This window comes from Trinickia dabaoshanensis, assembly GCF_002879885.1.
GTDB lineage: Bacteria > Pseudomonadota > Gammaproteobacteria > Burkholderiales > Burkholderiaceae > Trinickia > Trinickia dabaoshanensis.
The window spans coordinates 1-56,196 of the sequence record NZ_PNYA01000041.1 but is presented as its reverse complement, the minus strand read 5'-3'; the positions used below and the strand labels follow the sequence as shown (position 1 = coordinate 56,196).

Sequence of the window (56,196 nt, the reverse complement as noted above, 5' to 3'; positions counted from 1 at the left end):
GCGCCGAGGCGGGTGAAAGCCCGCCCGTCGCCGCGGCGATCAAAGCGTGCGCGGCGCGATCGAGTGCATCCGCGGGCGTGGTCTCGGGCGTCGCGCATCCGCACGCCGGCTCGGAGGGCGGAGCCGGTGACGGAATGGCGCCGGCGCGTTCGCGCTCCCGCGCCTCGATCAGCGCAATCGAGGCGGAATCCCCATCGGCATGCACGATCGCATCGGGGGCATGGTCACGCTCCTGCTCATGCTCAACCGTCGGCGCTCGCATCGGCTGCGTTTGTCCATTCGTGGGCGTGTTCATGCGATCTTCCTTCGGGGCGTAGGTCGGAGGGGACTTCAATGCATGTGCATGCCGCCATTGATGGCGACATCCGCGCCGGTGATGAACGCGGCGTCGTCCGAGCAAAGAAAGGCGACGAGCGCGGCCACTTCCTCGGGCCGCCCCAACCGGCCGACCGGAATTTGCGGCAACACCTTCGTCTCCATGACCTCGCGCGGAATCGAGGCGAGCATGGCCGTATCGAGATAGCCCGGCGATACCGTGTTGACGGTCACCCCATGACGTGCGCTCTCGAGCGCGAGGGTGCGCGTGAAACCGTGGATGCCCGCTTTGGCCGAGGCGTAATTCGCCTGCCCATAGGCGCCGCGCGAACCGTTCACCGAGCCGATGTTGACGATGCGTCCGAACCGGCGCTCGAGCATGCCTGCGAAGAATTGCTTCGTCACATTGAAAAGCGCATCGAGATCCGTATGCATGACCTCGTCCCAGTCACGCTTGGTCATCTTCGAGAACGTCGCGTCGCGTACGATGCCCGCGTTGTTGATGAGTATGTCGACCGGCCCCAAGTCCTCCAGCACGCGCCGCGCGCAACGCTCGCACGAATCGAATTGCGCGACGTCCATTTCGTACGCGTGAAAGCGGCGCCCTGCTTCGGCTTCATGCGTCAGCCAGGTCGAGACGTGATCGTTGTGCTCGGAATGCGACATCGCGACGGTCATGCCGGCGTCATGCAGACGGCGGCTGATGGCGGCGCCCAGGCCGCCCATCCCGCCGGTGACGAATGCGATGCGTGGAACTGAAGCGGACATGGCTGCTCCTCGAAGTAGTGAGAAAACCCGGACGACGCTCGAGCGAAGCGGGCGCCGCATCGGGCGCGCGAATCGAGCGAAGGCCGTGCTCCACTCTAGAGGGCGCGTCCGGCGCGTGGGTTGATCGGCGTCAACGGGAGGAGCCCGCGCGCCGACTACAGTCCCCGCAATATCGACGTATGAATGGAGAGAAGACTATGCCCGGGCAGCATGCCGTTCTCGTTCTGAATGCGGGGTCGTCGAGTATCAAGTTCGGCTTGTTCGATTGTTCCTCCGGCGCGGCGAGCCGTCTTGCGCTCGCGGGCGGGGAAGTCGACGGGATCGGCGGTACCGACGGCATCGACGGCGCGATGACGTTCGCGGTCGACGGCGCCGCTCCACGCACGCTGCGCCGCGGCGATGGCGATCCCTATCGCGCGGCGCTCGCGCCCGTCATCGAATGGCTGCGCGAGGCATGGCCGAACGTACGCTTGGCCGCCGTCGCGCATCGTGTCGTCCACGGCGGGCGGCACTATTTCGAACCGACGGTCGTCGACGACGCGGTACTGAGCGAGCTGCGCACGCTCATTCCGCTCGCGCCGCTGCATCAGCCGCACAACATCGACGCGATCGATACGATGCGCGCGGCCTGTCCGGGCGTGCCGCAAGTCGCCGTGTTCGATACCGGATTTCATCGCACGTTGCCGCGTATCGAGCAATTGCTGCCGCTGCCGCACTCTTGGTTCGACGAGGGCGTGCGGCGCTACGGTTTTCATGGCTTGTCGTACGAATTTCTGACGATCGCACTGGACGAAGCATTCGGCGAACTCGCGCGCGGCCGCGTGATCGCCGCGCATTTAGGCAGCGGAGCGAGCCTGTGCGCGTTGCGCGGACTCGTCAGCGTCGCGACGACGATGGGATTTTCCGCGCTCGACGGGTTGATGATGAGCACCCGCTGCGGATCGATCGACCCCGGCGTCGTGCTGCATATGATCGACGTGCGCGGTCTCTCGCACGAAGCGCTCGGCACCCTGCTCTACCATCATTCCGGCTTACAAGGCGTATCGGGCCTCTCGGGCGACCCGCGCGTGCTGTTGGCTCAGGAAGACAAGAACGAACGCGCCAAGGAGGCACTCGAGCTTTACGTCCATCGCATCGTGCGCGAGACGGGCGCGCTGGCCGCCGTTCTCGGCGGACTCGACATGCTCGTGTTCACGGCGGGCATCGGCGAGCACAGCGCGCCGATTCGAGCGCGCGTGTGCGGCGCGCTTGCTCTGTTCGGCATCGAGCTCGACGACGATGCGAACCGCGCCAACGCCCACGTCATCTCGCGCCCGACGAGCCGGGTCAAGGTTGTCGTCGAACCGACGAACGAAGCCTGGATCGCCGCGCGCGCGGCATGGTCGCTCGTCGGCGGGCAGGCGCGGCTCGCTTGACATGGATCAGCATGCACCGGGGCGTTGCCGCTGATCATCGAGGCATTACTTCTCATCAGACGACGAGGCAAGAACATGTACACACGGATTCTGGCGCCGATCGACGGCAGCGAAACCTCTGCTCGCGCGTTCGATACGGCTTTGCGCCTGGCGCGCGAATTCAACGCGCAGTTGCTTCCCCTGTATGTCGTCGACGTGCCGCTCGTCGGTGCCGACGCGCCCGGCTACGACCCGTCGATCGTGCGCGACGCGCTCTTCGAGGAAGGCTCGCGTGTCAATGCGCAAGCCGTGGCTAAGATGGAGGCCGAAGGGGTAAGCGGCACGCCCAAGGTCGTCGAAACGAGCGCGCTCGGCGACGACATCGCTCACAGCATCTTGCGCGTCGCCAACGAAGCGGGCGCCGACCTCGTCGTGATGGGAACGCACGGCCGGCGCGGATTTCGCCGGTTGATACTGGGCAGCGTGGCGGAGCGCTTTTTGCGCATTGCGTCGCGCCCCGTGCTGTTGGTTCCGGCCAGCGACACGACGACTGAAACCGCTTCCGCCTAAGCCGCATGAGCTGCGCCTAAGCCGCGCGTGAGCCGCGCATGAAGAAAAAGCCCGAATCGATGGACGATTCGGGCGACCGAGGGGTAAACGTCAGAGGGTATCGGCTTGCTCGCCTTCCGCCGTCGCGGGGTTATGCCGCACGAGCAGCACGGGCATCTGCGCTTTGCGCAGCAGGGCCTCGGCGACACTGCCCAGCAGCATGCGACGCATGCCCTGCCGGCCATGGGTGCCCATGACGATCAAATCGGCCTCGCATTCGTCGGCCGCCCGCGCGAGTACCTGCGCGATACCGTCGCCGTATGCGTCGATCGCGCGCGCGGCCCCGCCCACGCCATGTTCGCGCAGCAATTCGCGCGCTTCGTCGAGCGCGGCCGTGGCGGCATCCACGCGCGCCGCATCGGCCCCTTGCTCGGGCATATAGACCGCGCCGACGTCGACGAGCTGCGGCGCATGCTCGACCACGAACACGGCCACGATTTCGGCCCCCGACGCTTTGGCGATCTTGATCGCTTCGTCTAGAGCGAGACGTGCGCCGCGGCTGCCGTCCACGGCAGCGAGAATCCGCTTGTACATGAGTTGTCCTCCTGGGCCGATCGCCCACGGTTTTTATGGTTACCGCCTACGAGTAGTGTGCGGCCGGTGCCCGGCGCCGGTCTTGATGGCGATCAACGGCGCATTCGGCCGAATGTCCAACATTTGTCACGCGTTGATGTAGGACAAACCTTACAAAGCTTCCACAACACTTACCGCAGTTTCAACCACCGCCGATTTCTTTATAGCGTCCGGCCTCCGATACTGCCAATCAGGAGATGAACCTGTCGCGCCGCCTTGCGCTCGCGCAGCCCCTTTTTGAGGAGGTCGTATGTTCAACGCAACCACCTTCGCCGACGATTTAGCGACGGCACCGGTCGTACCCGCCTCGGCCTGCGCGAACTCGAACGCGCGCGAACCCCGTCCGGCGCAGCACTGCGCAAGCTGCTCGATGCGCTCGGCCTGCATGCCGCAGACGCTGAGCGACCAAGAACTCTCGCGCTTCGATTCGATCGTCAGCGCCACGCGTCTCATCAAGCGCGGCGATGCGCTGTATCGCGCCAACGATACGTTCCAAAGCATTTACGCCATCCGCTCCGGCTCGTTCAAGACCGTCGTCATGCATCGCGACGGGCGCGAACAGGTCACGGGTTTTCACCTGGCGGGCGAAGTGCTCGGGCTCGACGGCGTATGTACGGAACACCACAGCAGCGACGCCATCGCGATCGAGGACAGCAGCGTGTGCATCATTCCCTATGCCCTGCTCGAATCGATGTGCGCGGAATCGAAGCGGCTTCAGCAGCAAGTCCTGCGTATGATGAGCGGCGAAATCGTCCGCGAATCGTCGCTCATGATGCTGCTTGGAACGATGAGCGCCGAGCAGCGCGTGGCGGCCTTCCTGCTCAACATGTCCAGCCGCATGAAAGCGCGCGGCTACTCGGCGGCCGAGTTCAACCTGCGCATGACGCGTGAGGAAATGGGCAACTTCCTCGGCATGAAGCTCGAAACGGTGAGCCGCATGTTCTCGAAGTTCCAGCGCGACGGCCTCGTTCAATCGCACGGGAAGCGGATACGAATCGTCGATCTCGACGAGTTGAGCCGCGTATGATCTGCGCCGGCCCCGGTGAGCGATTCAAGGGCTCACGGCGAGCACCGCCGCGCCCGCGAGCCGCCCTTCTCTCAGGTCGGCCAACGCCAGATTCGCTTCGGCCAGCGGGTAGACCGTGGTCGCGATGTCGAGCGCGATTGAATCGGCGAGTTGCATAAAGGCGCGGCCGTCCTCGCGCGTAAGGTTCGCCACCGAGACGATGCGGCGCTCGCCCCAGAGCATCTCGTACGGGAACGACGGAATGTCGCTCATATGGATGCCGCCGCACACCACCGTGCCGCCCTTTACCACCGCGCGTAGCGCCGCGGGCACGAGCGCGCCCACGGGCGCGAAGATGAGCGCGGCATCGAGGGGCTTGGGCGCGGCCTGCTCGCTCGAGCCGGCCCAGCAGGCGCCCAGTCTGCGTGCAAGCGCTTGCGCCGCCGTATCGCCCGCTCGCGTGAACGCATACACGTCGCGGCCTTGATGGCGCGCCACCTGCGCGACGATGTGCGCGGCCGCGCCGAATCCGTAGATGCCGATGCGCGCGGCGTCGCCGGCCATCGCGAGCGTTCGATAGCCGATCAAACCCGCGCATAGCAACGGCGCGGCCTCGACATCGGAATAGCGCGCCGGCAATCGGAAGCAATAACGGCTATCCGCGACCGTGCGCTGCGCGTAGCCGCCGTCGATCGTATAGCCGGTAAAGCCCGGCGCATCGCAGAGGTTTTCCTTGCCGCGGGTGCAAAACGGGCAATGGCCGCACGAATGCGCGAGCCAAGGCACGCCCACGCGCTCGCCGAGCGCGAACTGCGTTACCCCGTCGCCAAGCCCGGCTACCACGCCCACGACCTCGTGGCCCGGCACGAGCGGCGTCTTCGGGTGCGTCAATTCGCCGTCGACGACGTGCAAATCCGTCCGGCACACGCCGCAGGCACGCACGTCGATCAAAACTTGCCCCGGCTGGGGCCGCGGCTCGGGCAGATCGCGCAATTGCAGGACCGGGCTGTGCCCATCGAAGACCATCGCTTGCATATCGCCGCCTCCTGTCGAAGTCCACCGTCGCCCGACGTTCATTTGAGCGCAATTCGTCTGGCTTGTATTGACCCAGCGCAAAGCAACGGCCGCGCGCTCGCGTCAACATCGATCGTAATGGGTGCGAGGTGGTGCGGTCATCGCGGCAACCACGACGGCCATGCGGCCAGGTACCCCGGACATGCAATGCATGAGGAGGCTTTGCGATGGATACCCCCACCCAAGACGCTTGGTCCATCGACGCGAGCGCGCTGTCCCCGGACGCGAGTCCGGCCGAAAAGCTGCGCTTCGCGCTTCACTACGCCATACTGGCGCCGTCGAGCCACAACACCCAGCCATGGCGCTTCATCGTCGACGGCGAGACGCTCACGTTGAACGCCGATCGCCTACGCGCCCTGCCGGTGGCCGATCCTTACGATCGAGAACTCGTCATCAGTTGCGGCGCGGCGCTGTTCAATCTTCGCGTCGCCTTGAGCCGTTTCGGGCTCGCCTATGCCATCACGCTATTTCCCTCGCCGGCCGATCCCGACGTATTGGCCAGTCTGCGGCTCGTACCGGATGGACACGTCGACACGAGTTTGCCCCCGCTTTTCGATGCGATCACGGCGCGCGTGACGACCCGGCTGCCGTTTTCGGAGGCGCCGATCGCGCCCGAAGTCCGTGAGCAACTCGTGCAAGCGGTCCAGGCCGAGGGGGCCGAAATCGTCTGTGTCCAGGCGCAGGAGGCGCGCATGCGACTCGCGCAATGGATCGCCGAGGCCGATCGCCGCCAATTCGACGACCCGCGGTTTCGCCGGGAACTCGCGGGTTGGATCCATTCGAGCCGTCACGACGACGGCATGCCCGCTTACGCGGAAGGCATCAGCGCGTTGCTCGATTTCGCGTCCCCGCTCGTCTCGCTTGCGATCCGCACGTTCGACATCGGCGGCGGCGTGGCCGCCGCGCATCAGGCGCTTGCCACCGGCTCGCCGCTGATCGCGTGCATCACCACGGCCGCCGACGACGCCCCGGCATGGCTCGCCGCGGGGCAAGCGCTCGAGCGGTTGCTGCTGACCGGTGTCACGCAAGGGCTGACCGCGTCGTACCTGAATCAGCCGATCGAAGTGGAGACGATGCGGGAACGGTTGCGCGCGATCTTGAACACCGACGGCGCGCCGCAGTTGCTGCTGCGCCTCGGCCATGGCCCGCGCATCGCTCATGCGCCGCGCCGCGCGCTTGCCGACGTCCTCTTCTGAATCCGCGACTGGCAGCGGCGTCCGCTCGCTCGCGGGCGCCGACGCGCCGGCGCGTTATGCGCTGCGCTTGTAAAAACGGAAGTACCCGCTATGCAGCAAAACGGGTTTCTTACCGATCTCGCCCAAAAGCTCGCGCGCGGCCCGTTCGATTTCACGGCGATGCCGGTCGAACGCGCTCACGAGGTCTTGTTCGCGCAGTGACGCGGCGCCGAAGTGATCCTCGAGCGCCTCGGCGGTGATCGCGCATTGCACGCGCTCGTCGTCGACGATCGCGGGGAACGCCAGCACGAGGTCCCGGCCGCAGTATTCGGCCGGCTCTTGCGGAAAGCTGATCTGCATATTTGCCACCTCGAAGAATGCGGCCCGGTGCCAAGCGGCCGTCGAGTTCAGGATAGTCCATGCGGCGGCCGGGGTGGCTTGACCTGGGTCAACCCGGTCCTCGCGACGCGCCCCTAGACTGTTTTCAAGGTCGACGACGGACGCAGGAGCCAAGCGATGAACGCGCACTTACGAAAGGCGGTGGCGAGCCTAGCCGCATGCGCCGCCGCGTCCGGCAGCGCGCTCGCGCAGCCGCCCGAGCCCACCGCGCTCATCGACCATCAACATTGCATGTTTTGTCATACGGTCGACAAGCCGTTTCTCGCGCCGTCGTTCCGCCAGATCGCCGATCGCTACCGCGACCAGCCTCATGCGAGCGCGATGCTCGAGGCGAAGCTCAGGCACGGCGGCAAAGCGCACTGGGGCGACATGTCGATGCCGTTGCCGGCCGAGCGCGGCGGACCGCTTTCCGCCGAGGATGCACACACGCTCGTGCAATGGGTGCTGAGCCAGTAACAGGGCGCCATCGATTGGGGCGCCACCGATTCGACCGACCATTTATGCGGCGCAAAACGAGGACACTGCGATGCGCATCACAATCCATTTGAGCACGTTCGAGCAAACCAATCCCTGCGCCTACGCGATCGTCTGGATCGATCGCGACGCGCAGCGCTGGTCTCGCGAGAGTCACTTCGGGCTCGACTTGCCGACCTGGGGCGTCGTTCACACGCGCCCGGGCGTCACGCTGCTATGCGGCCCGCATGACGGCGTGCCGCTGTGCGAGTTGGACGGTCTGGAGATGGACGATCCGGGCGGACCGTTCGAAGGTGAAGCCGGCAGTGCGCATTTGTGCGGAGAAAAGGCGCGCGGCCATTGGCATGTCCAATGCATCGACGAGGAGCTCGCGCTGCCGGAGCACAGTCTATTCGCCGACGAAGAAGGATTGTGACGCGGCGCGAGCGGGGCTCCGGCCCCCCGCGGCGCGCTGCGCCCTTTACTCGGCCGCGACGGTCCGTTGCGACTGCTCGCCGAGCCCGGCGATACCGAGACGCATCGTCTGCCCCGCCTTCAAGTAGACCGGCGCCGGCTTGATGCCGAGCCCGACGCCGGGCGGCGTACCCGTGGAGATGACGTCGCCGGGCTGCAAGCTCATGCAGCGGCTCAGATAGGCGACGACTTGCGCGACGCTGAAAATCATCGTGCGCGTGTTGCCGTTCTGATAGCGATGGCCGTCCACTTCGAGCCACAGATCGAGCCGCTGCGGATCGGGCACCTCGTCGCGCGTGACGAGCCACGGCCCGAGCGGGCCGAACGTATCGAAGCCTTTGCCCTTATCCCACTGCCCGCCTCGCTCGATCTGCCACTCGCGCTCGGAAATATCGTTGACGACGCAATAGCCGGCGACATAATCGAGCGCATCGGCCACATCGACATTCTTGCAGGTCTTGCCGATGACGACGCCCAACTCGACCTCCCAGTCCGTCTTGGTCGAACCGCGCGGGATTTCGATATCGTCGTTCGGGCCGACGATGGCGCTCGTCCATTTGTTAAAGACGACCGGCTCGGTGGGCACCGGCAAGTTCGATTCGGCGGCATGATCGGCATAGTTCAGCCCGATGCACACCATCTTGCCGACGCGCCCCACGCAAGCGCCTAGTCGCACACCTTCTGGCACACGCGGCAGCGTCGCCGGATCGAGGGCGCGCAGCCGGGCCAATCCCGCCTCGCCGAGGACGTCGCCCGCGATGTCGTCGACGACGCCCGACAGATCGCGCATCACGCCGCCGGCATCGATGAGCCCCGGTTTTTCCTGGCCCTTCGGGCCGTATCGAAGTAGTTTCATCCCTATCGCTCGGTTGCAAAAATAGCTGATTCCCACGCGCCGCGCGTACCCGGCGCCCCATCGCTCAATTCGACCATCCGCCGTCGATCAAATGAATCTGTCCCGTCGTGAACGCCGCTTCGTCGGACGCGAGGTACGCGGCCAGCGCGGCGATCTCCTCCGGCCGGCCAATGCGCCCCATCGGCTGACGGGCGACGAATGCGGCTTGCACCTCGGCCACGGATTTGCCTTGCGCTTGCGCTTGTTCGGCGATGCGCGCCGCCAGCGACGGCGAAGCCACCGTTCCCGGACAAATCGCATTGCACCGGATGCCGCGCGTGACGAAATCGGCCGCCACGGCCTTCGTGAGCCCGATCACGGCCGCTTTCGTCGTTCCATAGACGAACCGGTTCGGCACGCCTTTGACGCTCGAGGCCGCCGAGGCCAGGTTGACGATCGACCCCGCGCCGCGCTCGAGCATCGCGGGCAGAAACGTCCGTATTGTCCGATACATCGACTTCACGTTCAGATCGAACGAAAAATCCCAATCGGCCTCCTCGCATTCGAGGATGCTGCCGGCGTGCACGTAGCCCGCGCAATTGACGAGGATATCGACGGCACCGACGGCATCGGCCAGCGCGGCGATAGCCGCACCGTCGCGCACGTCGAGCGCGCGCGATTCGAACGGCGCGCCGGCCAGCAACTCGGGCCGCAGGTCGGTGGCGATGACGCGCGCCCCTTCTTTAGCCAGGCGTTCCGCGCAGGCGCGGCCGATGCCTTGGGCGGCAGCCGTGACGAGGGCCGTCTTGCCGGCCAGGCGCGTGCTCGGCGGCTCGGGAAAGTTCGTAGCGATAGCGGTCATTGCTGGTTGGGCTCCGTGAAAGAAGGATATTCAGATTCCATAGCACGCGTGTGCGGTGCCGCCGAATAGCGCCGCCCGCTCGCCGGGTTGCAAACGCTCGGCGAAGCGCGCGGCGCAGGCGTGCCAAGCCGCAAAACCGCCGTTCATGTCGACGACGGGCCAATCGCTGCCCCACATCGAACGCGCCGCGCCGAACTGCTCGATGAGGTGGCTGAGGTAAGGCTCGAGCATCGAATCGGTCCATGGCACCGCGGCTTCGGTCACCAATCCCGATATTTTGCAAAAGACATTCGGCAGCGCCGCGAGTTCGGCGACGCGCGCCGCCCAGGGCGACCACCCGGCGGCGCCATCGGCGATCGGCGGCTTCGCGCCGTGATCGAGCACGATACGCAAGCGCCGATGGCGTCGCGCGAACTCGGTCAAATAGGGCAAATGACGCGTGAAAACAAGCGCGTCGAAGACGAGTCCTCGTTCGATCAGCGCCCCGATCGCGGGATCGAGCGCCGGGCGTGCGATCCAATCGTCATCGGGCAGGTCTTGCAGCATCGGGCGAACGCCCTTGAACTTCGGCTCACCGGCCCATTCGGCAATGAGCGCCGGAGCGTCGCGCTCGTCGAGCGGCACCCATCCCACGACACCGGCGATCGATGGATCGTCGCGCGCCAAATCGAGCAGATAGCGCGTTTCGGCCACGGTGGGAGCGGCTTGCACGACGATGCCACGGGCAACGCCGGCCGCGCGCGCGATAGGCCGCAAATCGCCCGGCGAAAAATCGCGATAGAGCGGCGCGAGGGCCGGCGTGAGCCATCCGTAGTCGCCGCGCGCGAGTTGCCAGAAGTGTTGATGTGCGTCGATCGTATCCATCGTGCGTCGGTATGAGTCGAATTCGAATCCGCGGGGCTCGGCCGCTACGCGCTGGGCGTGGGCGCGCGCGTATCCAATAAGCCCGCGTCCCGCAACGCGTCCCACAAGCCGGCCGGAATCGTGGCCGCGAAGGCGGCGGCATTGGCCTCGAACTCGCTGGCGCTGCTTGCGCCCGTCAACACGCTCGCGACGGCGCGATGTGCGTAGGGAAAGCGCAACGCCGCGCTCGGCAGCGCCACGCCGTGCGCATCGCAGATCGCTTCGATCTGCCCCACACGTTCGACGACGGCAGCCGGCGCTTGCCCGTAATCGAACTTGAGCGCGCTCGATCCGCGATCCGGCGACTCGCGCAGATGCCGCACGCCGCGCGCGAGGATGCCCGAGTTGAACGCGCCGCCCGCGAGGATCGACACGCCGCGACGCTCGCACTCGGGCAACAATGCGTCGAGCGCTGCCTGCTCGAGCAGCGTGTAGCGGCCCGCCAACAGCGCGCAGTCGATCTCGAACTCGCGCATCGCATCGATAATGGCGGACTGCTCGTTGACGCCGAGCCCTACGGCCCGCACGGCGCCCGAACCGCGCAACGCGTCGAGCGCTTTGAAACCGCCCTCGCTCAGTTGCCGCCAGTAATGAGCATGGCGCTCGCCGTGCGTGAGGGCCCCGATGTCGTGCACGAGCAAGATGTCGATTTCCGCCACGCCGAGCCGCTGCAAGCTGTCCTCGAACGAGCGCATGATGCCGTCGTACGAATAGTCGTATACCGGCAGGAACGGCAACGGATGCGCCCAGCCGTCACGCGGCGCCCGTGCGGATGGACCGCGCTCGGGACGCATCAACCGTCCGGCTTTCGTCGACAAGACGTAGCTCGCGCGCTCGCGTTCGCGCAACGCCGCGCCGACGTAATGCTCGCTTTTCGTATAGCCGTAGTAAGGCGCCGTATCGAATAGCCGTACGCCCGCTTCCCACGCGGCATCGATCGTCGCGCGCGCATCCGCTTCGGACACGTCGCGATACAAGCCGCCGAGACCCGCGCAGCCGAGCCCGAGCGCGGTGACTTCGAGCGGCGTGCGCCCGATACGCCGTCGCTGCGCGAGTTGTGCAACCGGGCCCGCGCTCATGCGTTCACCCGCGTGGGTTGTGCCGCGACGAGCGGCAAGCACCCGGGGCCGATCGGTTCGAACGCCTTGTAAGTCAGAATGAATTCTTGATGCCCGAGCATTTCGGATTTCGACCGCGCGCCCCGCCCTATCGCGAGCGTGAGATCGAAAATCTCCCGGCCCACGTCGTCGAGCGAGGCCCGTCCCTCGAGAATGCGCCCGGCATCGACATCCATGTCGCCCGATAGATTGCGGTAGGTCGCGGGATTCGCGCAAATCTTGATCACCGGCGAGATGGCCGATCCGACTACCGAGCCGCGCCCGGTCGTAAACAAGACGAGGTGGCAGCCGCACGCGATCAACTCGCCGATTTCGGCGTTGTCGCTGATGTTCGGGAAACCGAAGCGCGGCTCGCCGTCGGGGACGACATCGAGCAGATAAAGGCCGCCGGTGGGCGGAATGTCGCCCGGTTTGACGATCCCGACGATCGGCGAGGCACCGCTTTTCGCGTAGGCGCCCAGCGATTTTTCCTCTTGCGTCGTCAGACCGCCGTCGGCATTGCCGACGGCAAAGCTGCCATGCCCCATGATCGTGTAGTAGCGCGCCGCTTTTTCGACGCAAGCGACGATCGCCTCGCCCAATTCCGGCCGGGCCGCGCGTGCCTTCATATGATGCTCGCAGCCTACGAGCTCGCCCGTTTCCTCGAACACGCAGGCCGCGCCGCGCTCGATCATGGCATCGAAGGCGCGCCCGACGGCAGGGTTGGCCGTAATGCCGCTCGTGCTATCGGAGCCGCCACACACGGTGCCGACGATCAGTTCGTCGAGCCGCATGGGAACGGGGCGCATTTGCGCGAGCGTGGCCCGTGCGCCCCGAACCCACTCGACGCCGCGCGCGATCGTGCTGCGCGTGCCGCCGCGCTCCTGAATCGTCAGTACCTCGACCGGCCGCCCGCTTTCGCGCACGAGTTCGGCCAGGTGATGCTTGTTCATGCTTTCGCATCCGAGCGAGACGAATAGCACTGCGCCGACGTTCGGATGCGTCGCGATCCGCGCGAGCATCTTCTGGGCGTAGGCGTTCGGATAGCAGCCAGGAAAGCCGATCAGGTGAACATCGGGCGGCGCATCGTGGACGTTCCCCGCCTCGAAGACGTCGTCGCGGGCGTCGGCCTCGCCGCCCTCGATATCGCCCAAGCGGGGCGCGAATTGCGACACGATCGCGCTCGCGACGTGGTGCGCGCACTCGACGAGATAAGCCACGGCGACGACGTTGCGGATGCCTTTGCGCCCGTCGCTGCGCGGGTAGCCGGCGAGCGGTGCGTCGTCGGTGAGGATTTCGTTCATGAACGTCTCGGCGAATAGGTCATGGGTCGATCAGGAGTCGTCACGCTCGACGTAGGCATGGCCCGCATCGAGCGTATACGTAGGCAGATAGTCGCTTTCCAAATTGTGCGTATGCAGGTGCTCGCCTTTGGCGACGGCGCGCGTGACATGGCCGATCGGCGCGCCGTAGCGTACGATCTTCTCGCCGGGGGCAAACGCATGCCGGGCGAGCTTGTGGCCGAGCGCGATCGTATCGGCCAGGACGACGGTGTCGCCTTCCAGTTCGAGGGCGGTGCCGGCCGCGAGCGTCGTCGCGGCGATGAGGCAATTGTCCTCGGGCGAAAGCAGTAGGAGCCGCGGATCGAGCGTCATGAGCCGTCACTCCTGACTGCCGGCCACGCGGGCAATCATCAGCGAACCGAGGATGATCGCGCCGTAGATCGCCTGAATCCAAAACGACGGCACTTGCGCGAGCGTCAACAGGTTTTGCACCACGCCGAGCAACAGCACGCCGGTGAGCGCACCGAACATCGTCCCTTTGCCGCCATCGAGCGAAATGCCGCCGATCACGGCTGCGGCGAACACGGTGAAGATCATCCCGTTGCCTTGGTTGGCGTTGATGGCGCCCACATAACCCGTGACGATGAGCCCGCCGATCGACGCGAGCGCGCTGCCGAGTACGAACACGCCCCAGACGACGCGTTCGACGCGGATACCGGCCGCGCGCGCCGCTTGCGCATTCCCGCCGATCGCATAGAGCGCCCGCCCGATGCGGTGATAGCGCAGCATGAACGCGGCAAACGCGAATGCCGCGGCGGCCAGCCAAACCGACATCGGCAAGCCGAACACAGTCACGGTGGCAAGCGCGAAGAAGGACGGCGGCATGTCGAACAACGTGCCGCCCTTCGTCGCGCCGACGAGCATGCCGCGCAAGACGATCAGCATCGCCAGCGTGACGATGAACGCATTCAAACGCAGGCGCACGACGAGCAAGCCGTTGATCCAGCCGATGAGCGCCCCGACCGCGACGATCGCCGCGAGCCCCGCGAGCGGCGGCCATTGCCAGCCGAAGCCGGCCGAACTCGCGGGCATGACGAGCATCGCCCCGAGTGCGGGCGCGAATCCCACGGTCGATTCGAGCGACAGATCGAACTTGCCGACGATGACGATCAACGATTCGGCGAGCACGACGAGGGCGAGCGCGGCCGATGCGCCGAGCACGCTAACGAGGTTCGCTCGCGTGAGAAAACTCGGGCTGACCCACGCGCCGACGGCGATCAGCACGGCCAGCGCGGGCAACAACGCGAGATCGCGCCAGCGCGCCAAATCGATGCGCCGTTCGATGCCGCCGTTGGCGCTCGAAACGGCGAAACCGGCCGCATGGGCCTGCGGGCCCGGACTAGACAAACTAGGCTTCATTGAGATCGACTCCTTCGATCGATGCGATCAATTCCTGATCGGCCCAACCGGCCGTGAACTCGCGCGCGATGCGCCCGCGGAACATGACGAGCACGCGATCGCAGCCGCGCAAATCGTCGATTTCCCCGCTGGCGACGACGACGGCGCGCCCCTCTTCGCGCGCGCGTTCGGCCATCGCGAGCAATGCTTCCTTCGACTTGACGTCCACGCCGGCGGTCGGATCGATGAGCACGAGCACGCGCGGATTGGTCGCCAGCGCGCGCGCCATGACTACTTTCTGCTGATTGCCGCCCGATAAGCCCGAGACGGGTGCGAGCGGCCCTTGCGCGACGATACCGAGCGTATCGATCGCCTCGCCCGCGAGCCGAGCCTTGACCGACGGCGGGACGAACCCGAACCGGGACAACTTGCGCATGAGCGTCATCGTCGCGTTTTCGGCGATCGACTGCGACAGCACGAGTCCCTCGCGATGACGATCCTTGGGGACGCAGCCCACGCCTGCGTCCAGCGCGGCCGGCACGTCGCCGTGCGGCAGCGTGATGCCCGCCGCGCCGTCGCCGTCGCCGGTGCGCACGCGAACGGCGCCCGCGTGCGGCCGCCGCAGCCCGGCGATCGCTTCCGCCACGCTCGTGCGCCCGCTGCTCGTCGCACCGGCCAAACCCACGACCTCCCCGCGCCGCACGTTGAAGGAGACATCAGCGAAGTCCGCGCCGGACAGCGCTTGAACTTCGAGCGCGATCGTCGCGCCGGTCAACGGGGCCCGGCGCGAAGCGTCGGCGCAGACCACGCCGCCCGCCTCGCCCGTCATCGCTTCGATCAGGGCCTCCCGCGGCAACCGCTCCACGCGAGCGGTCAAGATCCGCCGCGCGTCGCGCAAGACCGTCACCGCTTGGCAGATCTCGTAGACCTCTTGCAGATGATGCGAGATGAACAAGAACGTCACGCCCTCGCGCTGCAACTCTTCGATGCGGCGAAATAGCCGCTTGATCTCGTCGCCGTCGAGCTGCGCGGTGGGCTCGTCGAGGATGATGAACCGTGCGCCGTGCGACAGTGCCCGGGCGATCTCGACGAGCTGCCTCGCCTCGACGCCCAGATCGCCGCAGCGCGCATCCTCGCGCACGTCGATATGCCAATGATCGAGCAGCGCGCGCGCTTCGCGGCGCATCGCGCGCCAGTCGATCATCCCGCGCCGCACGGGTTGCCGATTGACGAACAGATTCTCGGCAACGCTCAATTCCGCGATGACCGTGGAATGCTGATAGACACACGCCACGCGCTCGCGCCAGGCGTCGCGATCGGCAATCGGCGGCGCGCTTTCGCCGCCGAAGCGGATTTCGCCCTGGCACGGCTTGCTCAGGCCCGTGAGCAGCGAAACGAGCGTCGATTTACCCGCGCCGTTACGGCCCACGAGGGCGTGCGACTCGCCCGGCATCACGCGCAGATCGACGCCCGCGACCGCCGTCGTGGAGCCGAAACGCTTCGTGGCGCCGAGCGCTTCGACGACCGGCGTCGCCAAGGGCTCGGCTGTTTCGCTAAAAAAAGGAACGGCTCCCATGTCGATTCGCTCTAGACGTTGAAGGGATGGCTGCCTGCGTTCGCAACGGGGACGCGTTCGGCGGTCACTTCAGCGAATTGCCCCACAGGCTCTTGTCGTCCACGTTCGCTTTCGTCACGAGCGGCGCCGGCAATTGATCTTCGAGAATGCCGGGAGCGAGCTGAACGATGGTGCTGCCGTGATCGGTCGGGCCGGGCTTGAAGGTCTTGCCCGCGAGCGTTTCCTTCATGTACCAAAGACCGTACTTCGCGTAGCTGTCGGCGGGCTGGGACACGGTGGCGTCGATCTCGCCTTTGCGAATCGCATCGAACTCTTGCGGAATGCCGTCGTTGCTGACGATGACGATATGCTTCGCATCGCCGGTGGGGAACAACATGTGTTTCCGGCGCAGCGTTTGCAGCGTCGGCGACAGATAGACCCCGCCCGCTTGCATATAGATGCCTTTGACGTCCGGATTCGCCGTGAGCAAGCTATCGAGCGCGGACGCCGCGACATCGCCCTTCCACGCCGCCGGAATTTCGAGCACTTGCAGCTTCGGATAGCGACTCTTGATGCACGAGCGGAACGCTTCCGAACGGTCCCGCCCGTTCACGGAGGCCAGATCGCCCATGATCTGCACGACCTTGCCGGCCGCCACGTGATCGCCGATGTACTCGCAGGCCTTCTCGCCGTAAGCGCGGTTGTCGGCCCGCACGACCATGGCTACCTTGCCTTGCGTGGGCGCCACGTCCACCGCGACGACGGGCACCTGCTTGGCCGACGCCGCGGCGAGCGCCCGGCTGATCGCCGCCGAATCCAGTGGTCCGGTGACGATGCCCTTCACGCCTTGATTGAGCAGATTGTTGATATCGGTGATCTGCTGGGCCGGGTCGCCGTTGGAGTTGACCGGCGCCAGCATGTCGAGCCCGAGCTGTTTCGCGTACTGCGGCAAATAGTTGTTATAGGCCTGCCAGAACGGCGAGGTCAGCAGCGGTAGATTGGCGCCGATGGCATCGCTCGCCGCGTGAGCCACGCCCACGGTCGCCCCCGTCGTCGCAAGCGCCGCGGTGAGCACCAGACGCGCCCGGCGACCGGGACCGCCGGACGAAGCGCGCGCGCCTCGCCGTATCGACGCGCACAAGCTTTCTTTTACGAAACGCACTCCACGAACTGCCCACTGCCCGGCGCGAACCGGTTCGATGCTCGGTGTCATAGTCGTCTCCTGGCCCAAATGCGCGCGCTCGCGCTGCCCTGGGCTCCATGCTTCGCGGTATTGCGTCGGCAAGACGCAACGGGGCGGGCCGATATGGCCCGATCTTGTGGTCCGCTCTGTGGCGGCTTGGTTATGCTGCTGCTTTGGCAACGGATGCCGGCGGCTGCGCGCATGCTGTCAATACACCGGCTAGCATGGCCGCCGATGCACTTGTTCATGGATGAACTTATTATTCATATACGGACGCATGGTCGTCAAGCATGACGCACGCCCGTGTTTTCCCCTAAGTACCCCTATGTTCTGAGGCTGCGCCCCTGTGAAATCCGCGAAATCATCGCTCTCGACCGACGCCGTCGGAGACGCCGCGCTCGACGAAGCCGACCGTTACCGTGCCCCGGCGCTCGACAAAGGGCTCGACATCTTGGAGTTGTTGTCCGAACAAAAGGACGGCCTCACACGAGCCGAGATCATGAAAGCGCTCGGCCGCAACGCGAGCGAGATCTACCGCATGCTCGAGCGTCTCGTCGCGCGGCAGTACGTCGTCCGTTCCGCGGGCGGCGACCGCTACTCGCTGAGCCTGAAGTTGTTTGCGCTCGCGCACCGGCATCCGCCGATGAACCGATTCATCGCGGCGGCCCTGCCCGTCATGCAAGCCTTCGCCGAGCAAGCGGAGCAGTCTTGCCACTTGACCGTCTACGACCGCGGGAATTTGCTCGTCATTGCGCAGGTCGATGGGCCCGGTACTTGGGGGCTTTCGATTCGCCTCGGCTCCCATGTGGGATTGATCGATACGGCGTCCGGACAGGTGATGCTCGCATTCCAGAGCGAAGCCGAACGCGCTCGCATGCTGGCGGAGCACACCAAGGTCAAGGGTGAGATCGCGCTCGATGCGCATGCGCTCGCGTCGACGTTGGCGGCCGTTCGCGACCGCGGCCATTTGCGCAAGGACAGCGCGCAGACGTTCGGCGTGACCGACGTCACGTTCCCGATCCTCGGCCCGGCCGGTTATGCGATCGCCTCGCTGACCACGCCGTACATGCGGCGTATCGACGAGTACGTGGCGCCCTCGCTCGACCAAGTGACGACCATGCTGGACGCGGCCGCGGGCAAGTTATCGATGCACGAATCGCAGTAGCGGCGGCGCGATTTGCCGCACCGCCGTGGTCTTCAGTTCGAACCGCGCGAGCCGTTAACCGAGACGTGAACCTCGATCCGGCATCATCGCGTCGCCAGATGCACATCGCCGACAAACGCCCCTATGAAATCAGCCACACAGAACGAAGAACCGGCCCTCGACGCATCGAGCGTCGCGCCGCTCGACCTGTTCGATCTCACGCCCACCTCGCTTTGGCTCGAGGACTACAGCCTCTTGCGTGCGTTGTTCGATACTTGGCGCGCCCAAGGCGTCGCCGATCTTCGCGCGTTCCTAGAAGCCGACACGCAGCGTGTCGCGCAATGCTCCGCTTGCATTCGCGTGCTCAAGGTCAACCGCCGCACGTTGGAGCTGTATGGGGCCAAGGATTTCGACGAACTCTCGGCGCGCCTGGCCGACGTGCTGCGCGACGACATGCTCGAGGCGCATATCGAGGAACTCGAGCAGATGTGGTCGGGCAGCCTCTCGTTCGAGAGCAAGAGCGTGAACTACCGCCTCGACGGCCAGCGCATGGACATCATGCTCAAGGGCGTGATCATGCCGGGACACGAAGCGACGTGGGACCGCGTACTGGTCGCGATCGACGACATCACCGATCTCGAAGACGCACGCCGGCGTGCGCTCGCGAGTCATCAGTACGCGCAAGGACTCTTCGAACACGCGCCCGTGTCGCTATGGATCGAGGATTTTCGCCGGATCAAGGCGCTCATCGACGAAGTGCGCGAGCAAGGCATCACCGATTTCCGCACGTTCACGGACGTGCACCCCGAATTCGTCGAGCGCTGCATGGAAGAAATCGTCGTGCTCGACGTGAACCGCTACACGATCGACCTATTCAAGGCCGACGACAAGACTTCGTTGCTGGGCCGTTTGCCCGAAGTCTTTCGCGACGATATGCGCCTGCACTTCCGCGAGCAATTGATCGATCTTTGGGAGGGGCGCCTGTTCCAGCAGCGCGAGGTGCTGAACTACTCGCTCGACGGCAGCGAAGTGCATTTGCATCTGCAGTTTTCGGTGTTTCCCGGTCATGAGCGCGAATGGGATCTCGTACTGCTCGCGCTGACCGACATCACCGCTCGCAAGAAAGCCGAGGCGTACCTCGAATACCTCGGCAAGCACGACGTGCTGACCAAGCTCAAGAATCGCTCGTTCTACGTCGACGAACTGAACCGCCTCGAACGCAAGGGCCCGTTCCCCGTCAGCGCGATCATCGTCGATTTGAATGACCTGAAGACCGTCAACGACCAGCTCGGCCACGCGGCGGGAGACGCCCTGCTGCGCCGTGCCGGCGAAGTGCTCGCGAAAGCGATCCACAAGCCGTATCAAGCCGCGCGCATCGGGGGCGATGAATTCGTGGTGCTGCTGCCCGGCGCCAACGAGCGCGAGACCGAGGTCATTGCCGACGGCATTCGTCAGATCGTCGAATTGAACAATCAATTCTATTCGGGGCCGACGTTGAGCTTCTCGATGGGCTGGGCCACCTGCGAGCGCGGCGAACGACTCGAAGACATGCTGCGCGAAGCCGACGTGGCGATGTACGAGGACAAGCGCCGTCACCACGCGCCCGAAGAGCAGTCGCAGGCGTAGTTTCGGATCGACACACGAAGTGCTTGACTATCTATCTACTAGTAGATAAAGTACGCATCATGGAAACGACGAAGACAGTCCGCGAGCAAATCCTCGATCACGCTATCTCGCTGATGATGCTGCGTGGCTACAATGGATTCAGCTATCGCGACCTGTCCGATCTCGTCGGCGTGAAGACCTCGAGCATTCACTACTACTTTCCGTCGAAAGACGACCTGGTGCTCGAAGCCGTTCACGCTTATACGCGGGAAGTGCAAGACGCGGTGAAAACGATCGATGCCGGCTTGCCGGCCGAGGGCAAGCTCGCGAAGTTCGCGAAAATGTTCGGCCGCACGCTTGGCGATGGCGACCATATTTGCCTGTGCGGAATGCTGGCCGCCGATATCGAAACGTTGCCGGAGCCCGTTCGCCTAGCGGTACAAGCGTTTTTCAAGGCGAACGAAGCTTGTCTGACACAGATCTTTGCCGAAGGTGCGAGCGATGGCACCCTGGCAACGAGCGCAACGCCGGAACAGGCGGCGCGCGCTTTCTTTGCCGCGCTGCAAGGCGCGGGTCTGGCCAGCCGGTTGTTTCGTACCAAGAGCCGCCTGGAAGAAGTCGAAGCGTCGTTCAAGTTGTCGAAGCAAAAGTAGACGGATAAGCGGTACTCATGAGATCGGGGCGTGTTGGGCGCCCTTTTCATGCGCTGTCTTATCTATCTTCTGGTAGATAGAAATTCAAATCGATGCAGTCAAGGTCGAGCAGTTCGAAGCAAGCGGCAGTTTCGTATGAATGGCCTAGCCTGATCCAGGCAGGCCGAGTGAACGTCATCAATCCATTACAGATAGGAGTTGCATCATGTCGATCGAAAAAGTTCTCTACCGTGCTCACGCTCGTGCAACGGGCGGCCGCGACGGCCGTGCCGTGGTAGCCGACAGCAGTCTCGACCTGCGTTTGACGACGCCGCGCGAATTGGGCGGTGCCGGCGGCGACGGCGCAAATCCGGAGCAATTGTTCGCGGCCGGCTACAGCGCCTGCTTCATTGGCGCCATGAAGTTCGTGGCGGCGCGCGAGAAGATCGCGTTGCCGCAAGACGTATCGATCGAAGGCAGCGTCGGCATCGGCGCGATTCCGAACGGTTTCGGCATCGAAGTGGAATTGAAAATCTCGCTGCCCGGCATGGAGCGCGAAAGCGCACAGGCGCTGATCGAAAAAGCGCACATGGTCTGCCCGTACTCGAACGCGACGCGTAACAACATCGACGTGACGCTGACGCTCGTCTAACGCGGTACGAGGGGAAAAAGGCCCAGGCCTAAACGGCCTGGGCAAACACCACCGGGATACCCAGCGGCTCGGAGAGGGTCGGCTAGGGGGCGGCTACGCTTGCGCGATGGGTGTCGCGCCAACGGGGCGATGCGTGAAAAACGCATCGCCCCGTTGCTTTACCGGTTCAAAAACCGTTGCTTAGTTGTGCTGATAGATCGGCGGCGAGTACGAGCTCACGGCACCGTTGGTCACGCTATGGCCTGACTGCGACGTGCCTTCGACGCTAGGCCCGTAACCGCTCGTATCGGCCGCGCTGTTACCCTCTTGCGCGCTCACGCGTTGTTCCGCGGCTTGGATGTTCTCCGGGTAGTGCAACCAGTCGCGCGGGTTGTATCCGGCGCGTTCCAAACGCACCAAATCGGCGCGGACTTGCTCGCGCGTGACCGGTTGATTCGACTGAGCGAACGAGGATGCCACGGGGGCGACGAGTGCAACGGCCACGACGAGTTGCTTGATAAGCGTATTCATGATGACGACCTCCGACTACTGTTATAAGGAGCTGCGAACACAGTCGTGTGCAGCAGGTGAAGGCAGTGTAGGCTTAGGGTCTTCCCGGATAAAGACGGTTTTCCGGAATTCATTGGTGCCGCTGGGATAACAATCCGCGAGCGTGGCTGGCATGGCACAAGCCTCGTGGCGCCGCCGTCGGATCATCGGTTATTGCGTTGGAATAAAAGAACGATACGGAGGGAGGTGGGTCATGGACCGCTTCTTTGCAATGAAGGTATTCACGCGCGTCGTCGAGTCGCGCAGTTTCGTCAAGGCGGCGGAATCGCTGCAACTGGCGGCACCCCAGGTCTCGCGCACGGTACAAGCGCTCGAGGCACATTTGGGCGCGCGTTTGCTCAATCGCACGACGCGCAGCATCAGCGTGACGGACGACGGCGAGGCCTACTATCAGCGCAGCATCCGCGTGCTCGCCGAGGTGGACGAGATGGAAGCGGAGCTCACGCACGCGAAGCTGAACCCTAAAGGGCGGCTCAAAGTGAATCTGCCCGCGCTGATCGCGAAGATGATCATCATCCCCGCCCTGCCCGATTTTTTCGAACGCTATCCCGACATCGAAATCGAAATGGGTCTCAGCGACAGGCAAGTCGATATCGTCGAAGAAGGCGTCGACTGTGTGATTCGCACGGGCGAGCTCGAGGATTCGGGGCTGGTCGCACGCCGCATCGGCAACATGCGGCGCATCACCTGCGCGTCACCCAGCTACCTCGAGAAATATGGCGAGCCGAAAACCATCGCCGATCTGCACAACCATATCGGGGTGAACTACGTCTCGAGCAACACGGGGCGTATGCGCGGCTGGGATTATCTCGTCGGCGGCGTCGTCGAAACGGTGGACATGCACGGGCTCATCGCCGTCAACGACGTCGATGCTTATATCTCCTGCGGCCTTCATGGGCTCGGGTTGCTCAAGAGCGCGATCTACCCGATCGCACCGCATCTCGAGAGCGGCGAGCTCGTCGAAATTTTGAAGGACTACTGTTCGCCGCCGCGACCGATATCGATCATGTATGCGCGCAACCGGCACTTGCCGCGCAAGGTGCGCGTATTTGCGGATTGGGTGGCCGAGGTGTTCGCGCGGGAGCCGCTGATGCAAACGGCGGCTCGCACCAAAGCAAGCGTGGGGGCGCAGGCGGCGTAGCGGCATCGATTCGGACGCGAACGTTTTCGCTCGTGCCGTCCGATGAGCGGTGGCGGCGTCAGGCGCGTGCCGCGCGAGCCTGACGCCCCACCAGCATGATCGACAAGATCACGCAGGCAACGAAAAGGATCGATGCGATGCCTATCGCCGCTTGATAAGCGCGCGCGTAATCGGCGGGCGACGTACCGGTGGAAAGCACCGAAAAGAACACCCCACTGATGGCGGTCGCGCCGAAAGCAGAGCCGATCTGCAACATCGACGTCACGACGCCGGAGGCGAGGCCCGCCTTAGCCAGCTCGATTTCGCCGATCACGATTCGCACCACCGACGGCAGCACGGTACCGAGCCCCATTCCGGCAAGCAGCAAGCCGAAATAGAACCAAGCCCCCGGGATGGGTTCGTGAAAGAGCGCCAAGCCGGAGATTCCGAAACCTCCGGCAAGCAGGCCAAAGCCGACGGTCAGCACGTGGCTCCCCACGCGCCGAACGAGTTCGGGCGACATCAGCGGCCCGAGAACCGCACCGATCCCAAACGGCAGGATTGCCACACCGGAAGTCCAAGCGGTCCAATGCAACCCGCTTTGCAGAAAGATTCCGTACGTCAGGAAAAACACGCTGTCGCAGTAAAAGCAGAAGGCCAGCGCGAGGCCGATCGAAAACACCGGATTTCGAAAGAGATGCAGGTCGACGAGCGGATCGCCGTGCCTCGCTTCGAGACGATGCTCGGTCACGAGGAAAAGGATGAGCACCGGTACGCTGAGCCCGAAGCACACGAAGGTCCACGCCGGCCAACCTGCTTCGCGCCCCTGCGTAAGCGGGTAAATGACGAGTGCGAGAAAGATGGAGAGCAAGAACACGCCGTTGATATCGATGCGTGCCCGCAGCTCGGGCCGGTTTTCCGGTACGAAGCGCCACGCGCCGATGAGCGCCAGGGTCCCGACCGGTACGTTGATCAAAAAGATCGATTGCCAGTCGAGCCCGAACGGCTTGAGGGTGATCAGCGCGCCGCCACCGAGCTGCCCGGCAACCGACGCAATGCCGAACACAAAGCCGTATAAGCTCATTACCTTCGTTTGCTGTTCTTTCGGGAAAACGGTACGAATGGTCGCCAATATCTGCGGAACCATGACCGAAGCGGAGGCGCCCTGAAGAATACGGCCGATAATGAGTATTAGACCATTCCGCGAACCCGCGCATAATGCCGACGAAATCACAAACCCGGCCATACCGCTCATGAATAGTTTTTTTCGACCGTATAAATCTCCTAGTCGCCCTGCCGTCACCAGTAGAACGGCAAACGCCGAGGCATAAACGGACACGATCAACTGCAATTGTGCCGCGGTCGCATGTAAGCTTATTCGAATTGCGGGAAGCGCCAAATTAACGATGAAATAATCGAGCGGCGAAAGAAAGGTGCCGGTAAGGAGCACGGCAAGCGCGAGCACACTGCGAAAGCGCGGCGCCTGGCCCCTAGTCGGAACATGATCGATACGCGGCACTGCGCCAATCGGAGCTGCCGCCGCACGTTCGTCGAGGTCCGCGGGTTTCATGGCTGATTCTTGCCTGTTGGAGGGGATGCGCGTGGCGGGCGCGACTGCCGCCGATTCCCGGAGGCAGCGTTTGACGTTCTCAAGGTAGCGGACGTCGACGATGACTAACAGATATGAATCAATATTTCAGAAACAACGATTTTTAATACCAAGAAAGATCGACGGGCGCGACGGATCGCTCAACGATGCGCATCGAGCGGAAAAAAACAAAAAACCCGCGAGGCCTAATATGCCGACGCGGGTTTCCGGGTACTACGTTAGAGCACAGAGGATCTAACCGAATCCATGCGAACGGTGGTGGGTGCTGAGAGGCTCGAACTCCCGACCTACGCCTTGTAAGGGCGCCGCTCTACCAACTGAGCTAAGCACCCCGCTCGCTTACTGATTTCGCCTGGTTGCAAGTGCAGAGACATTCACAACCAGCGAGCCCGCTAGTTTAGCGCATCTTTTAGCGCCTTACCAGGTTTAAATTTCGGAACCTTCGCGGCCTTGATTTTGATGGCTGCGCCGGTGCGCGGATTGCGGCCGGTGCGCGCAGTGCGCTTGCCGACGGCGAACGTGCCGAAGCCGACGAGCGTTACCGTTCCGCCCTTCTTGAGGGTGCCTTTCACCCCGCCGATCACGGCCTCCAGCGCCCGTCCCGCCGCTGCCTTCGATAGATCCGCTTGTTGTGCGATGTGGTCGATCAGTTCCGTCTTGTTCATCCGAATCCCCGATGATGATTGTTTCCCAACATCTGAATGGGCCGTCAGCCGCCCGAAAGAAAGCGCAGCCAAAAGCTGCGCTCGCCCATTAAAAGTAGCCGAAACAGGAGTGTCAACGGGGGTTCTCTCTGATCCTTGTCATTCGCCGCAACGGGTCATAAATAAAAAAAACCGCGAGCAGCGCATAGCGCACTACTCGCGGGTTTTCGCAGCCGCTCAACCGCGGCTATCGAGCCTTAATGCTTGACGACTTCCCCCGCCCCCGCGTCCTTCGACGCTTCGGCAACCGGCGCGGCCTTCACTTCTTCCTCGGCCAGCGGCTCGGGCGTCCGTTCGAGCGCGAGTTCGAGCACCTTGTCGATCCAGCGGACCGGCACGATTTCGATTGCGTTCTTCACGTTATCGGGGATATCCGCCAAATCCTTGACGTTCTCCTCGGGGATCAGCACGAGCTTGATGCCGCCGCGATGCGCCGCCAGCAGCTTCTCCTTCAACCCACCGATCGGCAGCACTTCGCCGCGCAGCGTGATTTCGCCCGTCATCGCCACGTCGGCCCGCACCGGAATACCGGTGAGCACCGACACGAGCGCGGTCGTCATCGCGATACCGGCGGACGGACCGTCCTTCGGCGTCGCGCCTTCCGGCACGTGGATGTGGATGTCCTGCTTCTCGAACGCCTCGTCCTTCACGCCAAGACGGCGCGAGCGCGAACGCACGACCGAACGTGCCGCTTCGACGGACTCCTTCATCACGTCGCCGAGCGAACCCGTGCGGATGACGTTGCCCTTGCCCGGCATCACCGCGGCTTCGATCGTCAGCAGATCGCCACCGACTTCCGTCCATGCGAGACCCGTGACCTGACCGATCTGGTTTTCCTTCGCGGCCAGACCGAAGTCGTACTTGCGCACGCCGAGGAAGGTGTCGAGATTGCTGCCGTCGACCTTCACGGCGCCCTCTGCCTTCTTCAGCAGCAACATCTTCACGACCTTGCGGCAGATCTTCGACACTTCACGCTCGAGCGAACGCACGCCCGCTTCACGCGTGTAGTAGCGAATGATGTCGCGAATCGCGGCTTCGGTGACGTCGATTTCGCCGTCGCGCAGACCGTTGTTCTTCTTCTGCTTCGGCAGCAGATAACGTTGCGCGATGCTGACCTTCTCGTCTTCCGTGTAGCCCGACAAGCGGATCACTTCCATCCGATCGAGCAACGGCGGCGGGATGTTCAGCGAGTTCGACGTCGCGACGAACATCACGTCCGACAGATCGAAATCGACTTCGACGTAGTGATCGGCGAACGTATGGTTCTGTTCGGGATCGAGGACTTCGAGCAGTGCCGACGACGGATCGCCGCGGAAATCCATCCCCATCTTGTCGACTTCGTCGAGCAAGAAGAGCGGATTGCGCACGCCCACCTTCGTGAGGCTCTGCAAGATCTTGCCCGGCATCGAGCCGATATACGTCCGGCGGTGACCGCGAATCTCGGCTTCGTCACGCACGCCGCCGAGCGCCATCCGCACGAACTTGCGGTTCGTCGCGCGCGCGATCGACTGGCCCAGCGACGTCTTACCGACGCCCGGAGGCCCGACGAGGCACAGAATCGGCGCCTTCACCTTGTCCACGCGTTGTTGGACCGCGAGATACTCGAGAATGCGTTCCTTGACCTTTTCGAGGCCGAAGTGGTCTTCGTCGAGCACGCGCTCAGCGTTCGAGAGGTCGTTGTTGACCTTGCTCTTCTTGCGCCACGGCAACGCGATCAGCGTGTCGATGTAGTTGCGCACGACGGTGGCTTCCGCCGACATCGGCGACATCAGCTTGAGCTTCTTGAGTTCCGAATCGGCCTTCTTCTTGGCTTCCTTCGGCATGCGCGCGGCTTCGATGCGCTTCTCGAGTTCTTCGAGATCGGCACCCTCTTCGCCTTCGCCCAGTTCCTTCTGGATCGCCTTGACCTGCTCGTTCAGGTAATACTCGCGCTGGCTCTTCTCCATTTGGCGCTTCACGCGGCCACGGATGCGCTTTTCGACCTGAAGAATGTCGATTTCGGCTTCGAGCTGAGCGAGCAAGTGCTCGAGCCGTTCCACGACCGGGAACATCTCGAGGATGTGCTGCTTTTGATCGAGCTTGAGCGGCAAGTGAGCCGCGATCGTATCGGCCAGCCGGCCGGCTTCGTCGATACCCGCGAGCGACGTGAGGATCTCCGGCGGGATCTTCTTGTTCAGCTTCACGTACTGATCGAATTGCGACACGATCGCGCGGCGCAGCGCCTCGGTTTCGGCGCCATCCGCATGGTCGGGCTCGAGCGGCATGACCTCGCAAGAAAACTGCGTTTCCTGCTCTTCGATCGAAAGCGTTTTGGCGCGCTGCAAGCCCTCGACGAGCACCTTGACGGTGCCGTCGGGCAATTTCAGCATTTGCAGGATGTTGGCGATACACCCTACTTCATACATGTCTTTTTCGGTCGGCTCATCCTTGGCCGCGGTCTTTTGCGCGACCAGCATGATGTGCTTGCCGCCCTCCATCGCGACTTCGAGCGCCTTGATCGACTTGGGCCGCCCCACGAACAGAGGGATAACCATGTGCGGGAAAACGACAACGTCGCGCAATGGCAGCAACGGGAGCGTGGTGCGCTCTTGAGGGAGGAGTTGGGTTCCTGACATTTCATTTCCCCATGAGTGGAATCAGTTCTTTCGGTAGTTGAGGCCCGCGGTACGAATTGCAAGCCTGCGCGTGTGGGAAAAGTTCGATGTGTTCAGAAGGAGTCAGTGTTACCCACAAGATAAACGAAAAAAGCCGTTCACGTCTCCATGAACGGCCATTCCTGCGAAAGCTTTAGGGTCAATCAATTCGAGCCCGCAACCTTAGGCGCTTCTTCATAGATGAGCAGGGGCTTGCCGTCGCCATCGATAACGTTATCGTCGATGATGACCTTACTAACTCCCTTCATCGCCGGCAATTCATACATTACGTCGAGCAACGCCTGTTCCAGAATCGAACGCAGGCCACGGGCGCCCGTCTTGCGGCGAATCGCCTTGCGCGCGACGGCTTGCAACGCCGCCGGACGGATTTCGAGCTCGACGCGCTCCATGGCGAACAGCTTGTTGTACTGCTTCACCAGGGCGTTTTTCGGCTCGACCAGAATCTTCATCAGGGCGACTTCATCGAGCTTGCCGAGCGTCGCCACGACGGGCAGACGGCCGATCAACTCGGGAATCAACCCGAATTTGATCAAATCCTCGGGCTCGACTTCGCGCAGCACCTCGCCGGCGTCACGCTCCTGCTTGCTCTTGACGCTCGCGCCGAAACCGATCCCCGTTTTCTCCGTGCGGTCGGTGATGACTTTCTCGAGGCCGTCGAACGCGCCGCCGCAGATGAACAAAATGTTCGTCGTATCGACTTGAATGAAGTCTTGGTTCGGATGCTTACGCCCACCTTGCGGCGGCACCGACGCCATCGTGCCCTCGACGAGCTTGAGCAGCGCCTGCTGCACACCCTCGCCCGACACGTCGCGCGTGATCGACGGGTTGTCCGACTTGCGGCTGATCTTGTCGATTTCGTCGATATAGACGATGCCGCGCTGAGCCTTTTCGACTTCGTAGTTGCAGTTCTGCAGCAACTTCTGAATGATGTTCTCGACGTCTTCACCGACATAGCCGGCTTCCGTGAGCGTCGTTGCGTCGGCGATGACGAACGGCACATTCAGCAGGCGTGCAAGCGTCTGCGCGAGCAAGGTCTTGCCCGAGCCCGTGGGCCCGATCAGCAGAATATTGCTCTTCGAGAGCTCGACCTCGTCCTTCTTGTCGAGGTGCTTGAGACGCTTGTAGTGGTTGTACACCGCCACGGCCAAAATTTTCTTCGCGCGCTCTTGCCCGATCACGTATTGATCGAGGATGTCGCGGATCTCTTGCGGGCTAGGCAGGTCGGACTTCGACAAGCCTGCGTCCGTGCCAGCTCCCGCGGCTTCGTCGCGAATGATCTCGTTGCACAAGTCGATGCATTCATCGCAGATGAACACCGACGGGCCGGCGATGAGCTTTTTGACCTCATGCTGGCTTTTGCCGCAAAACGAGCAATACAACAGCTTTTCGCTGTTCGAACCTTTCTTGTCCGCCATGGATATACGAGCCTCCGGACACTCGAATGACTGGCACGCCGTTCGCCGCCCCACAGCAGGGTCGGATCGAATGGGCTGGCCGGCGCTATGGCACGTGCGTATGGCGTTCGTGCGCTAGCGCCCAGACCTATTATCGACCATTTATAACATCGCTTGAGTCGGCCGTCGCACCTAAGGGGAAACGAAGGGGAAACGCCAGCCGGCAAACTATGTTTTATGGGCGCTTTTGGAGGACCTGATCGATGAGTCCGTAAGCCTGCGCGTCGTCGCCCGACATGAAATTGTCGCGGTCGGTGTCGCGCGCGATGCGCTCCACCGGCTGCCCCGTGTGCTGAGCGAGCAATTGATTAAGCCTTTCCTTCAAATACAGGATTTCGCGCGCCTGGATTTCGATGTCGGACGCCTGGCCGCGCGCGCCGCCCAGCGGCTGGTGAATCATCACGCGCGCGTTCGGCAAAGCGAAGCGTTTGCCCTTCGCGCCGGACGCCAGCAAAAACGCGCCCATGCTCGCCGCGAGACCCATGCACAGCGTCGACACATCGGGCTTGATGAACTGCATCGTGTCGTAAATCGCCATCCCCGCCGATACCGAACCGCCGGGGCTGTTGATATACAGGCTGATGTCCTTGTCGGGGTTCTCGCTCTCGAGGAACAGCAATTGAGCGACGACCAGGTTAGCCGTTTGGTCGTTCACTTCGCCGACCATGAAAACCACGCGCTCTTTGAGCAGGCGCGAGTAAATATCGTACGAACGCTCGCCGCGGCCGCTCGTTTCGACGACGATCGGAACGAGCCCCAGCGCTTGCGCCTCGAAATCGCGCGGCGCGTGGGAAGCCAACGTGTCCAACAGTTGAGCGCGAGAGATCATGCAATGGATCCTTGTTCGGAATGGGTCTTGAAACGGCAGGAAGACGGCGCTCGCCCGCTGCGACGCAGCAAAAAACCGTCGCAACATGAAAAACGGCGTGCGGCCGTCGCCTCGACAGCCTGCACGCCGTTTCGGGCGATGCCTTACGCTTGCGCCGAGGCGCTTGCCAGTGCTTCGAAGCTGACTTCCTTATCCGTCACCTTCGCCTTGCCGAGCACGAATTCGACGACGTTGCTTTCAACGACGTACGCTTCCATTTCGGCGAGGCGCTGCTTGTTCGAATAATACCAGCGGATCACTTCCTTCGGGTCTTCGTAGCTCTTAGCGAATTCCTCGACTTCCGCGCGGATTTGCTCGGGCTTCGCTTCGAGGCCGTTTTCCTTGACCAGCTCGGCCAGCACGAGGCCCAGCTTCACGCGGCGCTCGGCTTGTTCCTTGAACATCTCGGCCGGAATCGGCGCGTCTGCCGCGTTGGGCACGCCGCGTTGCGCGAGATCCTGACGGGCCATTTCGACCAGACGTTGCTGATCTTGCTCGATCAGCGCGTTCGGCACGTCGAGCTCCGACACCTTGAGCAGCGCGTCCATCACTTGGTTCTTCACCAGCGATTGCGTACGGCGCTTCGCTTCGCGCTCGAGGTTTTCCTTGATCTCGGCGCGCATCTTCGTCAAATCGCCGTCGGCGATGCCGAGCGTCTTCGCGAATTCGGCGTCCACTTCGGGCAGGTGCGGCCATTCGATCTTCTTCATCGTGATCGTGAACTGGGCCGTTTTGCCCGCGACTTCCTTACCGTGGTAGTCGTCCGGGAACTTCAGATCGAACTCGCGCTGCGCGCCGACAGCAAGACCCGTTGCGGCTTGCTCGAACTCGGGCAGCATGCGGCCTTCGCCGAGCACGAACGCGAAGTCTTCGGCCGTGCCGCCTTCGAACGCGACGCCCTCGAGCTTGCCGACGAAGTCGACCGTCACGCGATCGCCGCTCTTGGCGGAAACGTCAGCACCGCCGTCGCCATGCTCGCCCGCTTCGCCGCGCGCGTGGTAGTGCACGCGCTGCTTGCGCAGGATGTCGAGCGTGCGGTCGACTTCGGCTTCCGAGATTTGCGTGACCGAGCGCTCCACTTCGGCGCTCGCCAGGTCACCGATCTTCACTTCCGGATAGACCTCGAACGTCGCGTCGAACGCATACGTATCGTCCGCCGCGCCCTCTTTCGGGCTGAAGCTCGGCTGACCGGCCACGCGCAGATTCTCGGCGCGGCTGATGTCGAAGAATTGCTTGCCGACCTTGTCGCTCAGCACTTCGGCCTCGACTTGACCCGCGTACTGCTGCGTCACCATCTTCAGCGGCACTTTGCCCGGCCGGAAGCCCGGCATGCGGACGTTCTTCGCGAGTTGGCGGATGCGCGATTCGATTTCCTTTTGCACCGTATCTTTCTGCAGGGAAATCGTCACACGGCGTTCAAGCTTGCCGAGGTTTTCAACAACGTTAGCCATGGCTTCAATCGTCCTAAATTGTTCAAGCGAATCGGTTATCTTTCGCCGTGCCTACGTGTCGCGTCTTGCCCGGGGGGGCCGCAATCACCGCCCCAGGCTGCTTGAATCTGGCCGCCTACGGCACGGTTTGGATCGGAAGAATCGGACATTCTAGCAAACTATTGATCGGTACAACCCTGATTCGGCGGTACCCGCTCGCGGGCGATACGGCGCACCGCGTTGTGCGCGCGCCCGCCGGGCGCGTCACACCCTCGCGAGCATCGGCGCTGCGCGATGCCTGACATGCGCGCGCATGTATCCAACGAGGCGGCCACGCTGATAAGCTCACGCTCGAACACATCGCAAAAAAACCGAGCGCGAAGCGTCATCGCCCAGCGCCACCTCGTCCGGAGACATCATGCTTGGCAGCACGCCCACCGTCGTCATCGCTCCCGATTCGTTCAAAGGCTCGCTGAGCGCGCAAGCCGTCGCCGAGGCCATTGCCGGCGGCGTCAAGCGCGCGCTGCCCGATGCCACGGTGAGGCTGTGCCCGATGGCCGACGGCGGCGAAGGTACGCTCGACGCCATGCTTGCCCGCGGCGGCGAGCGGCGCATCGTGCGCGTGTGCGGCGCCGCGCAAGCACAGCGCGAAGCGGCCGTGGGGCTGTTACCCGACGGCAGCGCCGTCATCGAAACGGCTGAGATCGTCGGCATTACCGATGCCGTGGCGATGCAAACGGACGTCGAGGCACGCGATACGCGCGGCATGGGCGAAGCCGTTCGCCTGTTGCTCGATGCGGGCGCGCGGCGCTTTTTCGTCGCGCTCGGCGGCAGCAGCACGAACGACGGCGGCGCCGGACTGCTCGTGGGGCTCGGGTTGAAACTGCTCGACGCCGGCGGGCGCGAACTCGAGCCGACGCCCGAGGCGCTCGCACGGCTCGCCCGCGTCGATGCATCCGGGCTCGATTCGCGGCTCGCGCAAACGACGTTCGTGGCCATGTCGGACGTCGACAATCCGTTGACCGGCGAACATGGCGCCACGGCCGTGTTCGGGCCGCAAAAAGGCGTCGCGCGCGAACGCATCGGTGCGCTCGACGCGGTGCTCGGCCACTTCGCCGAACTCGCGCAGCAAGCGCTCGGCCGCGAGTGCCACGCGCTGCCCGGCGCGGGCGCCGCCGGCGGGCTCGGCTTCGCGCTTCATCTGCTCGGCGCGCGCTTCGAGGCGGGCGCCGAGGTCGTGGCCGAGCAAGTCGGACTCGACGTGGCGCTCGACGGCGCCAACTGGCTCATCACCGGCGAGGGCCGCTCCGATGCGCAGACGCTGCACGGCAAAGCGCCGTTCATCGCCTGCCGCCACGCACGCGCGGCAGGCGTGCCGGCCACCCTGCTCTCGGGCGGCGTTGATTCGAATGCGCTCGCGCGCTTGAGCGAGCATTTCAGCGGATGTTTCTCGCCCGCGCCGGGGCCTATCTCGCTCGAGGTTGCGATTCGCGACGCGGCGCGCCTGCTCGCTAACGAAGCCGAGCAGCTCGCACGCTTGAAGTTCGGCGCCTGACGCCCGGCCGCGCGCCGGCACCGGGAAAGACCGCGTTGACCGAGCGCGCCGGATGCGGCAACAATCACTGCCCCAACGCGTCTTTACCGCCCACTCTCGACGAGATCGACACGACCCATGAAGGCCGCCTCCAAAGCCGGGCTCGAGCAGTTTTTGACCTACCGCATGCATGTGCTGAACAAGCTCTCGGATCGAGGCATCAGCGAACGCTACCAGACCAAACTCGGCGTCACGCTGCCCGAGGCGCGCGTGATCGCATCGGTCGGCTCGTTCGGACCGTTCTCGATCATGGACTTGGCCAAGCACGCCAACCTCGACAAGAGTCAGGCCAGTCGCGCGGCCGAAGCGCTCATCCAACGCGGGCTGCTCGCGCGTGCGCCGAGCGCCGCGGACGGGCGCTCGGTCGTCATTTCGCTGACGCCCGAAGGCCGTGCGCTGTTTCGCAAAGTCATGCCGATCGCACGCAAGTGGAACGCCGATCTATTCGCCTGTCTCGACGCGTCGGAAGCGCAAGCGCTCGGGCGCGCGCTCGACAAGGTGATCGCGCACGCGCTCGCGGACGGCCAATAACCGGCCGGCGCGGACGAGACGAGTCCCTGCGCACGTGTACGACGCGCAAATCTGCCGAGAACCGTGTACACAACGCGCGCAGATAGGTTAGAATCTCGCGCTTACGCTTTCGATCGTACCGCGCGCCGCTCTTGCAGCGCCATGAAAGCAAGCCACACATCGAAGCGCACGGCATGTGCCGCTTCGGCGCGAGGATGGCGAAATTGGTAGACGCACCAGGTTTAGGTCCTGACGCCAGCAATGGTGTGCGGGTTCGAGTCCCGCTCCTCGCACCATCTCTTTCATCGATACACCCCCGCATATCGTCCACCGGCGGCCGGCTCTAAGCCGCCTGCCGGTGGACGCATATCGTTTCCGCCCGCCTCGTTCTCGCCCCCTTCGTTCCGCTATCCGCTGCCTCCAATCCGACTTGCGCATCACGTTCCCTGCGCCGCCGCTCACGCATTTTAACTAGTTGTGCGCACAACTAGTTTGCACTATGCTGGGCCCTACCCGCCCGCGCCGAGCGCGCTCAGCAGGAGACGCCCATGAACGACACCGAGCGCGCACTGCGCGTCCAATTGGCTGGCACCTATCGCATCTTCGCCATGCTCGGCTGGACCGAGCTGATCTATAACCACATCACGCTGCGGGTCCCCGGCCCCGGCACGCAATTTCTGATCAATCCGTTCGGGCTGCACTACTCGGAAATCACCGCGTCGAATCTGCTCAAGATCGATTTGGACGGCAACCTCGTCGATGCGTCCGCGCATCGATTCAACCCCGCCGGCTTCGTGGTGCATGCCGCCATCCATCGCGCGGTGGCGGACGCGCATTGCGTCATGCACACGCATACGACGGCCGGTCTCGCCGTTGCCTGCTGCGAGCAAGGTCTCGAAAACACGAACTTCTATTCGGCCCAGATCGACGGTATGGTCGCCTATCACGACTTCGAAGGCATCACCGTGCGCGACGACGAGGGACCGCGGCTCGTCGCCAATCTCGGCACGCGCCGCCTCATGATCTTGCGCAATCATGGCTTGCTCGCGGCCGGCTCGACGATCGCGCAAACCTTCGCGCGCCTATGGACGCTCAATCGGGCCTGCGAAATTCAACTGGCCACCGCGGCGCTCGGCCGCGCGCGAGCGATCGCGCCCGACGTTACCGCGCGCTGCTCGCGCGACGCACTGCAGTTCGATCCCGCCCATGGCGCGGGTCAAGACGTGCTCGACGCGTTGCTGCGCCAGGTGGATAAAATCGATCCGTCATACAAGGAGTAAGCGAATGGCCGTGCACAATCAGGACGGCGCGCAGCCGTTGCGTAGCTGCGTCGTCGGCGCCGGCGCGATCGGCGCGCTGCTGGCCGCCGCGCTCGCGCGCGCGGGTCACCGCGTATCGGTGTTGGCGAGGGGGCGAACGCTGGCCGCCATCCGCGAGCACGGCATTCGGATCGTTGCGGACGATGCCGCTACCGGCGGCGTGCTCGTACAGGCCGACGACGACCCCGCTCGGCTCGGCGTGCAAGACGTCGTCATCGTCGCGCTCAAAGCGCAAGCGTTGCCGAGTCTCGCCGAATCGCTACGGCCGCTGATCGGGCCCGATACGCTCGTCCTCAGTGCGATGAACGGGCTCCCGTGGTGGTTTTCGCAAGGGCTCGCAGCACTCGCGCAAGACGAGCCGCTACAAGCCGTCGATCCGAATGGCTGCGTCTCGGCGGTGCTACCTGCCGAGCGCGCCATCGGCTGCGTCGTTCATTTGTCGTCGGCGAGCATCGAGCCGGGCGTCGTCAAGCGCGGACGCGGCAATCGTCTCATCGTCGGCGCCGCCCACGCTGGGCACGCGGACGCCGCGCGCGCAATCGCCGCGGCACTCGCCCGAGGCGGTTTCGATGTCAGCGAGAGCAGCGATATCCGCAACGATATCTGGGCCAAACTCTGGGGCAACATGAATATGAATCCGCTCAGCGCGCTGACGGGTTCGACCGCCGATCGTCTGCTCGACGATCCGCTGACGCACGCACTCGTTTTGCGGATGATGGAAGAAGCCGATGCCGTCGGACAACGCCTTGGCCTATCGACGGGGATGTCGGCACCGCAACGCGTGGCGGTCACGCGCGAGCTCGGCGCGTTCAAGACTTCGATGTTGCAGGATTTCGAGGCGGGACGTCCGCTGGAAATCGAGCCGATCCTCGGCGTATTCCCCGAACTCGGGCGCCGGCTCGACGTGCCGACGCCGTTTTGCGATGCGGTCCTCGGTCTGTTGCGGCAGCGCGCCGCTACGAGCGGGCTCTAAGCCAGGGGCAATCGGGCGGCAATCGGGCGCCGCCGCGCGGCCTGAACTACAGGCCCAGTTGTTCGTAGGCGTCGCGGCCGGCGCGCATCAGATCGCGCCACAGCGCGGAGGAGCCGAGATCGCCCGTCTCGCGCCGTTCGAGCAGCCCGTCGCAGACCATCGACAAGCGGCGGACCGCCGCCATCGCGTCGCAGTGCGCATCCTGGTGCGCTTGCAACGCCGCGTTCGCGTCGCGCGTGGCCCGAGCGAGCGCCTGCCACTGGCTCTCTTCGACGCGCAAGCCGTGCGCGCCCAGTTGGGCGGCCGCACCCGACACGAGGTAGAGCGCTTTGAAAGCGGCGCGCACAGGGGCGGCGCAACCGCCGTTCCGATCAATCGCGGTCGAGTGCATAAACGAAGTGGAAAGATGACAGGCTGTACACGCGCAAACGTTAGCGCGAGGCCGGAGCGCAAGCACCGGCCGGCATGGCTCCCTGGGATAACGGCGTCCGGCCCCAATACTTTATATCGCGTAAACACTAGTGACGGGACGGGTCGTCAGTGTCTTCCCCGAAGCCGTTGCGCAGCGCATAGCGAATCAGTGCCGCATCGTTGGCCAGGGCGAGTTTTTCGAGGATGCGCTTTTTGTGCGTGCTGATGGTCTGCGGCGTGAGATCGAGCGCCTGCGCAATGCGCCGGCTCGATTCGCCCGCCGCCAGACGATGCAGCACTTCGCGCTCGCGGCTCGTTAGTTCCGCTTGCGGCCGGCGCGCGGCCGGCCCCTCGCGAGGCTGACGCGAGCCGGCTTGCCCCGGGTCCGCGTACAACTCGCCGCACGCGACCTTACGCACCGCGGCGACGAGTTCCACTGCGGCGCTCTCCTTCGTCAAATATCCGGTTGCTCCCGCTCTGAAGGCGCGCTCCATGACGTGGGGCTCCGCGTGCATGCTCAGGACCAGCACGCGAAGACGAGGATTCGCGGCCCGCACGCGTTCGATCAATCCGATGCCGGCCCCCGCGGGCATCGTCAAATCGAGCACGAGAACGTCCGCATCCGTCTCGCACACGAGCGCGAGCGTCGATTCGCCGTCGTGCGCTTGACCGGCCACGACGAACGCTTGCGCCGCCTCGAGAATGTGCAGCAAACATTCGCGCATGACCGCGTGGTCATCCGCCAGCAGCACGCGAATCATCTGAGGACTCCTAACGAAGTAACGGCCGCCCGGCCCTTGTGCGTATTTTAGTTTCGTCATCGCCGGCTCGATCGCCGCGTGTCGCTATACGCGACGTTTTGACACTGCGGCGCTATCGCGGTGCTGAGTTCATATCGTAGGACGATTCGAACGATTCCTACGCGAGCTCGGCAATTGCCGACGTGAAGACGGGCGGGCGACCGATAGTCCGGCCGCAAGCTTTCAGGGAAACTGCTTCAACGTTTCGATGAAGGCATTTTGCAAGGTTGAGCCGCCGGCTCGAAGCGTCCACCCGCCGATAGGAGCCCGCTCTATGTTGTCGCCGCACGAACTCGCTCAGCTCTTCGTCATCGTCGATGAACCCGAGGCCGCCGACATTGCCAGCCCGGAGTTCGAAGCACTCGTCGAGCACGATCTCGTGCAATGCGTGGCCGGCCCCGGCGAGCGAACCGAACTGCGCGTGACCCCGTACGGCGCCGAGGTACTAGCGCGTCTTACGCGCACCGGCTGGCGCTCGGCGGCCACGGCGGCCACGGCCACGAGGCGCTGAGCGCGGTCAGCGGCGCCTGATACGCGCGTCGTAACCGGCCTCGTACAAAGCGATCAAGAACTCTTCCGGATAAAGCCACGACTCGACCTCGATCGAGCGCTTGCCGGTATCCACCACGACCTCGGCCTGCGGATCGACGCTGCCCACGGCAGCGGCGATGCGGCCCGAATCGTCCGTCCCCGTCATCTCCAATACTTCGAATCTCATGGCCCCTCCCCGGCTTGCGAGCGCGCTCGCCGCCCGATGCGTCGTGCCTCCCACCCGTCGTCGAAGGCATGCGTTTTTATATCACATCGTGATATTTATCGATGGCGACCGAACGACGCATCCCGTGCGCGCGGGATCGAGCGGCTCGGATTCGCCGCCCGCCAACTTTGCCGAATTTCGATAACACGCGGAAATATGGCTCCCTACTATCAAACCTTATGCCGCTTGGCGTTTGCCGTACCGACCTCACCGGAGAGAGATCCATGACGCCCGACCTGAACATCGCGCCCGCGCGCGCTGTCACACATCACGAACTTAAGCAAACACTGGGTACTTGGCAGTTGTGGGGCATCGCCGTGGGACTCGTCATTTCGGGCGAGTACTTCGGCTGGAGTTATGGCTGGGCAAGCGCGGGGACACTCGGATTTCTGATTACCTCGCTCTTCGTCGCCGCGATGTATACGACGTTCATCTTCAGCTTCACCGAGTTGACGACATCGATTCCTCATGCCGGCGGGCCGTTCGCCTATGCACATCATGCATTCGGACCGCTCGGCGGATACCTCGCCGGCATGGCGACGCTCGTGGAGTTCGTCTTCGCGCCACCGGCCATCGCGCTCGCGATCGGCGCTTACCTGCACGTGCAATTCCCCGGGCTCGAACCCAAGCATGCCGCGCTCGCCGCATACGTCGTGTTCATGGCGCTGAACATCGTCGGCGTCCAGATCGCCGCGGCGTTCGAACTCGTCGTGACCTTGCTCGCGATCTTCGAGCTGCTTGTCTTCATGGGCGTGGTGGCGCCGGGCTTCAGTTGGGGCCACTTCACGCAAGGCGGCTGGGCGGGCGCGCAACATTTCAAAATCGACGCCTTCCACGGTATGTTCGCCGCGATCCCATTCGCCATCTGGTTTTTTCTCGCGATCGAAGGCGTCGCCATGGCCGCGGAGGAAGCGCGCAACCCGAAACGCTCGATTCCGATCGCCTATGTCAGCGGGATCTTGACGCTCGTCGCGCTCGCGCTGGGCGTGATGATCTTCGCGGGTGGCGCCGGCGACTGGACCCGCCTCTCGAACATCAACGATCCGCTCCCCCAGGCGATGAAATACATCGTCGGCGAACACAGCGGCTGGATGCATATGCTCGTGTGGCTCGGGCTCTTCGGCCTGGTGGCCTCGTTCCACGGCATCATCCTCGGGTATTCGCGTCAGATTTTCGCGCTGGCGCGCGCAGGTTACCTCCCCGAATGGCTCGCCAAGGTCCATCCGCGCTTCAGAACACCCCACCGGGCGATCGTCGCGGGCGGCGTCATCGGCGTCGCGGCCATCTATAGCGACGAACTCGTTCAATTCGCGGGCCAGACGCTCACCGCCAATATCGTCACGATGTCCGTGTTCGGCGCGATCGTCATGTACATCATCAGCATGCTCGCCCTGTTCAAGCTGCGCCGCGCGCAACCCGCGCTCGAACGCCCGTTTCGCGCGCCGCTGTTCCCCTATTTTCCGGCGTTCGCCTTGGCCGCCGCGATCGTCTCCCTGGCAACGATGGTCTACTACAACTGGCAAGTGGCGATCGTGTTTGCGATCTTCTTCGCGCTAGGCTACGGTTATTTCTTGACGACCAGCCGCCGGCGCGCCCTCGCGCCCGTGGACGCACTCATCGAAGACTGAATCGGGTCGTGCCGAGCATCGACGGGAGTCATACGCATGAGCTTCAAGGAGACGGTCGGCGCACGCGTGTATCGCTTCGCCGATTTGAAGACGTTGCTGGCCAAGGCGAGTCCGCAGCGTTCGGGCGACGAGCTCGCCGGGCTGGCCGCCGCGAGCGAGGAGGAACGCGTCGCGGCCAAGCTCGCGCTCGCGGCCACGCCGCTTCGCGCGTTTTTGAACGAAGCGGTCATCCCCTACGAGGACGACGAGGTCACGCGGCTCATCGTCGACGAACACGATGCGGCCGCCTTCGCCGAAATCGATCATTTGACCGTGGGCGATTTTCGCGATTGGCTACTCTCGGACGCGGCCGATACGGACACACTCATTCGCCTATCACCGGGGCTGACACCCGAAATGACGGCCGCCGTCTCCAAACTCATGCGCAACCAGGACTTGATCTCGGTCGCGCGCAAACGGCCCGTCGTCACGCGCTTTCGCAACACGATCGGGCTGCCCGGCCGCCTGTCCGTCCGCCTGCAACCGAACCATCCCACCGACGACGTCAAAGGCATCGCGGCGTCGATGCTCGACGGCCTCATGTACGGCTGCGGCGACGCCGTGATCGGCATCAATCCGGCGACCGACAGTTTGGCCGCGATCACGACGCTGCTGCTCATGATCGACGAGTTTCGCGAACGTCACCAAGTACCGACGCAATCGTGCGTCCTCACGCATGTCACGAGCACGATCGCGGCGATCGAACGCGGCGCGCCGGTCGACCTCGTCTTCCAATCGATCGCCGGCACGCAAGCAGCCAATGCGAGCTTCGGGATTTCGCTCGACTTGCTGCGCGAGGCGCATGACGCGGCCCGCTCGCTCGGTCGCGGGACCGTCGGCGAGAACGTCATGTACTTCGAGACGGGACAGGGCAGCGCGCTGTCGGCCGGCGCGCATCACGGCGTCGATCAGCAAACCTGCGAAGCGCGCGCCTATGCGGTGGCCCGGCGCTTCGAGCCGTTGCTGACCAATACGGTGGTGGGCTTCATCGGCCCCGAATACCTCTACGACGGCAAGCAAATCACGCGCGCGGGGCTCGAGGATCATTTCTGCGGCAAGCTGCTCGGGGTGCCCATGGGCTGCGACATCTGCTACACGAATCACGCGCAGGCCGATCAAAACGACATGGATGGGCTCCTCACGCTGCTCGGCGTGGCCGGCGTCAATTTCATCATGGGCATACCGGGCGCCGACGACATCATGCTCAACTACCAAAGCACGTCGTTTCACGATGCGCTTTATCTGCGCGACGTGCTGGGCTTGCGCCGCGCGCCCGAGTTCGAGGCGTGGCTCGAATCGATGCGGATCACCGATGCGCACGGCGCGTTGCTGCCGGCGTCGCCGCGTCAGCCTTTGCTGGAAAGCGCGGCGGCCTGGGTGGGCTCGCCATGACTCGATTCGTCGCCCCCGATCCTTGGCACTCGCTGCGCGGCTTCACGCGGGCACGCATCGCGCTCGGCCGAACCGGGCACGGACTGCCCACCGAGGCGCTGCTCGCCTTCGAGCTTTCGCATGCGAAGGCGCGCGATGCCGTGCATCATCCGCTCGACGTCGATGCGTTGCATGCCGCGTTGCGCGCCGAAGGTTTCGCCACGCTCGATGCGCACAGCGCCGCCACCGACCGCGCGCAGTATTTACGGCGCCCCGACCTCGGGCGGCGTCTTTCGCGCGAAAGCCGTGCCGCGCTCGAGCAAGCACGCGCCGATCCTGCGGACCTCACGTTCGTCGTGGCCGATGGGCTCTCCGCGTTCGCTGTCGCCCATCATGCGTTACCTGTCCTCGCCGCCGTCCGGGGGAAGCTCGCAGGATGGCGCATCGGGCCCGTGGTGCTCGCGCGCCAGGGGCGCGTCGCGCTGGGCGACGAGGTCGGCGAAGTGCTCGGCGCGCAGATCGTGGCCGTCCTCATCGGCGAGCGTCCGGGGTTGAGCTCGCCCGACAGTCTCGGCATCTATCTGACTTACGGCCCCCGCGTGGGGCGCACCGACGCCGAGCGCAACTGCATCTCGAACGTGAGGCCCGAGGGCCTCGGCTATGCGCAAGCCGCGCACAAGCTGCATTACCTGCTGACGCAAGCGAGGCGCCTCGCACTCACCGGCGTCGCGTTGAAAGACGAGAGCGACGCGATCGGGGCACCTGGCGTGGCTCTTGCATCTGAACGGCCATGATGCTGCATCCCAGCCCTTCGCCGCCCCCGTTCGATGCGCCGCACCGCCGCGAGGCCGGCGGCGCCCCGCCGCTGTGCATGTCGATCGCGCACGATGCCGACGAGCACGCGCGCAACCTGCACGGCTGGCATCAGACCTACGATCAGCTCAGCGCCGGGCGCTTCACGGGTACCCTCGTCGAACTGTTCCTCGATCGCATGACGGTGTTTCGCGAAACGACGAGCCATACGTTGCGCCAAAGCTGCGAAGTGAAATCGGATGCTTATTGGTTCGGCATTCCGGTGTGCGAAGCGGGGGCCGGACGGATCGACGGGCAGCCGATCGGAGAAGACGCGCTCGCGCTGCGGCCGGGCGGCGTCGAGTTCGAGTTGTTCACGCCCGCGCACCACGAATTCTTCGGCATCGTCGTGAAAGGCGAAGTGCTGCGCCGCTATGCGGCCGAGGTCGAACACCTCGGGCTTGGGCAGCCACTGCCGGGCGCATCCGTCGTGCCGATCGGCTCCGCTCGCAAAGCGCGGCTCGTCGCCTCGCTGCGCGCGATCCTCGACGAAAGCGCGCGACGCGGCGCGCCGCCCTCCCCGTTCTTGCGCAATCAACTGCAATCGTCGGTGCTGGCCGCTTTGTTCGACCTTTGCGTCGCGCCGCAACGCACCGACAGCGAATCGATTCGAGCATCGACGTACCGCCGGCGGCTCGCGCTCGTCATGGACGCACGCGACTATGCGATCGCGCATCGCGACCGGCCGATCGGCGTGCCCGAACTATGCGAGCACTTGCACGTGAGCCGTCGCACGCTTCAATACTGCTTTCAGGATGTCGCCGGCCTCGCACCGGCGGCCTACCTGCGCGCGTTGCGACTAAACGGCGCTCGCCGCGACCTGACCGGCGCCGCGCAGGCCGCGCCGCATGCCGCCTCGGTGCAGGACATCGCCACCGCTTGGGGCTTCTGGCATTTCAGCCAATTTTCCGCCGACTATCGCCGGCTATTCGGCGTGCGCCCCTCCGATTCGCTCAAGCACGCGAATCCCCCCGTTTGACTTGATCTGCCTCAACCGGGCTCCCGCCTGCCGAATCGATACTGGCCATCTCTCCCAACCGAACAGGAGTCGGCGATGGCCCGAGTCATGAAAGCTGCTGTCGTACATGCATTTGGCGAACCGTTGAGCATCGAGGAAGTACCGGTGCCGACGCCCGAGCCCGAACAGGTACTCGTCAAAATCGAAGCTTCCGGGGTGTGCCATACCGATCTGCACGCGGCGGACGGCGATTGGCCCGTCAAACCCTCGCTGCCGTTCATCCCCGGCCATGAAGGCGTGGGCTACGTCGCCGCCGTGGGCTCGCGCGTGAAGCATCTGAAGGAAGGCGATCGCGTGGGCGTGCCCTGGCTCTATACCGCGTGCGGTCATTGCGAGTACTGCCAGACCGGCTGGGAAACGCTTTGCCACGATCAGCAAAACACGGGTTACTCGGTCAACGGCAGCTATGCCGAGTACGTCGTGGCCGATCCGAATTATGTCGGCCATTTGCCGGCCAACGTCGCCTTCGATGAAATCGCGCCGATTCTGTGCGCGGGCGTCACCGTCTATAAGGGCATTCGCGTGACGGACACGCGCCCCGGACAATGGATCGCGATCTCGGGTGTCGGCGGGCTCGGACACGTGGCCGTGCAATACGCGGTCGCCATGGGTCTGCACGTCGTTGCCGTCGATGTGGCCGACGACAAGCTCGAACTCGCGCGCAAGCTCGGCGCCACGTTGACGGTGAACGCGGCCACGCAAGACCCGGCCGCCGTCATTCAAAAGGAAATCGGCGGCGTGCACGGCGTGCTGGTGACGGCCGTCTCGCGCAGCGCGTTCGCTCAAGCATTGGGCATGGTGCGACGCGGCGGCACGATTTCGCTCAATGGCCTGCCCCCCGGCGATTTTCCGCTGCCGATCTTCTCGACCGTGCTCAACGGCATCACGGTGCGCGGCTCGATCGTCGGTACACGGCGCGACCTGCAAGAGTCGCTCGATTTCGCGGCGGAAGGCAAGGTGCGCGCGCATATTCACCACGATCGCCTCGAGAACATCAATACCGTATTTGCCGCGCTCAAGGCAGGCAAGGTCGATGGGCGGATCGTGCTGACGGGTTACTGAGCCTTCGATTCGCGCGGCCGGGGCACGTCCAAGCCGCGCGAACCGAGATCATCGGACAGGCGCATCGTTTTCGTACGCGGACATCGTCGTACCCGCCGTGCCTTCGACGAGCGCGGCGACATCGGTCAACGCACCGATACTGGCGCGGCGCCCCGTCCGTTCGACGAAGCTCGCCGCGGCCTCGACCTTCGGCCCCATCGAACCCGCCGCGAATGCGCGTTCGCGCAGCACGCGGGGCGTCAAGTGCGTCAATAGCCTCGCGCCCGGCGTGCCCCAATCGGCAAAAACCCCGGCCACGTCGGTCGCAATGACGAACAAATCGGCCTCGATCGCCTCCGCCACGAGCGCCGCGCTGCGATCCTTATCGACGACAGCTTCGATGCCATGCAACGTGCCGTCCTCGGCGGCGACGACGGGGATACCGCCCCCTCCCGCGCAGATGACGATCGCATGCTGCGCCAAGAGCCAACGCAACGGCGCGACTTGCACGAGGCGTTTGGGCCGCGGACTAGGCACGACACGCCGATAGCCCGTGCCATCGCGGGCGATCGACCAGCCTTTCGCCTTCGCCGACTCCAGGGCGGCCGCATCCGTCAACATCGCGCCGATCGGTTTTTCGGGGTGTTCGAATGCCGGATCGTTTGCATCCACTTCGACCATCGTCAGCAAGGTCGCGCATGCGCGCGTCTTCGGCAAGCGGTTGCGCAATTCGAGCTCGAGTGGGTAGCCGATCATCCCTTCGGTCTCGGCGTCGAGTACGTCGAGCGGAAAGCCCGCGCTCGCCCTTGCCTCGCGCTCTTGCGATGCCAACAGTCCCACTTGCGGCCCGTTGCCGTGCACGATGACGAGCTCGTTGCCTTCGGCCACCTGCGCCAGTTGCGCCGCGGCGAGCCGAACGTTCTCGGTTTGCGCCTCGGCGCTGATCTTCTGCCCGCGCTTTAGCAGCGCATTGCCGCCTAGTGCTATTACGATCCGCATGGTGTCGTTCCTCGTCGCGCGCTCACATCGCCAGGGTGGCGACCAGGATCGCCTTGATCGTGTGCAGACGATTTTCGGCCTGATCGAAGACGATCGATGCCTCCGACTCGAACACCTCGTCGGTCACTTCCACCCCGTCGCGCAATCCATAGGCATCGGCGATCTGCTTGCCGACATGGGTATTCGCGTCGTGAAACGCCGGGAGACAATGCATGAACTTCACGCGCGGATTGCCGCTTGCCGTCATCAATGCCGCGTTGACCTGATACGGGCGCAACTCGTCGATCCGTTCGCCCCATTTCTCGAACGGCTCGCCCATCGACACCCACACGTCCGTATAGATGAAGTCCGCGCCCTTCACCGCATCGCGCGGCACGTCAGTCAGCGTCAGCCGCGCGCCGGTTGCGGCGGCGATCTTGCGGCATTCGTCGACGAGCGTCTCGTTCGGCCACAAATGACGCGGCGCGCACAAGCGTACGTCCATCCCGAGCTTGGCGCCTACGATCATCAACGAGTTGCCGGTGTTGTTGCGCGCATCGCCGATATAGCAATAAGCGATGTCGTGCAGCGGCTTATCGCTGAACTCATGCATCGTCATGACGTCCGCGAGCATTTGCGTCGGGTGAAACTCATCCGTGAGTCCGTTATAAACGGGCACGCCCGCATAGCGCGCCAACTCTTCGACGATCTCTTGGCCGAAACCGCGATACTCGATCGCGTCATACATGCGCCCCAGCACGCGCGCCGTATCCTTCATCGATTCCTTGTGGCCGATTTGCGAACCCGTGGGGTCGATGTAAGTGACATGCGCGCCTTGATCGTGCGCGGCGACCTCGAACGCACAGCGCGTGCGCGTGGAGGTCTTTTCGAAAATGAGCGCGATGTTTTTTCCCGTCAGCCTCGGCGTTTCGACGCCGGCGTACTTCGCACGCTTCAGGTCGCGCGACAGATCGAGCAGATAACGGATCTGCCGAGGCGTGTATTCCATCAAGGACAGATAGCTGCGATTGTGAACGTTGAACATGTGATTTTCCTTGCGAGAGTCCGTGTGCTGCGCTGGAGAGAACGGGCGTCAGATTTCGATCGGATCGCGCGCGATCGGGCAACTCATGCAGTGACTGCCGCCGCGTCCGCGCCCGAGTTCGCCACCGGGTATTTCGATGACTTCGACGCCCGCTTGGCACATCTTGCGATTCGTATAGACGTTACGGTCGTAAGCCAGCACGACACGCCGATCGAGCGCCAGGACGTTGTTGCCGTCGTCCCATTGCTCGCGCTCGGTTTCGTAGGCGTCGCCGCCCGTCGTCAGCACGCGTAGCGAGCCGATGCCGAGCGCACCCGCGACCACGGAGAGAAACGGCTCGCTGTGACGCTCGTAGCGAACGCGGCCCGGTTCGTCGCCGGGGTAAAGGCTCGTGCATTGAATGCCCTGGGCCACGTCGGGATAGATGCTGACGAAATCGATGTCGATGAACGAAAAGACCGTATCGAGGTGCATCGATGCGCGCGCCTTCGGCAACTGGCAAGCGATCACGCGCTTGGCGGCATGCGCGTCGAACAAGCGGCGCGCCACTTGCGTCACGGCCTGTGGACTCGTGCGCTCGCCCATGCCGATCAGCACCACGCCCGCCCCAATGGGCATGACGTCGCCGCCCTCGAGCGTTTGCGCGCCGTGATCGACGTCCGGATCGCCCCACCACGTTCGCACGTTGTTCGCAAAGCGCGGGTGAAAGCGGTACACCGCGGCCAGCAGCAAGGTCTCCTTGCGGCGCGCGGGCCAGTACATCGGGTTCAGCGTCACGCCGCCGTAAATCCATGAGCTCGGGTCGCGCTGGAAAATCAGATTCGCCAGCGGTTGCACGACGAAATCGGATCGCTCCAGATAGCCGCCGAAGAGCCCACGCGCGTCGAACGGCAATTGCGCTTTAGCGATGCCCCCGATCAAGCAATCGGCCAACTGCTGCGCGGGCATCTCCTCGAGCCATAGCCGCAATTCGCGCAGCATGCCCGTGCCGACTTCCTCCTCGACGATGCGACGGTCGAGAACCCAATCGCGCGCCTCGCGATCGAGCAATACCTGCGAGAGCAGATGATGGAATTCGAGCACTTCGATGCCGCGCTCGCGCATCGCACCGACGAAGACTTCGTGATCCTCGATGGCTCGATCGACCCAGATCACGTCGTCGAACAAGAGGCTGCCGCAGTTGGCCGGCGTCAAGCGGCGATGCGCGAGGCCGGGCCGGCAGACCATCACGGTGCGCAGTTTGCCCGCTTCGGAATGGACTCCAAGAGTCATGCGTTTCTCCAGAATCAAGCGTGAATGACATACGTGTAAAGACGGACTCGGGAATCGGCCTCGACCTTGCGATAGATCCCCTGGATTTCGTTCTCGAAACCCGGGAAGCGGTTGCCCGCCTCCTCGATGGCCAGGAAGTAATCGAGCATCGGGCGCGCGCGCTCGTCGAAGCGCTCGCCGGGCACGACGAGGCCGATCCCCGGCGGATAGACCAACGCGAGCGTGGCGGCCACGCGTCCGGGCGCTTCGCTCACCGGGACTAGTTCGACGTTGTTGCGCACGAGTTCGTGCATCGCTTCTTGCGGCGACATGACGACCTCCGGCAAATGCGCGTCGGCGAACGACTCGCGCTGCAAGCGGCTGATCGCCTGCTCGCGGTAAAAACCGTGCATCTGTGCGCACAGATCGCGCAGCCGAACGCCCGCGTAACGGCTTCGATAGGCGGCGGAAAATGCAGGCAGTGCCTGCTCGAGCGGCACGTTTTGGTCGTAAAGCATCTTGAAACGGACGAGCGCCGAGAGCAGCGTGCCTGCCTTGGACGACTCGAGCCCCGGGGTGAGCAAGAACAACAGGCTGTTCAAATCGTTCTTCTCGGGCACGATCCCGCTTTCGCGCAAATACTGCGCGACGATCGCGGCCGGCACGCCCTCGCGCGTATAGACGCCCGTCGCCCGATCGAAGCCCGGCGTGAGCAGCGTGAGCTTGTTCGGATCGGTCATCGCATAGCCTGATGCCTGCACGTCGAAGCCGTGCCACGCGGCGCCGGGAGCGAGTTGCCAATAGCGCGCGTCGCGCGCCAAATCGTCGGTCGGCACGTCCTCCCACCGCCTAGCCTGTCCGTCCCATTGGACGAGGTCGGGCACGAACGGATCGAAGAACCAACGGCGAGATGGATCGTCTTCGCTGCGCTCGTATTCGTGCTTGAGCGCCCGCAACTTTTTACGAAGCTCGATACCGAGCCGGATCGTGTCGTCCCATAGGACTTCGCCCGAACGGCCCTTCATCATCTGCGCGCCGACGTCGAGCGACGCGAAAAGCGGATAGAACGGCGAGGTGGAAGCATGCTGCATGAACGTCTCGTTCAAGCGGCGATGGCTGACTTGCCGGCGCTGCCCCGCGAGATGCGCATCCTTCACATGGATCTGCGACGCTTGCGAGAAGCCCGCGAGTTGCTTATGCGTGGATTGCGTCGCGATCAACCCGGGGGAATCGGCACCGAGCCGCTCGACGCCCATCGCGAAACGTCCGGCGAACAGCGGATGAAACTTCATGAAGCCCGCCCAAGCCTCGTCGAACAGCATGTAGTCGCACAAGGGTCCAAGGCGCTCGACGAGCAGTTGCGCATCGTAGATCGTGCCGTCGTAAGTGCATTGCTCGATCACGGCCACGCGGAACGGCCGCGGGCGCCGCCAGGCGTCGGGATCGGTCACGAGCGGATGGCGCCGAATGCGCTCGCGAATCGACGCTTCGTCGAGCGAGGCGTAATCGATCGGCCCGATCATTCCGTACGCATTGCGGGTCGTGGGCAGGTAGACCGGCACGCCGCCCGCCATCAGCAGCGCGCCGTGATGCGCGGCCTTGTGGTTGTTTCGATCGAACAATACGAGATCGCCCGGTGCGACGAGTGCGCCCAGCGCGATCTTGTTGGAAGTCGAGGTCCCATTCAGCACGAAATACGTACGCTCGGCGCCGAAGATGCGCGCGGCAGCCTTTTGCGCCGCGAGTGCCGGGCCTTCGTGCGTGAGCAAGTCGCCCATTTCCGTCACGGAATTGTCGAGGTCGTTGCGAAACACCGCCTCGCCCAAATGCTTGACGAAGGCCCTGCCTATCGGGCTCTTTTGGTAGAACACGCCGCCGTTGTGTCCGGGACACGTCCACATCTGATTGGCGCGCTCGGCATAATCCACGAGCGCGCCGAAAAACGGCGTTCTGAGGCTGGCCGCGTAATCGCGCAAGTGCGCGACGAGATTGCGCGCGACGAACTCGGGCGTATCTTCTTCGATGAAGACGTAGCCGGTGACCTGGCCCAGCACCGCCACCGGGATTTCCTCCAGCCGATGACGTTCGACCAAGACGAAGATCGGCACGTCCAAGCCGCGAGCGCGCACGAAACGCACGAACCCTTCCACCGCATGCTCGCTCTTCGCTCGCGACCACTCGAGCACGATGCACCCCAAGGACGCATCGCTGCGCACCGCAATGGCCGCCTCGTCGGTCGTGGGCGCGACCGTAGTGCCGTAGCCGAGCCGCAGCAATTCGGCGACGATACGTTGCAATCGCGAGGACGAGACCGTCGCCGCGGCAGGCATGTCGCAGCAAAACAAGAACCCGAACAGTGTGTCGTACGACATGGCGCTCTCTATTTATTCGGCACTGCGAACGATTGGGGTCGATGACCGTGTGTGCGGCGAAGGCCTTGTCAGCCGAGCTTGACGACGCCCGCCAAGAACAGCCACAGCGCGGCAACCGCAACGAGCACCAGCAGCGCGGCCGCGGCTTTCTCGCGCCCCGTGAGCGCGGCTTGCCCCGGTGCATGCTCGCGCCGCGCCCACCAAAACACGGGGATGCCGAGGGCGAACAAAATGGTCGACATGAGTAAGAACTGCGGGCCCGCGGCGTACAGCAGCCACACCGAGTAAGTCGACGCGAGCACGCCGGTCAGAATCGATTCGCGCGCGGTCTCGCCCTGCGACGACCGATACTCGGGCTGCGTCGCGTAGCGCCATAGGAACAACGCGCTGGACAGGTAAGGCGGCAAAATCATGACGCCGGTGATCGAGATGAGCCAATTCCACGCGTCGTGCGCGAACAAGACGACGAACACGGCCGCTTGCATGGTCGCGCTCGATAGCCAGAGCGACGGCGCCGCAGCATGCCGGCGGTTTTCGCGTGCCAGAAACTTCGGAAACACCCCGTCTTTCGCCGCTTCGTACGGCAACTCGGCGACGAGGATGGTCCACGCCAGCCAGCAACTGAGCAACGAAAGCATCAATGCGATGGAGATGAAAACGGCACCCCACTGACCTACCGCCGCCTTGAGCACGTAGGCTGCCGATGGCGAAGACAACCCGGCCAGTTCAGCTTGATGCATGACGCCGAACGGCAACGCGGAGAGCAAGAAGTACAGCGTCGTGCACATCAAAAGGCCCATGAACGTGGCCCTACCCACTTGCGAGGGTTTTTCGGCTCGGTCCGAAACCACGACCGCGCCTTCGATCCCGATGAACACCCAAAGCGTGACGAGCATCGTGCTCTTGACTTGCCCCAGCACACTGCCCAAATGCTGTTGGGTACCCCAGAAGTCGTATGAAAAGACGTTGGCTTTGAAGGCCACGACCATCGAACTGAGCGCGACGATGATCGATCCGATGTTCAGTACGCTCGACATGACGTTCATGATCGCCGCGCGCTTCACGCCCGAGAGCACGATGAAATTCATCACCCATACGAGCGCGGAGGCGCCGGCGATCGCCTGCCAGTTGTTGCCGCTCCGGAACACGGGCACGAATACGCCGAGCGTTTGCATAAACAAAATGGCAAACGCGATATTGCCGAATGCGGCGGAAAGCCAATATCCCCATGCCATCTCGAATCCGGCGAATGCGCCGAATCCCTCTCGCGCATACGAATAAATCCCGGCTTTCAAATCGGGCCGCTTATCGGCCAACGTGCGAAACGTATTGGACAGAAACGACATGCCGCCGAGCGTAATGACCCACGCGACGATTACGGCGCCGAGTCCCGCGCCTTGCGCCATGTTTTGCGGCAAGTTGAATGCGCCGCCGCCGATCATGGAGGCAATGACCACGCCGGTGAGCAGCGTCACGCCGAGCCGGCGGGTGCGCGGCTGCGCCGCGGCGGCACCCTCGGCCGCGGCGCCGGGCAAGTCTTTCGATCTATCCATCGTTGTTCTCCTCATTGGCGATGCGTTATTCGAGAGTGTATGAGGGCATTCCCTTAATCGCTTGACCGGGATCAAGCCGGGCCCGATTGCATGTCATAACTTCTCATTCGAGCATGGCGATCGTTGGCAATCCACTTTTTCAATACGACCTTTCAATTCAATTGCACGATGCATATTCGAGAAATTCAGGCGAAGATCAAAAGCATAGGCACGACGCGCAAGATCACGCGGGCGATGGAGATGCTGGCCCGCGCCAAGGCGCCGGCCGCGCGCAAACGCGCAGGCTCGTTTCGTCCCTATGCGGAGCACATGCGCGCGATCGCACTACATATGCAGGCGGCCAACCCCGAGTTCGTGTCGCCGTTCCTGCGCAAGCAGGTGCCGGTGCGGCGCGTCGGCTTGATCGTCGTCAGCACCGATCGCGGCTTATGCGGGCCGCTGAACAGCCGCTTGCTGCTGCAATGCGTCGAGCGGCTCGCGGCGTGGGACCGGGACGCCATCGGCGCCCGCGTGAGCGTCGTCGGCGCCCGCGGCATGGGGCCGATCGCGCGATGCGGCGCCGAGGTCGTCGCGCACAGCGGCGCACTCTCGCAGGCGCTCCACTTCGAATCGTTCTTCGGCACGATCTCGGTGCCGCTGGGCGAGTTTTTGCAGGGTGAATTGGACGAGGTCTACATCGCCTATAACCGCACCACGCGCGTGCCCGAGTTCGAGCCGCGCATCGACCGGATCTTGCCGCTCGACGCCCAGCTCCATCCGCCGGGCGACGGTGCCCCGCCCACGCCCGACTATCTCTACGAGCCGGATACGGGCGCTGTCATCGAGACACTGCTGCTGCGCTACGTGGAAGCATTCGTCTACCAAGCGGTGGCCGAAAACAGCGCGTGCGAGCAATACGCGCGGATGATGGCGATGCAGACGGCCACCGAGAACGCCGATCGGCTCATCCACGATCTGACGCGCGTCTATCAGAAGACGCGCCAAGCGCAAATCACGACCGAGTTGTGCGAGATCATCGCGGGAGCCGCCGCGCTATGACGAACGTGACCTTCGTTCCTGCCCGCGACGCCGGCTTGCAGGTGGATATCGTCAGCGTCGAAACCGAAATCTACAGCGGCACGGCTTCTTTCGTCGTGCTTCCCGGGGAAGCGGGCGAGCTCGGCGTCTATCCCGGTCACGTGCCGCTGCTGACGAGGATCAAGCCTGGCGTGGTCTCGATCTGGGACGGCGGCTCCGAGCCCGTGCATCGCGTCTTCGTCGCGGGCGGCGTCGCGGAAGCTCTGCGCGAACGCGTGACCGTGCTGGCCGATCATGCCCTGCGCACGCCCGAACTCGATGCGGCCAGGGCCAGCGATGCGCGGCGCCAGGCCGCCGTTTTGCGTGCGCGCTACCCATCGCAGCCGGCACACACGTTCGACTTCGCCGCGGCCAAGACCGAGCTGGCGGACGAATTGCGCCGCTTCTTTCTGCTCGCGTTTCGAAAGCCCAAGCACTAACGCGCCGGGCTCACCGGCAAGCGGCTCAGCAAGCGATCGATCCGCCCGCGAAGCGGCGCGGATCGACGCGCTCGCAAGAAATCGTCGTGCCGGCCGTCCCCGCCACCAACCGCTCGACATCGGCCAACGCGCCGATCGCCGCACGCCGGCCCGTGCGCTCGGCGAAGTGGGACGCGGCCCTCAGCTTCGGCCCCATCGCACCAGCGGTGTCGGCGAATTCGCGCAGCGCATCGGGATGACCATGCCGCAGCAATTTGGAATTGGCCGTGCCCCAATCGAGAAAAACGCCGGCCATATCGGTCACGATCACGAACAGGTCGGCGTCGATCGCCTCGGCGATCAGCTCGGCGGCCGAGTACGGATCGACGACCGCATCCACGCCGTGCCAAGCGCCATCGGCTCGCGCCACGACCGGCACGACCCCGCCCGCGCAGATGACGACCGTCCGTTCGTCGATCAAGCGGCGCAACGCCTCCGATTGGGGCAACCGTACCGGACGCAGATTCGGCACGACGCGCCGGTAGCCGATACTGTCCTTTGCGATGTCCCATCGTTTCGCCCTAGCAGCCGCCACCGCGCGTTCGCCGACGATGAAGGCGCCGATCGGCTGGTCCGGACGGTCGAACGCCGGATCGGCCGCGTCCACTTCCACCATCGGCAACAAAGTCGCGCAAGCGCGCGCGCTCGTCAGGCAGTTGCGCAATTCGAGGTCGAACCGGTGAACGTCATCCGCGTGGAGGGGCGTAGGCACGCCGTCGTGCGTGCCGGCTTCGCCGGTGCGATCGCTCAGGCCGGACCACGCCGATCCATCGGCACCGCGCTCGTTCTCGTGTACGAGCACGACGTCGTTACCCTCCACCACGCCGGCCAGCCGCGCCGCGGCGGCCCGCACCGCGTGCCCATCCGCGCTTGCCCCGGTCTGGCCGCCGCGTTTGCGCAGCGCATTGTCGGCCAATGCGATCACGATTCGCATATTGGTATTCCTCCTGCCATGGTTGGTTCGATTTCGCGCCCGGCGCGTCGAATTCAAACCGTAGGTATAGAGGAAAGAAGCGCGCCCGACTGCGTCCTCACGCACATCCGGCATCGATCGGCGGCATCGGGCCGGCATTTGTTCATACTCAAGCCATCAACGCAATCGTCTTGCGAAAGCGCGCGAGCGACAGGGCGAACAGTATCGAACCGATCAGCGCCAACGATAGGAACGGCTGCCAAACGGCGTCGAGTCCCGCGCCGCGGTAAAGGATCGCCTGCCCCAACTCGACGAAATGCGTCGTCGGCGCGGCAAGCATGACCTCCCGTACGAGCCAGGGCATGCTTTCTCGCGGCGTGACCCCGCCCGAGAGCAACTCCAGCGGAATCAGCACGAGCACCATCAGCATCCCGAACTGCGGCATGCTGCGCGCGAGCGTCGCGAGGAAAATGCCCATCGAGGTCGCGGCGAACAAATGCAACGCGGCGCCGCACATGAACAACGCGACGGAGCCTTGGATCGGCACGTGCAAGGCGCCCCGCACGACGAAGGTCAACGAGGCGAGCGCCGCGACCATCACCACGAGTCCCATCGACCACACTTTCGCGAGCATGATCTCGAGGGGCGTAACCGGCATGACGAGCAAATGCTCGATCGTGCCGTGTTCGCGCTCCCGGATCAGCGCCGCACCGGTAAGGATGATCGAAAGCATCGTGACGTTGTTGATGATTTCCATCAGCGAGCCGAACCACGCATGCTCGAGGTTCGGATTGAAGCGCACATGCATGGCCAAATCGACCGGTGGCGGCGCAGCACCGCGGTAGCGCGCGACGAAATCCGCGATTTCTCCGCCGGCGATTTGCTGAACGTACCCGCTGCCGGTGAACGCCTGGCTCATCCGCGTCGCATCGACGTTCAACTGGATTTGCGTTTGCCGCCCGGCCAACACGTCGCGCTGAAAGTTCGGCGGGATATCGAGCGCGAACGTGAAACGGCCCAGATCGAGTCCATGGTCCACTTCGGCCGTATTCACGAGCATCGGCGCGTTGAATTGCGGCGGGAAAAACGCGGAGACGATGCGCGCCGAAAGCGGCGAAGCATCCTCGTCGACGATCGCGATCGGTGCGAGATGCAGCGTCTCGGGCTGGGCGGTGGCGGCGGCATAGATCGACGCGGTGAACGTATAAACGATCAGCACGAGCATCGTCACGTCGCGCGCCAAGCTCCAAAGCTCCTTCACGCCCAGGCGGTAGATGGCGGATAAGGTTCGCATTCAAGTCTCCTGCTTGCGCAGCAGCGCGATCGTCGCGCCGAGCACAACGGGAATCGCGAGCAGCAGCGGCAAGAAGTGCGCGCGTAGATCGGCGAAGCCCAGTGCTTTGTTGAATACGCCCCGGCTCACCGCGAACATGTACGTGGCGGGGTAGATTTCGCCGATCCACCGTCCCGTTCCCTCCATCGACGAGACGGGGTTGATCAGTCCGCTAAATTCGACGGCGGGAATGAGTGTGGCGATCAGCGTGAAGAACAAGGCTGCGATTTGGCTTCGCGTGAACGTCGAAGCGAGCAAGCCGAAGCCGGTCGATACGATGTTGAACAGCAATACGGCAAGGAGTAACGTGGGCACGCTGCCCTTGAGCGGCACATCGAACGCGAAGTGCGCGAGCAGGGCCATCAGTACGAAGTTGAGCATCGCCAGCAACACGTACGGCACCTGCTTACCCACCAGGAATTCGGTGCGCGTGACAGGCGTCACGTATAAGTTGACGATCGAGCCCAACTCGCGCTCGCGCACGACGGAAAGCGCCGTCAGCATCGCGGGCAACATCAAGAGCAACAGCGGAATCACAGCCGGTACCATCGCAGGCAGGCTCTTTACATCCGGGTTGTAGCGGAAGCGTGTTTCGATCGTTACGCGATCGATCGCCTCCATGCCTAAGCGGTGACGCATTTGATCGCGCAGCCATTGCTCATGCATGCCGACCACGTAACCGCGGATCGTCTCGGCCCGCAGCGGCATCGCGCCGTCGATCCATACGCCGATCTGCACGGGGCGCCCATGCGTCAGATCTCGCGCGAAGCCGGGCGGAATCTCCACCGCCAAGGACAGCTTGCCCGCCCGCATCCGGCGATCGAGATCGTCGTAATCGGCGATCGGCTGCTGCTCGATGAAATAGCGCGAGCCCGAGATACCGAGCGCGTAGTCGTGACTCAACCCCGACTGATCGCGGTCGAGCACGGCGAAGGTCAGGTTTTCGACGTCGAGGCTGATGCCGAGGCCGATCACACACATGAGGACGAGCGAACCGAGCAGCGCGAGCGCGCCGCGCACCGGATCTCGCCGCAATTCGAGGGCCTCGCGCCACAGGTAGGTCCACGCGCGCGCAAGGCTGAAGGCACGCCGTGCCGTGGGGTGCGGTGTGCTCGGTGTGCTGGGC

At 64.0% G+C, this 56,196-nt stretch carries 54 protein-coding genes, 2 tRNA genes and 1 pseudogene (1 of these 57 only partly in view); 24 read left to right on the top strand and 33 right to left on the bottom strand.

Features of this window, described 5'->3' with window-relative positions:
- On the bottom strand, window positions 1-295 hold the beginning of the coding sequence (locus C0Z18_RS30565; protein WP_233217555.1) for a PHA/PHB synthase family protein. It extends 1,643 nt beyond the left edge of the window; only the first 295 of its 1,938 coding nucleotides appear in the window; its start codon is at window positions 293-295; the stop codon falls past the left edge of the window.
- A gap of 35 nt (window positions 296-330) precedes the next feature.
- Window positions 331-1,083, bottom strand: a complete 753-nt coding sequence (gene phbB, locus C0Z18_RS30560) for an acetoacetyl-CoA reductase (protein WP_102649195.1) — start codon at window positions 1,081-1,083, stop codon at window positions 331-333.
- A 197-nt stretch (window positions 1,084-1,280) separates the two neighbouring features.
- Between phbB and C0Z18_RS30555 the strand changes: the two genes are divergently transcribed.
- Together C0Z18_RS30555 and C0Z18_RS30550 are read left to right on the top strand one after the other, a co-directional pair.
- Entirely contained in the window at window positions 1,281-2,498 is a 1,218-nt protein-coding gene (locus tag C0Z18_RS30555) for an acetate/propionate family kinase (protein ID WP_102649194.1), read from the top strand.
- Window positions 2,499-2,573: 75 nt separating this feature from the next.
- Complete coding sequence (locus C0Z18_RS30550; protein WP_102649193.1) at window positions 2,574-3,047, top strand: universal stress protein; 474 nt, start codon at window positions 2,574-2,576, stop codon at window positions 3,045-3,047.
- A 90-nt stretch (window positions 3,048-3,137) separates the two neighbouring features.
- Here the strand turns inward: C0Z18_RS30550 and C0Z18_RS30545 are convergent, their stop codons facing one another.
- Window positions 3,138-3,620 carry a universal stress protein gene (locus C0Z18_RS30545; protein ID WP_102649192.1) on the bottom strand — a complete coding sequence of 161 codons (483 nt, stop codon included), beginning with the start codon at window positions 3,618-3,620 and terminating at the stop codon, window positions 3,138-3,140.
- 289 nt (window positions 3,621-3,909) lie between these two features.
- Here C0Z18_RS30545 and fnr point away from each other — a divergent pair, with 289 nt between their 5' ends.
- Window positions 3,910-4,686, top strand: coding sequence for a fumarate/nitrate reduction transcriptional regulator Fnr (fnr, locus tag C0Z18_RS30540; protein WP_102649191.1), 777 nt, complete (start codon window positions 3,910-3,912; stop codon window positions 4,684-4,686).
- 24 nt (window positions 4,687-4,710) lie between these two features.
- Here fnr and C0Z18_RS30535 read toward each other — a convergent pair whose 3' ends face one another.
- A complete protein-coding gene (locus C0Z18_RS30535) occupies window positions 4,711-5,700 on the bottom strand; it encodes a zinc-dependent alcohol dehydrogenase family protein (protein ID WP_102649190.1) in 990 nt (329 codons plus the stop codon).
- Window positions 5,701-5,906: 206 nt separating this feature from the next.
- Between C0Z18_RS30535 and C0Z18_RS30530 the strand changes: the two genes are divergently transcribed.
- Window positions 5,907-6,935 (top strand): Acg family FMN-binding oxidoreductase, encoded by a 1,029-nt coding sequence (locus C0Z18_RS30530; RefSeq protein ID WP_102649189.1) that lies wholly within the window; start codon window positions 5,907-5,909, stop codon window positions 6,933-6,935.
- 54 nt (window positions 6,936-6,989) lie between these two features.
- On the opposite strand, the gene C0Z18_RS30525 is transcribed toward C0Z18_RS30530, so the two are convergent.
- On the bottom strand, window positions 6,990-7,274 hold the full coding sequence (locus C0Z18_RS30525) for a DUF1488 family protein (protein ID WP_102649188.1): 285 nt from the start codon (window positions 7,272-7,274) through the stop codon (window positions 6,990-6,992).
- Window positions 7,275-7,430: 156 nt separating this feature from the next.
- Between C0Z18_RS30525 and C0Z18_RS30520 the strand changes: the two genes are divergently transcribed.
- Together C0Z18_RS30520 and C0Z18_RS30515 are read left to right on the top strand one after the other, a co-directional pair.
- Window positions 7,431-7,769, top strand: a complete 339-nt coding sequence (locus tag C0Z18_RS30520; protein WP_102649187.1) for a c-type cytochrome — start codon at window positions 7,431-7,433, stop codon at window positions 7,767-7,769.
- 70 nt (window positions 7,770-7,839) lie between these two features.
- Complete coding sequence (locus C0Z18_RS30515; RefSeq protein WP_102649186.1) at window positions 7,840-8,202, top strand: DUF3564 family protein; 363 nt, start codon at window positions 7,840-7,842, stop codon at window positions 8,200-8,202.
- 45 nt (window positions 8,203-8,247) lie between these two features.
- On the opposite strand, the gene C0Z18_RS30510 is transcribed toward C0Z18_RS30515, so the two are convergent.
- From C0Z18_RS30510 to C0Z18_RS30470, 9 genes are all read right to left on the bottom strand, one after another.
- Window positions 8,248-9,096, bottom strand: coding sequence for an ureidoglycolate lyase (locus C0Z18_RS30510; protein WP_102649185.1), 849 nt, complete (start codon window positions 9,094-9,096; stop codon window positions 8,248-8,250).
- A 64-nt stretch (window positions 9,097-9,160) separates the two neighbouring features.
- Window positions 9,161-9,937, bottom strand: coding sequence for an SDR family oxidoreductase (locus C0Z18_RS30505; RefSeq protein WP_102649184.1), 777 nt, complete (start codon window positions 9,935-9,937; stop codon window positions 9,161-9,163).
- 30 nt (window positions 9,938-9,967) lie between these two features.
- Window positions 9,968-10,801, bottom strand: a complete 834-nt coding sequence (locus tag C0Z18_RS30500) for an amidohydrolase family protein (protein WP_102649183.1) — start codon at window positions 10,799-10,801, stop codon at window positions 9,968-9,970.
- 44 nt (window positions 10,802-10,845) lie between these two features.
- Window positions 10,846-11,919, bottom strand: a complete 1,074-nt coding sequence (locus tag C0Z18_RS30495; protein ID WP_102649182.1) for an aldo/keto reductase — start codon at window positions 11,917-11,919, stop codon at window positions 10,846-10,848.
- Entirely contained in the window at window positions 11,916-13,241 is a 1,326-nt protein-coding gene (locus tag C0Z18_RS30490; RefSeq protein WP_102649181.1) for a UxaA family hydrolase, read from the bottom strand. The genes C0Z18_RS30495 and C0Z18_RS30490 overlap by 4 nt, the downstream gene beginning before the upstream one ends.
- Window positions 13,242-13,271: 30 nt before the next feature.
- Window positions 13,272-13,592, bottom strand: coding sequence for a UxaA family hydrolase (locus tag C0Z18_RS30485; RefSeq protein ID WP_102649180.1), 321 nt, complete (start codon window positions 13,590-13,592; stop codon window positions 13,272-13,274).
- Window positions 13,593-13,598: 6 nt separating this feature from the next.
- Entirely contained in the window at window positions 13,599-14,639 is a 1,041-nt protein-coding gene (locus C0Z18_RS30480; RefSeq protein ID WP_102649179.1) for an ABC transporter permease, read from the bottom strand.
- A complete protein-coding gene (locus C0Z18_RS30475; protein WP_102649178.1) occupies window positions 14,629-16,194 on the bottom strand; it encodes a sugar ABC transporter ATP-binding protein in 1,566 nt (521 codons plus the stop codon). Before C0Z18_RS30475 ends, C0Z18_RS30480 begins: the two co-directional genes overlap by 11 nt.
- A gap of 64 nt (window positions 16,195-16,258) precedes the next feature.
- Window positions 16,259-17,335: a sugar ABC transporter substrate-binding protein gene (locus tag C0Z18_RS30470; protein ID WP_408647190.1), complete on the bottom strand. Its 1,077-nt coding sequence runs from the start codon at window positions 17,333-17,335 to the stop codon at window positions 16,259-16,261.
- 367 nt (window positions 17,336-17,702) lie between these two features.
- Between C0Z18_RS30470 and C0Z18_RS30465 the strand changes: the two genes are divergently transcribed.
- The 4 genes from C0Z18_RS30465 to C0Z18_RS30450 all read left to right on the top strand — a co-directional run bounded on the left by C0Z18_RS30465 (window position 17,703) and on the right by C0Z18_RS30450 (window position 21,389).
- Window positions 17,703-18,521: an IclR family transcriptional regulator gene (locus C0Z18_RS30465; protein WP_102649177.1), complete on the top strand. Its 819-nt coding sequence runs from the start codon at window positions 17,703-17,705 to the stop codon at window positions 18,519-18,521.
- Window positions 18,522-18,644: 123 nt separating this feature from the next.
- Window positions 18,645-20,126: a sensor domain-containing diguanylate cyclase gene (locus C0Z18_RS30460; protein ID WP_102649176.1), complete on the top strand. Its 1,482-nt coding sequence runs from the start codon at window positions 18,645-18,647 to the stop codon at window positions 20,124-20,126.
- Window positions 20,127-20,185: 59 nt separating this feature from the next.
- On the top strand, window positions 20,186-20,758 hold the full coding sequence (locus C0Z18_RS30455; RefSeq protein ID WP_102649175.1) for a TetR/AcrR family transcriptional regulator: 573 nt from the start codon (window positions 20,186-20,188) through the stop codon (window positions 20,756-20,758).
- 205 nt (window positions 20,759-20,963) lie between these two features.
- A complete protein-coding gene (locus C0Z18_RS30450) occupies window positions 20,964-21,389 on the top strand; it encodes an organic hydroperoxide resistance protein (protein ID WP_102649174.1) in 426 nt (141 codons plus the stop codon).
- Window positions 21,390-21,569: 180 nt separating this feature from the next.
- Here C0Z18_RS30450 and C0Z18_RS30445 read toward each other — a convergent pair whose 3' ends face one another.
- Window positions 21,570-21,899: a DUF4148 domain-containing protein gene (locus tag C0Z18_RS30445; protein WP_102649173.1), complete on the bottom strand. Its 330-nt coding sequence runs from the start codon at window positions 21,897-21,899 to the stop codon at window positions 21,570-21,572.
- 232 nt (window positions 21,900-22,131) lie between these two features.
- Between C0Z18_RS30445 and C0Z18_RS30440 the strand changes: the two genes are divergently transcribed.
- Window positions 22,132-23,079 carry a LysR family transcriptional regulator gene (locus tag C0Z18_RS30440; RefSeq protein WP_102649172.1) on the top strand — a complete coding sequence of 316 codons (948 nt, stop codon included), beginning with the start codon at window positions 22,132-22,134 and terminating at the stop codon, window positions 23,077-23,079.
- A gap of 58 nt (window positions 23,080-23,137) precedes the next feature.
- On the opposite strand, the gene C0Z18_RS30435 is transcribed toward C0Z18_RS30440, so the two are convergent.
- The 7 genes from C0Z18_RS30435 to tig form a co-directional block, all read right to left on the bottom strand.
- Window positions 23,138-24,628, bottom strand: coding sequence for an MFS transporter (locus C0Z18_RS30435; protein ID WP_102649171.1), 1,491 nt, complete (start codon window positions 24,626-24,628; stop codon window positions 23,138-23,140).
- Window positions 24,629-24,923: 295 nt separating this feature from the next.
- Window positions 24,924-24,999, bottom strand: a tRNA-Val gene (locus tag C0Z18_RS30430).
- A gap of 60 nt (window positions 25,000-25,059) precedes the next feature.
- Entirely contained in the window at window positions 25,060-25,332 is a 273-nt protein-coding gene (locus C0Z18_RS30425; protein WP_102649170.1) for an HU family DNA-binding protein, read from the bottom strand.
- A 236-nt stretch (window positions 25,333-25,568) separates the two neighbouring features.
- Entirely contained in the window at window positions 25,569-27,986 is a 2,418-nt protein-coding gene (lon, locus tag C0Z18_RS30420; RefSeq protein ID WP_102649169.1) for an endopeptidase La, read from the bottom strand.
- A 182-nt stretch (window positions 27,987-28,168) separates the two neighbouring features.
- Window positions 28,169-29,440: an ATP-dependent Clp protease ATP-binding subunit ClpX gene (gene clpX / locus C0Z18_RS30415; protein ID WP_102649168.1), complete on the bottom strand. Its 1,272-nt coding sequence runs from the start codon at window positions 29,438-29,440 to the stop codon at window positions 28,169-28,171.
- Between the two features lie 214 nt (window positions 29,441-29,654).
- Complete coding sequence (gene clpP, locus C0Z18_RS30410; RefSeq protein ID WP_102649167.1) at window positions 29,655-30,308, bottom strand: ATP-dependent Clp endopeptidase proteolytic subunit ClpP; 654 nt, start codon at window positions 30,306-30,308, stop codon at window positions 29,655-29,657.
- Between the two features lie 143 nt (window positions 30,309-30,451).
- The gene (tig, locus tag C0Z18_RS30405; protein WP_102649166.1) at window positions 30,452-31,798 is read right to left on the bottom strand and encodes a trigger factor; all 1,347 of its coding nucleotides are present in this window, start codon (window positions 31,796-31,798) and stop codon (window positions 30,452-30,454) included.
- A gap of 397 nt (window positions 31,799-32,195) precedes the next feature.
- Here tig and C0Z18_RS30395 point away from each other — a divergent pair, with 397 nt between their 5' ends.
- The 5 genes and pseudogenes from C0Z18_RS30395 (at window position 32,196) to C0Z18_RS30375 (ending at window position 36,173) form a co-directional block, all read left to right on the top strand.
- Window positions 32,196-33,332, top strand: a complete 1,137-nt coding sequence (locus C0Z18_RS30395; protein ID WP_102649164.1) for a glycerate kinase — start codon at window positions 32,196-32,198, stop codon at window positions 33,330-33,332.
- Window positions 33,333-33,449: 117 nt separating this feature from the next.
- Window positions 33,450-33,902, top strand: coding sequence for a MarR family winged helix-turn-helix transcriptional regulator (locus C0Z18_RS30390; RefSeq protein WP_102649163.1), 453 nt, complete (start codon window positions 33,450-33,452; stop codon window positions 33,900-33,902).
- A 188-nt stretch (window positions 33,903-34,090) separates the two neighbouring features.
- Window positions 34,091-34,177, top strand: a tRNA-Leu gene (locus C0Z18_RS30385).
- A 234-nt stretch (window positions 34,178-34,411) separates the two neighbouring features.
- Window positions 34,412-35,161, top strand: a pseudogene (locus tag C0Z18_RS30380) (class II aldolase/adducin family protein); the annotation flags it as partial.
- Between the two features lie 4 nt (window positions 35,162-35,165).
- Complete coding sequence (locus C0Z18_RS30375) at window positions 35,166-36,173, top strand: 2-dehydropantoate 2-reductase (protein ID WP_102649161.1); 1,008 nt, start codon at window positions 35,166-35,168, stop codon at window positions 36,171-36,173.
- Between the two features lie 46 nt (window positions 36,174-36,219).
- Here C0Z18_RS30375 and C0Z18_RS30370 read toward each other — a convergent pair whose 3' ends face one another.
- Window positions 36,220-36,519 (bottom strand): hypothetical protein, encoded by a 300-nt coding sequence (locus C0Z18_RS30370; RefSeq protein ID WP_146014134.1) that lies wholly within the window; start codon window positions 36,517-36,519, stop codon window positions 36,220-36,222.
- 172 nt (window positions 36,520-36,691) lie between these two features.
- Window positions 36,692-37,345 (bottom strand): response regulator transcription factor, encoded by a 654-nt coding sequence (locus C0Z18_RS30365; RefSeq protein ID WP_102649159.1) that lies wholly within the window; start codon window positions 37,343-37,345, stop codon window positions 36,692-36,694.
- A 313-nt stretch (window positions 37,346-37,658) separates the two neighbouring features.
- Here C0Z18_RS30365 and C0Z18_RS30360 point away from each other — a divergent pair, with 313 nt between their 5' ends.
- A complete protein-coding gene (locus C0Z18_RS30360; RefSeq protein WP_102649158.1) occupies window positions 37,659-37,895 on the top strand; it encodes a hypothetical protein in 237 nt (78 codons plus the stop codon).
- A 6-nt stretch (window positions 37,896-37,901) separates the two neighbouring features.
- On the opposite strand, the gene C0Z18_RS30355 is transcribed toward C0Z18_RS30360, so the two are convergent.
- Window positions 37,902-38,102 (bottom strand): hypothetical protein, encoded by a 201-nt coding sequence (locus C0Z18_RS30355; RefSeq protein WP_102649157.1) that lies wholly within the window; start codon window positions 38,100-38,102, stop codon window positions 37,902-37,904.
- 263 nt (window positions 38,103-38,365) lie between these two features.
- Between C0Z18_RS30355 and eat the strand changes: the two genes are divergently transcribed.
- From eat to adhP, 5 genes are all read left to right on the top strand, one after another.
- Window positions 38,366-39,769: an ethanolamine permease gene (eat, locus tag C0Z18_RS30345; RefSeq protein WP_102649155.1), complete on the top strand. Its 1,404-nt coding sequence runs from the start codon at window positions 38,366-38,368 to the stop codon at window positions 39,767-39,769.
- A 36-nt stretch (window positions 39,770-39,805) separates the two neighbouring features.
- A complete protein-coding gene (locus C0Z18_RS30340) occupies window positions 39,806-41,200 on the top strand; it encodes an ethanolamine ammonia-lyase subunit EutB (RefSeq protein WP_102649154.1) in 1,395 nt (464 codons plus the stop codon).
- Window positions 41,197-41,973, top strand: coding sequence for an ethanolamine ammonia-lyase subunit EutC (eutC, locus tag C0Z18_RS30335; protein ID WP_102649153.1), 777 nt, complete (start codon window positions 41,197-41,199; stop codon window positions 41,971-41,973). Before C0Z18_RS30340 ends, eutC begins: the two co-directional genes overlap by 4 nt.
- Window positions 41,970-43,010: a helix-turn-helix domain-containing protein gene (locus tag C0Z18_RS30330; protein WP_102649152.1), complete on the top strand. Its 1,041-nt coding sequence runs from the start codon at window positions 41,970-41,972 to the stop codon at window positions 43,008-43,010. The genes eutC and C0Z18_RS30330 overlap by 4 nt, the downstream gene beginning before the upstream one ends.
- Before the next feature lie 75 nt (window positions 43,011-43,085).
- A complete protein-coding gene (gene adhP, locus C0Z18_RS30325; RefSeq protein ID WP_102649151.1) occupies window positions 43,086-44,111 on the top strand; it encodes an alcohol dehydrogenase AdhP in 1,026 nt (341 codons plus the stop codon).
- 48 nt (window positions 44,112-44,159) lie between these two features.
- On the opposite strand, the gene C0Z18_RS30320 is transcribed toward adhP, so the two are convergent.
- From C0Z18_RS30320 to C0Z18_RS30300, 5 genes are all read right to left on the bottom strand, one after another.
- Window positions 44,160-45,089, bottom strand: coding sequence for a carbamate kinase (locus tag C0Z18_RS30320; RefSeq protein ID WP_102649150.1), 930 nt, complete (start codon window positions 45,087-45,089; stop codon window positions 44,160-44,162).
- Between the two features lie 22 nt (window positions 45,090-45,111).
- The gene (locus C0Z18_RS30315) at window positions 45,112-46,113 is read right to left on the bottom strand and encodes an ornithine carbamoyltransferase (RefSeq protein ID WP_102649149.1); all 1,002 of its coding nucleotides are present in this window, start codon (window positions 46,111-46,113) and stop codon (window positions 45,112-45,114) included.
- Between the two features lie 48 nt (window positions 46,114-46,161).
- Complete coding sequence (locus tag C0Z18_RS30310) at window positions 46,162-47,385, bottom strand: arginine deiminase (RefSeq protein WP_102649148.1); 1,224 nt, start codon at window positions 47,383-47,385, stop codon at window positions 46,162-46,164.
- Between the two features lie 14 nt (window positions 47,386-47,399).
- Window positions 47,400-49,736, bottom strand: coding sequence for an Orn/Lys/Arg family decarboxylase (locus C0Z18_RS30305; protein WP_102649147.1), 2,337 nt, complete (start codon window positions 49,734-49,736; stop codon window positions 47,400-47,402).
- Between the two features lie 68 nt (window positions 49,737-49,804).
- Window positions 49,805-51,289 carry a basic amino acid/polyamine antiporter gene (locus C0Z18_RS30300; RefSeq protein WP_102649146.1) on the bottom strand — a complete coding sequence of 495 codons (1,485 nt, stop codon included), beginning with the start codon at window positions 51,287-51,289 and terminating at the stop codon, window positions 49,805-49,807.
- A gap of 123 nt (window positions 51,290-51,412) precedes the next feature.
- Here C0Z18_RS30300 and atpG point away from each other — a divergent pair, with 123 nt between their 5' ends.
- A complete protein-coding gene (atpG, locus tag C0Z18_RS30295) occupies window positions 51,413-52,327 on the top strand; it encodes an ATP synthase F1 subunit gamma (protein WP_332888226.1) in 915 nt (304 codons plus the stop codon).
- Window positions 52,324-52,785, top strand: coding sequence for an ATP synthase F1 subunit epsilon (gene atpC / locus C0Z18_RS30290; protein ID WP_102649145.1), 462 nt, complete (start codon window positions 52,324-52,326; stop codon window positions 52,783-52,785). The genes atpG and atpC overlap by 4 nt, the downstream gene beginning before the upstream one ends.
- 25 nt (window positions 52,786-52,810) lie before the next feature.
- On the opposite strand, the gene C0Z18_RS30285 is transcribed toward atpC, so the two are convergent.
- The 3 genes from C0Z18_RS30285 to C0Z18_RS30275 all read right to left on the bottom strand — a co-directional run.
- The gene (locus C0Z18_RS30285) at window positions 52,811-53,758 is read right to left on the bottom strand and encodes an amino acid kinase family protein (protein ID WP_158244333.1); all 948 of its coding nucleotides are present in this window, start codon (window positions 53,756-53,758) and stop codon (window positions 52,811-52,813) included.
- A 148-nt stretch (window positions 53,759-53,906) separates the two neighbouring features.
- Complete coding sequence (locus tag C0Z18_RS30280) at window positions 53,907-55,031, bottom strand: ABC transporter permease (protein WP_102649143.1); 1,125 nt, start codon at window positions 55,029-55,031, stop codon at window positions 53,907-53,909.
- On the bottom strand, window positions 55,032-56,196 hold a 1,165-nt coding region (locus tag C0Z18_RS30275; RefSeq protein WP_146014133.1), incomplete at its 5' end, for an ABC transporter permease.

What these genes read in the sequence shown, in the direction of transcription:
- eat (WP_102649155.1), top strand. Translation starts at nt 38,366, where the DNA reads ATGACGCCCGACCTGAACATCGCGCCCGCGCGCGCTGTCACACATCAC.
- fnr (WP_102649191.1), top strand. Translation starts at nt 3,910, where the DNA reads ATGTTCAACGCAACCACCTTCGCCGACGATTTAGCGACGGCACCGGTC.
- C0Z18_RS30550 (WP_102649193.1), top strand. Translation starts at nt 2,574, where the DNA reads ATGTACACACGGATTCTGGCGCCGATCGACGGCAGCGAAACCTCTGCT.
- C0Z18_RS30510 (WP_102649185.1), bottom strand. Translation starts at nt 9,096, where the DNA reads ATGAAACTACTTCGATACGGCCCGAAGGGCCAGGAAAAACCGGGGCTC.
- C0Z18_RS30530 (WP_102649189.1), top strand. Translation starts at nt 5,907, where the DNA reads ATGGATACCCCCACCCAAGACGCTTGGTCCATCGACGCGAGCGCGCTG.
- C0Z18_RS30525 (WP_102649188.1), bottom strand. Translation starts at nt 7,274, where the DNA reads ATGCAGATCAGCTTTCCGCAAGAGCCGGCCGAATACTGCGGCCGGGAC.
- C0Z18_RS30500 (WP_102649183.1), bottom strand. Translation starts at nt 10,801, where the DNA reads ATGGATACGATCGACGCACATCAACACTTCTGGCAACTCGCGCGCGGC.
- C0Z18_RS30360 (WP_102649158.1), top strand. Translation starts at nt 37,659, where the DNA reads ATGTTGTCGCCGCACGAACTCGCTCAGCTCTTCGTCATCGTCGATGAA.
- C0Z18_RS30390 (WP_102649163.1), top strand. Translation starts at nt 33,450, where the DNA reads ATGAAGGCCGCCTCCAAAGCCGGGCTCGAGCAGTTTTTGACCTACCGC.
- C0Z18_RS30425 (WP_102649170.1), bottom strand. Translation starts at nt 25,332, where the DNA reads ATGAACAAGACGGAACTGATCGACCACATCGCACAACAAGCGGATCTA.
- C0Z18_RS30475 (WP_102649178.1), bottom strand. Translation starts at nt 16,194, where the DNA reads ATGGGAGCCGTTCCTTTTTTTAGCGAAACAGCCGAGCCCTTGGCGACG.
- atpC (WP_102649145.1), top strand. Translation starts at nt 52,324, where the DNA reads ATGACGAACGTGACCTTCGTTCCTGCCCGCGACGCCGGCTTGCAGGTG.
- C0Z18_RS30310 (WP_102649148.1), bottom strand. Translation starts at nt 47,385, where the DNA reads ATGACTCTTGGAGTCCATTCCGAAGCGGGCAAACTGCGCACCGTGATG.
- eutC (WP_102649153.1), top strand. Translation starts at nt 41,197, where the DNA reads ATGACTCGATTCGTCGCCCCCGATCCTTGGCACTCGCTGCGCGGCTTC.
- C0Z18_RS30315 (WP_102649149.1), bottom strand. Translation starts at nt 46,113, where the DNA reads ATGTTCAACGTTCACAATCGCAGCTATCTGTCCTTGATGGAATACACG.
- C0Z18_RS30460 (WP_102649176.1), top strand. Translation starts at nt 18,645, where the DNA reads ATGAAATCAGCCACACAGAACGAAGAACCGGCCCTCGACGCATCGAGC.
- C0Z18_RS30515 (WP_102649186.1), top strand. Translation starts at nt 7,840, where the DNA reads ATGCGCATCACAATCCATTTGAGCACGTTCGAGCAAACCAATCCCTGC.
- C0Z18_RS30300 (WP_102649146.1), bottom strand. Translation starts at nt 51,289, where the DNA reads ATGGATAGATCGAAAGACTTGCCCGGCGCCGCGGCCGAGGGTGCCGCC.
- clpX (WP_102649168.1), bottom strand. Translation starts at nt 29,440, where the DNA reads ATGGCGGACAAGAAAGGTTCGAACAGCGAAAAGCTGTTGTATTGCTCG.
- lon (WP_102649169.1), bottom strand. Translation starts at nt 27,986, where the DNA reads ATGTCAGGAACCCAACTCCTCCCTCAAGAGCGCACCACGCTCCCGTTG.
- C0Z18_RS30505 (WP_102649184.1), bottom strand. Translation starts at nt 9,937, where the DNA reads ATGACCGCTATCGCTACGAACTTTCCCGAGCCGCCGAGCACGCGCCTG.
- tig (WP_102649166.1), bottom strand. Translation starts at nt 31,798, where the DNA reads ATGGCTAACGTTGTTGAAAACCTCGGCAAGCTTGAACGCCGTGTGACG.
- C0Z18_RS30545 (WP_102649192.1), bottom strand. Translation starts at nt 3,620, where the DNA reads ATGTACAAGCGGATTCTCGCTGCCGTGGACGGCAGCCGCGGCGCACGT.
- C0Z18_RS30375 (WP_102649161.1), top strand. Translation starts at nt 35,166, where the DNA reads ATGGCCGTGCACAATCAGGACGGCGCGCAGCCGTTGCGTAGCTGCGTC.
- C0Z18_RS30280 (WP_102649143.1), bottom strand. Translation starts at nt 55,031, where the DNA reads ATGCGAACCTTATCCGCCATCTACCGCCTGGGCGTGAAGGAGCTTTGG.
- C0Z18_RS30435 (WP_102649171.1), bottom strand. Translation starts at nt 24,628, where the DNA reads ATGAAACCCGCGGACCTCGACGAACGTGCGGCGGCAGCTCCGATTGGC.
- C0Z18_RS30355 (WP_102649157.1), bottom strand. Translation starts at nt 38,102, where the DNA reads ATGAGATTCGAAGTATTGGAGATGACGGGGACGGACGATTCGGGCCGC.
- C0Z18_RS30480 (WP_102649179.1), bottom strand. Translation starts at nt 14,639, where the DNA reads ATGAAGCCTAGTTTGTCTAGTCCGGGCCCGCAGGCCCATGCGGCCGGT.
- C0Z18_RS30440 (WP_102649172.1), top strand. Translation starts at nt 22,132, where the DNA reads ATGGACCGCTTCTTTGCAATGAAGGTATTCACGCGCGTCGTCGAGTCG.
- C0Z18_RS30320 (WP_102649150.1), bottom strand. Translation starts at nt 45,089, where the DNA reads ATGCGGATCGTAATAGCACTAGGCGGCAATGCGCTGCTAAAGCGCGGG.
- C0Z18_RS30285 (WP_158244333.1), bottom strand. Translation starts at nt 53,758, where the DNA reads ATGCGAATCGTGATCGCATTGGCCGACAATGCGCTGCGCAAACGCGGC.
- C0Z18_RS30485 (WP_102649180.1), bottom strand. Translation starts at nt 13,592, where the DNA reads ATGACGCTCGATCCGCGGCTCCTACTGCTTTCGCCCGAGGACAATTGC.
- clpP (WP_102649167.1), bottom strand. Translation starts at nt 30,308, where the DNA reads ATGATCTCTCGCGCTCAACTGTTGGACACGTTGGCTTCCCACGCGCCG.
- C0Z18_RS30305 (WP_102649147.1), bottom strand. Translation starts at nt 49,736, where the DNA reads ATGTCGTACGACACACTGTTCGGGTTCTTGTTTTGCTGCGACATGCCT.
- C0Z18_RS30330 (WP_102649152.1), top strand. Translation starts at nt 41,970, where the DNA reads ATGATGCTGCATCCCAGCCCTTCGCCGCCCCCGTTCGATGCGCCGCAC.
- C0Z18_RS30365 (WP_102649159.1), bottom strand. Translation starts at nt 37,345, where the DNA reads ATGATTCGCGTGCTGCTGGCGGATGACCACGCGGTCATGCGCGAATGT.
- C0Z18_RS30535 (WP_102649190.1), bottom strand. Translation starts at nt 5,700, where the DNA reads ATGCAAGCGATGGTCTTCGATGGGCACAGCCCGGTCCTGCAATTGCGC.
- adhP (WP_102649151.1), top strand. Translation starts at nt 43,086, where the DNA reads ATGGCCCGAGTCATGAAAGCTGCTGTCGTACATGCATTTGGCGAACCG.
- C0Z18_RS30450 (WP_102649174.1), top strand. Translation starts at nt 20,964, where the DNA reads ATGTCGATCGAAAAAGTTCTCTACCGTGCTCACGCTCGTGCAACGGGC.
- phbB (WP_102649195.1), bottom strand. Translation starts at nt 1,083, where the DNA reads ATGTCCGCTTCAGTTCCACGCATCGCATTCGTCACCGGCGGGATGGGC.
- C0Z18_RS30495 (WP_102649182.1), bottom strand. Translation starts at nt 11,919, where the DNA reads ATGAGCGCGGGCCCGGTTGCACAACTCGCGCAGCGACGGCGTATCGGG.
- C0Z18_RS30340 (WP_102649154.1), top strand. Translation starts at nt 39,806, where the DNA reads ATGAGCTTCAAGGAGACGGTCGGCGCACGCGTGTATCGCTTCGCCGAT.
- C0Z18_RS30395 (WP_102649164.1), top strand. Translation starts at nt 32,196, where the DNA reads ATGCTTGGCAGCACGCCCACCGTCGTCATCGCTCCCGATTCGTTCAAA.
- C0Z18_RS30490 (WP_102649181.1), bottom strand. Translation starts at nt 13,241, where the DNA reads ATGAACGAAATCCTCACCGACGACGCACCGCTCGCCGGCTACCCGCGC.
- C0Z18_RS30520 (WP_102649187.1), top strand. Translation starts at nt 7,431, where the DNA reads ATGAACGCGCACTTACGAAAGGCGGTGGCGAGCCTAGCCGCATGCGCC.
- C0Z18_RS30555 (WP_102649194.1), top strand. Translation starts at nt 1,281, where the DNA reads ATGCCCGGGCAGCATGCCGTTCTCGTTCTGAATGCGGGGTCGTCGAGT.
- C0Z18_RS30445 (WP_102649173.1), bottom strand. Translation starts at nt 21,899, where the DNA reads ATGAATACGCTTATCAAGCAACTCGTCGTGGCCGTTGCACTCGTCGCC.
- C0Z18_RS30455 (WP_102649175.1), top strand. Translation starts at nt 20,186, where the DNA reads ATGGAAACGACGAAGACAGTCCGCGAGCAAATCCTCGATCACGCTATC.